The organism is Melaminivora sp. (genome assembly GCF_032059615.1).
GTDB lineage: Bacteria > Pseudomonadota > Gammaproteobacteria > Burkholderiales > Burkholderiaceae_C > Melaminivora.
Genome location: NZ_DAMCAM010000019.1, coordinates 1 through 48,967, shown reverse-complemented (window position 1 = coordinate 48,967; position 48,967 = coordinate 1). Strand labels below are relative to the sequence as shown.

At 70.8% G+C, this 48,967-nt stretch carries 37 protein-coding genes; 5 read left to right on the top strand and 32 right to left on the bottom strand.

Annotation, left to right across the window (positions count from 1 at the left end; translation table 11 throughout):
- From htpX to RT051_RS06160, 15 genes are all read right to left on the bottom strand, one after another.
- Positions 1 to 530 (bottom strand): protease HtpX (gene htpX, locus RT051_RS06230; RefSeq protein WP_313073749.1); only part of this gene is annotated, 530 nt, incomplete at its 3' end.
- 191 nt (positions 531 to 721) lie between these two features.
- Positions 722 to 2,485 (bottom strand): putative bifunctional diguanylate cyclase/phosphodiesterase, encoded by a 1,764-nt coding sequence (locus RT051_RS06225; RefSeq protein ID WP_313073746.1) that lies wholly within the window; start codon positions 2,483 to 2,485, stop codon positions 722 to 724.
- A 52-nt stretch (positions 2,486 to 2,537) separates the two neighbouring features.
- Entirely contained in the window at positions 2,538 to 3,593 is a 1,056-nt protein-coding gene (pyrC, locus tag RT051_RS06220; protein WP_313073743.1) for a dihydroorotase, read from the bottom strand.
- 234 nt (positions 3,594 to 3,827) lie between these two features.
- The gene (locus tag RT051_RS06215; protein ID WP_313073740.1) at positions 3,828 to 10,019 is read right to left on the bottom strand and encodes an excinuclease ABC subunit A; all 6,192 of its coding nucleotides are present in this window, start codon (positions 10,017 to 10,019) and stop codon (positions 3,828 to 3,830) included.
- A 193-nt stretch (positions 10,020 to 10,212) separates the two neighbouring features.
- Positions 10,213 to 10,380 (bottom strand): hypothetical protein, encoded by a 168-nt coding sequence (locus RT051_RS06210; protein WP_313073737.1) that lies wholly within the window; start codon positions 10,378 to 10,380, stop codon positions 10,213 to 10,215.
- 148 nt (positions 10,381 to 10,528) lie between these two features.
- A complete protein-coding gene (locus tag RT051_RS06205; RefSeq protein WP_313073734.1) occupies positions 10,529 to 11,557 on the bottom strand; it encodes a porin in 1,029 nt (342 codons plus the stop codon).
- A 260-nt stretch (positions 11,558 to 11,817) separates the two neighbouring features.
- Positions 11,818 to 13,509 (bottom strand): MFS transporter, encoded by a 1,692-nt coding sequence (locus tag RT051_RS06200; RefSeq protein ID WP_313073730.1) that lies wholly within the window; start codon positions 13,507 to 13,509, stop codon positions 11,818 to 11,820.
- A gap of 366 nt (positions 13,510 to 13,875) precedes the next feature.
- Positions 13,876 to 14,526 carry a DsbA family protein gene (locus RT051_RS06195; protein WP_313073755.1) on the bottom strand — a complete coding sequence of 217 codons (651 nt, stop codon included), beginning with the start codon at positions 14,524 to 14,526 and terminating at the stop codon, positions 13,876 to 13,878.
- Positions 14,527 to 14,537: 11 nt separating this feature from the next.
- Entirely contained in the window at positions 14,538 to 14,804 is a 267-nt protein-coding gene (locus tag RT051_RS06190) for a DUF1289 domain-containing protein (RefSeq protein WP_313073727.1), read from the bottom strand.
- A gap of 76 nt (positions 14,805 to 14,880) precedes the next feature.
- On the bottom strand, positions 14,881 to 15,789 hold the full coding sequence (locus RT051_RS06185) for a hydroxymethylglutaryl-CoA lyase (RefSeq protein WP_313073725.1): 909 nt from the start codon (positions 15,787 to 15,789) through the stop codon (positions 14,881 to 14,883).
- Positions 15,790 to 16,050: 261 nt separating this feature from the next.
- Positions 16,051 to 18,111, bottom strand: coding sequence for an acetyl/propionyl/methylcrotonyl-CoA carboxylase subunit alpha (locus RT051_RS06180; RefSeq protein ID WP_313073723.1), 2,061 nt, complete (start codon positions 18,109 to 18,111; stop codon positions 16,051 to 16,053).
- A gap of 1 nt (position 18,112) precedes the next feature.
- Positions 18,113 to 18,832, bottom strand: coding sequence for a DUF4126 domain-containing protein (locus RT051_RS06175; protein WP_313073720.1), 720 nt, complete (start codon positions 18,830 to 18,832; stop codon positions 18,113 to 18,115).
- Positions 18,833 to 18,991: 159 nt separating this feature from the next.
- Positions 18,992 to 19,774: an enoyl-CoA hydratase/isomerase family protein gene (locus tag RT051_RS06170; RefSeq protein WP_313073717.1), complete on the bottom strand. Its 783-nt coding sequence runs from the start codon at positions 19,772 to 19,774 to the stop codon at positions 18,992 to 18,994.
- Positions 19,775 to 19,788: 14 nt separating this feature from the next.
- Positions 19,789 to 21,393: a carboxyl transferase domain-containing protein gene (locus RT051_RS06165; protein ID WP_313073714.1), complete on the bottom strand. Its 1,605-nt coding sequence runs from the start codon at positions 21,391 to 21,393 to the stop codon at positions 19,789 to 19,791.
- 92 nt (positions 21,394 to 21,485) lie between these two features.
- Positions 21,486 to 23,225, bottom strand: a complete 1,740-nt coding sequence (locus RT051_RS06160; protein ID WP_313073711.1) for an AMP-binding protein — start codon at positions 23,223 to 23,225, stop codon at positions 21,486 to 21,488.
- 130 nt (positions 23,226 to 23,355) lie between these two features.
- Here RT051_RS06160 and RT051_RS06155 point away from each other — a divergent pair, with 130 nt between their 5' ends.
- Entirely contained in the window at positions 23,356 to 24,420 is a 1,065-nt protein-coding gene (locus RT051_RS06155) for an AraC family transcriptional regulator (protein ID WP_313073709.1), read from the top strand.
- Here the strand turns inward: RT051_RS06155 and RT051_RS06150 are convergent.
- The 5 genes from RT051_RS06150 to RT051_RS06130 all read right to left on the bottom strand — a co-directional run bounded on the left by RT051_RS06150 (position 24,413) and on the right by RT051_RS06130 (position 29,230).
- Entirely contained in the window at positions 24,413 to 25,081 is a 669-nt protein-coding gene (locus RT051_RS06150) for an HAD family phosphatase (RefSeq protein ID WP_313073706.1), read from the bottom strand. The two genes, RT051_RS06155 and RT051_RS06150, sit on opposite strands and share 8 nt — an antisense overlap.
- Before the next feature lie 44 nt (positions 25,082 to 25,125).
- On the bottom strand, positions 25,126 to 27,072 hold the full coding sequence (locus RT051_RS06145; protein WP_313073704.1) for a diguanylate cyclase: 1,947 nt from the start codon (positions 27,070 to 27,072) through the stop codon (positions 25,126 to 25,128).
- Positions 27,073 to 27,207: 135 nt separating this feature from the next.
- Positions 27,208 to 27,630, bottom strand: coding sequence for a YchJ family protein (locus RT051_RS06140; RefSeq protein ID WP_409520556.1), 423 nt, complete (start codon positions 27,628 to 27,630; stop codon positions 27,208 to 27,210).
- Between the two features lie 54 nt (positions 27,631 to 27,684).
- On the bottom strand, positions 27,685 to 28,815 hold the full coding sequence (locus RT051_RS06135) for an acyl-CoA dehydrogenase family protein (RefSeq protein WP_313073697.1): 1,131 nt from the start codon (positions 28,813 to 28,815) through the stop codon (positions 27,685 to 27,687).
- Between the two features lie 82 nt (positions 28,816 to 28,897).
- Complete coding sequence (locus tag RT051_RS06130; RefSeq protein ID WP_313073695.1) at positions 28,898 to 29,230, bottom strand: STAS domain-containing protein; 333 nt, start codon at positions 29,228 to 29,230, stop codon at positions 28,898 to 28,900.
- A gap of 100 nt (positions 29,231 to 29,330) precedes the next feature.
- Here RT051_RS06130 and RT051_RS06125 point away from each other — a divergent pair, with 100 nt between their 5' ends.
- Genes RT051_RS06125 through RT051_RS06110 form a run of 4 tightly spaced genes read left to right on the top strand, consistent with a single transcriptional unit; the run spans position 29,331 to position 34,083 of the window.
- Positions 29,331 to 31,097: a solute carrier family 23 protein gene (locus RT051_RS06125; protein WP_313073692.1), complete on the top strand. Its 1,767-nt coding sequence runs from the start codon at positions 29,331 to 29,333 to the stop codon at positions 31,095 to 31,097.
- A 14-nt stretch (positions 31,098 to 31,111) separates the two neighbouring features.
- On the top strand, positions 31,112 to 31,591 hold the full coding sequence (locus RT051_RS06120) for an ATP-binding protein (RefSeq protein WP_313073689.1): 480 nt from the start codon (positions 31,112 to 31,114) through the stop codon (positions 31,589 to 31,591).
- Positions 31,592 to 31,633: 42 nt separating this feature from the next.
- Complete coding sequence (locus RT051_RS06115) at positions 31,634 to 32,341, top strand: carbonic anhydrase (protein WP_313073686.1); 708 nt, start codon at positions 31,634 to 31,636, stop codon at positions 32,339 to 32,341.
- A gap of 17 nt (positions 32,342 to 32,358) precedes the next feature.
- Positions 32,359 to 34,083: a solute carrier family 23 protein gene (locus tag RT051_RS06110; protein ID WP_313073683.1), complete on the top strand. Its 1,725-nt coding sequence runs from the start codon at positions 32,359 to 32,361 to the stop codon at positions 34,081 to 34,083.
- 70 nt (positions 34,084 to 34,153) lie between these two features.
- On the opposite strand, the gene RT051_RS06105 is transcribed toward RT051_RS06110, so the two are convergent.
- The 12 genes from RT051_RS06105 to RT051_RS06050 form a co-directional block, all read right to left on the bottom strand.
- Entirely contained in the window at positions 34,154 to 36,175 is a 2,022-nt protein-coding gene (locus tag RT051_RS06105; protein ID WP_313073680.1) for a SpoIIE family protein phosphatase, read from the bottom strand.
- A 4-nt stretch (positions 36,176 to 36,179) separates the two neighbouring features.
- Complete coding sequence (locus RT051_RS06100) at positions 36,180 to 37,019, bottom strand: hypothetical protein (protein WP_313073677.1); 840 nt, start codon at positions 37,017 to 37,019, stop codon at positions 36,180 to 36,182.
- The gene (locus tag RT051_RS06095; RefSeq protein ID WP_313073675.1) at positions 37,009 to 37,770 is read right to left on the bottom strand and encodes a hypothetical protein; all 762 of its coding nucleotides are present in this window, start codon (positions 37,768 to 37,770) and stop codon (positions 37,009 to 37,011) included. Before RT051_RS06095 ends, RT051_RS06100 begins: the two co-directional genes overlap by 11 nt.
- Positions 37,767 to 38,900 (bottom strand): alanine racemase, encoded by a 1,134-nt coding sequence (locus RT051_RS06090; protein ID WP_313073673.1) that lies wholly within the window; start codon positions 38,898 to 38,900, stop codon positions 37,767 to 37,769. The genes RT051_RS06095 and RT051_RS06090 overlap by 4 nt, the downstream gene beginning before the upstream one ends.
- Complete coding sequence (locus tag RT051_RS06085) at positions 38,897 to 39,577, bottom strand: GNAT family N-acetyltransferase (protein ID WP_313073670.1); 681 nt, start codon at positions 39,575 to 39,577, stop codon at positions 38,897 to 38,899. Before RT051_RS06085 ends, RT051_RS06090 begins: the two co-directional genes overlap by 4 nt.
- Positions 39,574 to 40,509, bottom strand: a complete 936-nt coding sequence (locus tag RT051_RS06080) for an ABC transporter substrate-binding protein (RefSeq protein WP_313073668.1) — start codon at positions 40,507 to 40,509, stop codon at positions 39,574 to 39,576. The genes RT051_RS06085 and RT051_RS06080 overlap by 4 nt, the downstream gene beginning before the upstream one ends.
- A 161-nt stretch (positions 40,510 to 40,670) precedes the next feature.
- Positions 40,671 to 43,031 carry an MFS transporter gene (locus tag RT051_RS06075; protein ID WP_313073666.1) on the bottom strand — a complete coding sequence of 787 codons (2,361 nt, stop codon included), beginning with the start codon at positions 43,029 to 43,031 and terminating at the stop codon, positions 40,671 to 40,673.
- Positions 43,032 to 43,076: 45 nt separating this feature from the next.
- Positions 43,077 to 44,276: an acetyl-CoA C-acyltransferase gene (locus RT051_RS06070; RefSeq protein WP_313073664.1), complete on the bottom strand. Its 1,200-nt coding sequence runs from the start codon at positions 44,274 to 44,276 to the stop codon at positions 43,077 to 43,079.
- Entirely contained in the window at positions 44,273 to 46,114 is a 1,842-nt protein-coding gene (aceK, locus tag RT051_RS06065) for a bifunctional isocitrate dehydrogenase kinase/phosphatase (protein WP_313073661.1), read from the bottom strand. The genes RT051_RS06070 and aceK overlap by 4 nt, the downstream gene beginning before the upstream one ends.
- 86 nt (positions 46,115 to 46,200) lie before the next feature.
- Positions 46,201 to 46,863, bottom strand: coding sequence for a carbonate dehydratase (gene can / locus RT051_RS06060; protein ID WP_313073658.1), 663 nt, complete (start codon positions 46,861 to 46,863; stop codon positions 46,201 to 46,203).
- Between the two features lie 50 nt (positions 46,864 to 46,913).
- Entirely contained in the window at positions 46,914 to 48,101 is a 1,188-nt protein-coding gene (locus tag RT051_RS06055; RefSeq protein WP_313073656.1) for an isovaleryl-CoA dehydrogenase, read from the bottom strand.
- A 48-nt stretch (positions 48,102 to 48,149) separates the two neighbouring features.
- Entirely contained in the window at positions 48,150 to 48,557 is a 408-nt protein-coding gene (locus RT051_RS06050; RefSeq protein ID WP_313073752.1) for a MerR family DNA-binding transcriptional regulator, read from the bottom strand.
- Positions 48,558 to 48,967 lie beyond the last annotated feature (410 nt).

Here is a 48,967-nt window from a genome sequence, read left to right as displayed (position 1 = left end):
TAGCCGATCACGCGCGACAGGAACACCACGAAGGTGTTCATCACGCCCTGGATCAGCGCCATGGTGACCATGTCGCCGTTGGCCACGTGGGCCACCTCGTGGCCGATGACGGCTTCGACCTCCTCGCGCGTCATGCCCTGCAGCAGGCCGGTGGAGACGGCCACCAGGGCCGAGTTCTTGAAGGCGCCGGTGGCGAAGGCGTTGGCCTCGCCCTCGTAGATGCCCACCTCGGGCATCTGGATGCCGGCCCGGTCGGCAAAACCGCGCACGGTCTCGACGATCCAGGCCTCGTCCTGGTTGCGCGGCTGGTTGATGATGTGCACGCCCATGCTCATCTTGGCAATCGGCTTGCTCATGAGCAGCGAGATGATGGCCCCGCCAAAGCCCATGATGAAGGCAAAACCGAGCAGCGCGCCCAGGTTCAGGCCGTTGGCGGTGAGGTAGCGGTTCACGCCCAGCAGGCTGGCGACGACGCCCAGCACCACCACCACGGCCAGGTTGGTCAGTAAAAACAGCGCAATGCGTTTCATGGGAAGAGTGTCTCCACGAGGGAAGGAAAAGAGCCCCCGGCAGGATGGGCGCCGGGCCCCGCCCATATGGGGAGGCCGGGCGGCGGTTCAAGCACCCCGGGGGCTGGGAAAAATGGGCCGGCCATCATAGAAGGCCGGCGCCGCCCGCACCGGGGTACACCCAGGCCGCGCACCGGATTGCCGCGCCGTCGTCAGCGTGGCAGCGGGCCTTGCCGCAGCAGCGCGTCGATGGCGCCGGCCGGCACGGGCGGCGAGCGCAGGAAGCCCTGGAACTCGTCGCACGTCGTCTGGCGCAGCCACTGCAGCTGCTCCTCGGTCTCCACGCCCTCGGCCACCACGCGCAGGCCCAGGGCGTGGCCCAGCGAGACGATCATGTCCGACAGCGCGCGTGCCTGAGGCATGTGGCCGATGAAGGAGCGGTCGATCTTCAGGCAGGTCAGCGGCAGGCGCTGCAGATAGGCCAGGTTGGAGTAGCCGGTGCCGAAGTCGTCCACCGCCACGCCGCAGCCGAGCCGGCGCAAGCCGTGCAGGGCCTGCAGCGTGGCCTCGTCGTTGCCCAGCAGGAGGGATTCGGTGATCTCCATCTCCAGCCGCGCGGGGTCGCAGCCGCTGCCCTCGATGATGCGCGCGAGCGTGTACAGCAGCCCGGCGTGCGCGAACTGCCGCGACGACAGGTTGACCGCCACCGACAGCGCGGCGCCCGCGTCCTGCCAGCGGCGCAGCTGCGCCGTGACCTGTTCGAGCACCTGCTCGCCCAGCGCCTGGATCAGCCCGGCCTCCTCGCAGACCGGGATGAAGGTCTCGGGCAACACCAGGCCCCGCTGCGGGTGCTGCCAGCGCACCAGCGCCTCGACCCCGACCATGCGGTCGGAGCGCAGGCTGTAGCGCGGCTGGTAGTGCACGACGAACTCGCGCCGCTCGACGGCGCGGCGCAGCTCGATCTCCAGCCGCAGCCGCGTGTGCGCCCGGGTCTGCATGGCGCTGGTGAAGCAGGCCACGCGGCCGCGCCCGCCCTCCTTGGCGCTGTACATGGCCAGGTCGGCCTGGCGCATCAGCGTGTCCACGTCCCGGCCGTCGCGCGGAAAGCAGCAGGCGCCCAGCGACGCGGTGACGCGGACCTCGTGCTGCGCCAGCCGCACGGGTCGGGCGATGGCCTGCAGCAAGCGCTCGCCCAGCGCCTCGATGGCCGCGCCGCCGTCGGCCACGGCGGCAAAGACCAGAAACTCGTCGCCCCCCAGGCGCACGACCAGGTCCTGCTCGCGTACAGCATGGCGCAGGCGGCGGGCCGTCTCCACCAGCAGCCGGTCGCCGGCCGCGTGGCCCAGCAGGTCGTTGATTTTCTTGAAATGGTCCAGGTCGATGCACACCAGCGCCGCCTGCTGGCCCGAGGCCAGCAGCTCGCCCAGGCGGCCGCGAAAGCCCTTGCGCATGAAATGCCGGTTGGGCAGGTCGGTCAGCGGATCGTGCAGCGCCGGTTGGCTGGCGTGTGGCCCGGCGTCGCTCCAAGGCTCGTCGACCGCCTCGCACAGCAGGGCCACGCGTCCGCCGGGCAGGCGCACGCCGCTGTAGACCAGGCTCAGGGTGCGTGGCACGCCGCGCGGGTAGAGCGTCCACAGCTCGCACGAGCGCGCGTCGTCGCGCTCGCACTCCCGCTGGTACTGGCGCAGGCGCCGGGCCACGGGCTCCGACATGTCGGACGCCATGTCGCGCGCGTTCAGCTCCCGCAGGTCGTCGGCGTGCCAGAGGGCCAGCGCCGCGGCGTTGGCCCAGTGCACGCGCGAGTGGTCGACATCGAACACCCAGACCGGATGCACCAGCCGCGCCAGCAGCGCCAGGGCGCTGACGTCGAGCTGCGGGAGGGCCGTGCCTTCGCCGGCCGCGGGCCGGGGCGGCGGGTCGGCACCGTGCGGGCCATGGCGCCCGGCGAGGTGGTCTTCTTGCACGGGCTGGTCCATGGTCTGCGTCCGGTGGAAGGGTCGGTGGGGAGCCCGCTGGCCGCGCTGGCGTTCAGCCCGCGGCCAGCCGCCAGGCCAGCGGCTCGCCCGCGCGCAGCGGCTTGAGCTCGGCCTCGCCGAAGGGGTAGGCCTCGGGCGGGGTCCAGGACTCGCGGCGCAGGGTGATGGTGCCGTCGTTCCTGGGCAGGCCGTAGAAGTCGGCGCCGTGGAAGCTGGCAAAACCCTCCAGCCGGTCGAGCGCGCCGGCCGCGTCGAAGGCCTCGGCATACAGCTCCATGGCCGCGTGGGCGGTGTAGCAGCCGGCGCAGCCGCTGGCGTGCTCCTTGAGGTGGGCCGGGTGCGGGGCGCTGTCGGTGCCCAGGAAGAACTTGGGCGAGCCGCTGGTCGCAGCCGCCACCAGCGCCTGGCGGTGCACCTCGCGCTTGAGCACCGGCAGGCAGTACCAGTGCGGGCGGATGCCGCCGGTGAACAGGGCGTTGCGGTTGTAGAGCAGGTGGTGGGCGGTGATGGTGGCGGCGGTGTAGGGATCGCTTTCCGCCACGTACTGGGCCGCCTCTTTCGTCGTGATGTGCTCGAAGACGATTTTCAGCTCGGGAAAGTCGCGCCGCAGCGGGATCAGCTGCCGTTCGATGAACACGGCCTCGCGGTCGAACAGGTCGATGTCGGGGCTGGTGACCTCGCCGTGCACCAGCAGCAGCATGCCGGCCTTCTGCATGGCTTCGAGCGTGGGGCGGATCTTGCGCAGGTCGGTCACGCCGGCGTCGCTGTTGGTCGTGGCGCCGGCCGGGTACAGCTTGGCCGCGACGATGCCGGCGGCCCGGGCGCGGGCGATCTCCTCGGGCGGCAGCCGGTCGGTGAGGTAGAGCGTCATCAGCGGCTCGAACGCCACGCCGGGCGGCACGGCGGCCAGGATGCGCTCTTTGTAGGCCAGCGCCTGCCCGGTGGTGGTCACCGGCGGGCGCAGGTTGGGCATGATGATGGCGCGGCCGAACTGCGCGGCGGTGTGCGGCACCACGGTGGCCAGCGGGGCGCCGTCGCGCACATGCAGGTGCCAGTCGTCGGGGCGGGTCAGGGTGAGGGTGGGGGCGCTGGAGGCGGTCGTCGTCATGGACGGCGATTGTCCCATCCGCGCAGCCCTGACGCCCCCAAGAAAAATCCCCGGCCGCCGCGAGGCGGCCGGGGAAAACCCCATGAAGGGGCGAGGGGTAACCATGAGACTTGCCGGCCAGAGGGCCGGCCGGCCGCGCTGCCAGCTGCAACGCGTTCCGAAAATCGTAGCGCGCCCTCCAGTCCCGGCGCTGTGCGCCGGGCGCCCGCACGGCTGTAGGAAAACGCCGCCTGCTCAGTCGCGCGCCAGCACCGGGGCCAGCGCCACGCCGGTGTGCGTGCCGGCCTGCACCACGCCCTCGGGCGGGGCGGCGGCGACGATGCGGCCCCCGCCCGTCCCACCCTCGGGCCCCAGGTCGATGACCCAGTCGGCCTCGGCGATCACGTCCAGGTCGTGCTCGATGACGATGACGCTGTGCCCGCCATCGACCAGCCGGTGCAGCACCTGGATCAGCCGGTGCACGTCGGCCATGTGCAGGCCCACGGTGGGCTCGTCCAGCACGTACAACGTGTGCGGCGCCTTCTGGCCACGGCGGCCGACCTCGTCGCGCACCTTGGTCAGTTCGGTCACCAGCTTGATGCGCTGCGCCTCACCGCCCGAGAGCGTGGGCGAGGGCTGGCCCAGCGTCAGGTAGCCCAGGCCCACGTCCTTCAAAAGCTGCAGCGGGTGCGCGATGGCCGGCATGCTGGCGAAGAACTCCACCGCCTCGTCGACCTCCATCCGCAGCACGTCGCCGATGTTCCTGCCCCGCCAGGTGACGGCCAGCGTCTCGGGGTTGAAGCGCGCGCCGCGGCAGACCTCGCAGGGCAGCTTGACGTCGGGCAGGAAGGCCATCTCGATGGTGCGCACGCCCTGGCCCTCGCAGGCCGGGCAGCGTCCGGCGCCGGTGTTGAAGGAAAAGCGCCCGGGGCCGTAGCCGCGTGCCCGGGCCTCCAGCGTCTCGGCGAACAGCTTGCGGATGGTGTCCCAGAAGCCGATGTAGGTGGCCGGGCAGGAGCGCGGCGTCTTGCCGATGGGTGTCTGGTCCACCTCCAGCACGCGGGCTATGGTCTCGAAGCCCGACAGGCCGGTGCAGCCGACCAGTTGCGGCGCCTTGCCCTCCAGGTCCATGGCCTCGCGCCCGGCCCGGGTCTGGCGCTGGCCGACCCAGGCGGCCACGTTGGCCAGCAGCACGTCACGCGCCAGCGTGGACTTGCCCGAGCCGGACACGCCCGTGACGGCCACCAGGCGCTGCAGCGGCACGCGCGCGGTGACGTGCTGGAGGTTGTGCAGGAACGCCCCATGGACCGTGAGCCATGCGGGTTTTTCTCCCTCTCCCTCGGGGAGAGGGTGGGGGTGAGGGCTGGAGGCGGTTGCTGCGTTTTTTGTAGCTGCAAGCCCAGATCTTTTGCTGGTTTTGCAGGTTTTTTTGTCGGAAACGCTGGCGGGTTCTTGAGGTGTAGCTATGGGATTGGTAGCGGGCTGGCCCTCACCCCGGCCCTCTCCCAGAGTGAGAGGGAGTGAAGAGGCGCCCTCGGGCGTGCCAGGGGGGAGGACCGGGCGGCGCGGGCGCGAGGGGTGGCGCATGGCGTGCAGCAGGTAGCGGCCGGTCTGCGACTCGGGCGCGGCCTGCAGGTCGGCCACGCTGCCCTGGGCCACCAGGCGGCCGCCGCGCACGCCGGCGCCGGGGCCGATGTCGATCAGGTGGTCGGCACGGCGGATGGTGTCCTCGTCGTGCTCGACCACCACCAGGGTGTTGCCCTTGTCGCCCAGCTGCTGCAGCGCGCCCAGCAGGATGCCGTTGTCGCGCGCGTGCAGGCCGATGGTCGGCTCGTCCAGCACATAGCACACGCCCTGCAGATTGCTGCCCAGCTGCGCCGCCAGGCGAATGCGCTGCGCCTCGCCGCCCGACAGCGTGGGCGCGCCGCGGTCCAGCGTCAGGTAGGACAGGCCGACCTCCTGCAGAAAGTCCAGGCGGCTTTGGATCTCGGGAAGCAGGTCGCGCGCGATGTCGGCCTCGCGGCCGGTCAGCTGCAGCGTGTCGATCCAGGCGCGCACCTGATGCACCGACAGGCGCGCCACGTCCGTGATGGGGGCGCCGGCAAACAGCACGGCGCGCGCCACCGGGTTCAGGCGCGTGCCTTCGCAGGCCGGGCAGGCCACTTCGGCCAGATCCTCGACCTCGGGCTCGGCAAAGCTCTGCTCGCGGCCGCGGCTGTCCTTGTCCGCCGGGGCCGAATCGTCCAGCACCGTGCGTTGCGCGCGCGTCAGCTGCACGCCCGTGCCCACGCACTCGGGGCACCAGCCGTGCTTGCTGTTGTAGGAGAACAGCCGCGGGTCCAGCTCGGCATAGCTGGTGGCGCAGACCGGGCAGGCGCGCTTGGTGGAGAACACCTGCAGCTGGCCGATGCCCGCCGTGGGCAGGCCGTCAGCCAGCGCCTGTTCGAGCCGCTCCATGCCGGCCAGCACGTGCACCACGCCCTTGCCCAGGGCCAGCGCGCGCGACAGCTCCTCGCGCAGACGCGCCTCGCTCTCGGGAGCGACGCGCAGGCTGGTCACGGGCAGCTCGATGGTGTGCTCCTTGAAGCGGTCCAGCCGCGGAAAGCCCGTGGTGGGCAGGAACTCGCCATCGACGCGCAGGTGCGTGTAGCCGCGCGGGCGCGCCCAGTCGGCCAGTTCGGTGTAGAGGCCCTTGCGGTTGAGCACCAGCGGCGCCAGCAGGCCGATGCACTGGCCACGGTACTGGCGCAGCAGCTGCGCGGCGATGCTCTCCATCGTCTGTGGCTGCACCGGCGCGCCGTCGTGGATGCAGTGCTGCACCCCCAGCTTGACGTACAGCAGGCGCAGGTAGTGCCAGACCTCGGTCACCGTGCCCACGGTGCTCTTCCTGCCGCCGCGCGACAGGCGCTGCTCGATGGCCACGGTGGGCGGGATGCCATAGACCGCGTCCACCTCGGGCCGGCCCGCCGGCTGCACGATGGAGCGGGCGTAGGCGTTGAGCGATTCCAGGTAGCGGCGCTGGCCCTCGTTGAACAGGATGTCGAAGGCCAGCGTGGACTTGCCCGAGCCCGAGACGCCGGTGATGACGTTGAACTTGCCGCGCGGGATGGCGACGTGCAGGCCCTTGAGGTTGTGCTCGCGGGCGTTGACGATCTCGATGGCGCCCTCCGGCTCCCTCTCCCCCGCGGGGGAGAGGGCGGGGGTGAGGGGGTCAGCGGCTGCGGCGCCCTCCTCGCGCACCCTCACCCCCACCCTCTCCCGCACGCGGGAGAGGGAGTAGGAGCCGGGCGCGCCGTCGTGGGCGCCGTGCCCGCCCTCCCCCAGCGCCTGCGCATACTCGCGCAGCGCCGCCGCCGTGTACGAGGTGGGGTGCTGGCGCAGCTCCTCGGGCGGGCCTTCGGCCACCAGGCGCCCGCCAGCGTCGCCCCCGTCCGGGCCCAGGTCGATGACCCAGTCGGAGGCGGCGATCACGTCCAGGTTGTGCTCGATCAGGACCAGCGAGTGGCCCGCCTCCAGCAGCTTCCTGAGCGCGCGCATCAGCTTGGCGATGTCGTCGAAGTGCAGGCCGGTGGTGGGCTCGTCGAACAAAAACAGCGTGCCCTTGCGCGCCAGCGGCTGGCGCGACTTGGCGCGGCTCCTGGCCGCTTCGGCCAGGAAGCCGGCGAGTTTCAGGCGCTGCGCCTCGCCGCCCGACAGCGTCGGCACGGGCTGGCCCAGGCGCAGGTATTCCAGGCCCACGTCGGCCAGCGGCGCCAGCGCCCGCACCACGTCGCGGTCGGCCGCAAAGCCCTGCACGGCCTCGCTCACGGTCAGCTCCAGCACGTCGGCCACGCTCAAAAGCCGGCCGCCGCGCTCGATGCGCACCTCCAGCACCTCGGGGCGGTAGCGGCGGCCGTCGCAGTCGGGGCAGCGCAGGTACACGTCCGACAGAAACTGCATCTCCACGTGCTCGAAGCCCGAGCCGCCGCAGGTCGGGCAGCGCCCGTCGCCCGAGTTGAAGCTGAACTTGGCCGCGGTGTAGCTGCGCTCGCGCGCCAGCGGCGCGGCGGCAAAGAGTTCGCGGATGGCGTCCCAGGCGCCGACGTAGCTCACGGGGTTGGAGCGCGCGGTCTTGCCGATCGGCGTCTGGTCGACGAACACCACGTCGGCCAGGTGGTCGGCGCCCAGCAGCCGGTCGAAGGCGCCCGGCGCCTCGGTGGCGCGGCCGAAGTGGCGCAACAGCGCCGGCGCCAGCACGTCCTGGATCAGCGTGGACTTGCCCGAGCCCGACACCCCCGTCACCGCGACCAGGCGCTGCAGGGGAAAGTCCACCGTCACGCCCTGCAGGTTGTGCGCGCGCGCGCCCTCCAGGATCAGGCGCGGCGTGGCCTCGGTGACCAGGCGCTTGATGCCGCCGCCGATGCGCCGGTGCCCGCCCAGGTACTGCCCGGTCAGCGTGTCGGCCCGCCTGAGCGCCTGCACGTCGCCGTCGAAGACGATGCTGCCGCCCTGCTCGCCCGGGCCCGGGCCCATGTCGATGACGCGGTCGGCGGCCAGCATGATGGCCGGGTCGTGCTCGACCACCACCAGGGTGTTGCCGGCGTCGCGCAGGCGCAGCATGGCCTCGGTGATGCGGTGCATGTCGTGCGGGTGCAGGCCGATGCTGGGCTCGTCGAGCACGAACAGGGTGTTGACCAGCGAGGTGCCCAGCGCCGTGGTCAGGTTGATGCGCTGCACCTCGCCGCCCGACAGGGTGCGGCTCTGCCGGTCAAGGTTGAGGTAGCCCAGGCCGGCATCGGTCAGGTAGCGCAGGCGGGTGTGGATTTCCTCCAGGATCAGGTGCAGGGCCTGGGCGTCGGCGCTACTCGCCTCTCCCCGTTTGGCTCCCTCTCCCTCTGGGAGAGGGTGGGGGTGAGGGCCGGCTGGCATGGCCGCGGCGCTGGCGGAAGCGGGCGTGGCTGGCTCCCACCCCTGCCCTCCCCCAGGGGGGGAGGGAGCAGGAGACGCATCCGGTGCGGCGCAAGCGCCGCCCGGCAGGCCTGTTGCGTCCTGGGCGTCCCTTTCCACCAGCGCAAAGAAGCGCCGCAGCCGCTCCAGCGGCAGCAGCATCAGGTCGTGCAGGCACAGCCCCGGCAGGGCTTCGAGCTGCGCCCGCGTCCACTGCACGCCGCGCGGCAGGAAGCGCTCGCCCGGGGCCAGCACCGCGTCGGCCGCCGCTCGGCTGCCCACGCGCCACAGCAGGCTCTCGGTCTTCAGACGCGCGCCGGCGCAGGTCGGGCACTGGGTGTAGCTGCGGTACTTGGACAGCAGCACCCGGATGTGCATCTTGTAGGCCTTGCTCTCCAGGTATTCGAAGAAGCGCCGGATGCCATACCACTGGCGGCTCCAGTTGCCGGCGCGAAAGTCCGGCGCACCCTCGATGACCCAGTGCCGCTGCGCCTCGCTCAGCTTGTGCCAGGGCGTGTCGCGCGGGATGCCGGCGGCCTCGGCGTGGCGCATCAGGTCGTCCTGCGTCTCCTTCCAGGCCGGCGTCTGGATGGTCTTGATGGCACCGGCGCGCAGGGTGAGGCGCTCGTCGGGCACGACCAGACCCCAATCCACGCCGATCACGCGGCCAAAGCCCCGGCAGGTCTCGCAGGCGCCGGCGGGCGAGTTGAAGCTGAACATGGACGGCACGGGCTCGGCGTAGCGCAGGTCGCTCTCGGGGCAGTGCAGGCCGGTGGAGAACTTCCAGACCTCGTCGCCCCCGCCCTCCCCAGCCGCCAGCGCATACACGGCCAGGCGCCCGCCGCCCCGGTGCAGCGCACCTTCGATGGCCTCGAGCACGCGCGCACGCTCGGCGCCCTGCAGGCGGAAGCGGTCGGCCACCACGTCCAGCAGCTTCTTCGGCCCGCTGGGGGTGGCCAGCTCGCGCTCGGCCTGCACGCGGGTGTAGCCGCTGGCAGACAGCCACTGCTGCACCTCGTCGGCCGTGGTGCCGCCGGGCAGCTCGACGGCGAAGGTGACGGCCAGGCGCGGGTCGCCGGCCGCGGCGGCGCGCCGCTGCAGCTCGGCGTAGATGCTCTCGGGGGTATCGTGGCGCACTGGCCTGGCTGTCTGGCGGTCGAACAGCTGGCCGGCGCGCGCCAGCAGGAGCTTCAGGTGGTCGTTGAGTTCGGTCATCGTCCCCACGGTGGAGCGCGAGCTGCGCACCGGGTTGGTCTGATCGATGGCGATGGCCGGGGGCACGCCCTCGACCTTGTCCACCGCCGGCCGGTCCATGCGGTCGAGGAACTGGCGCGCGTAGGCGCTGAAAGTTTCCACGTAGCGGCGCTGGCCCTCGGCGTACAGCGTGTCGAAGACCAGGCTGGACTTGCCCGAGCCGCTGGGCCCGGTGACCACCGTGAGCTCGCCGGTGCGGATGTCCAGGTCGATGTTTTTCAGGTTGTGCTGGCGCGCGCCGTGGATGCGGATCAGTCCGTGGGTCATGGAGGGTCTTTGCTGCGTGGGGCAAAAATTCTAGGAAAACAACAAAACCTTGGGGCGCGTGTGCGTCATCGCCCCGTTCGGCCCCCGGCCGGGAGCGCAAGCGGCGCAGGCCAGGTGCCTTTTGCTCGCCCGGATGGAAAAAACCCGCGAGAGCCGGAGCTTTCGCGGGTTTCGGGGGCGGGGGCGAGGACAGTCACTTCTGCGGCGCACTGCCGGCAGCGGGCGGCACCGGGGCCGGCTCGGCCTGCAGCGTCTCGGTGCCGTGCTTTTCGCCGCTCATGTCGATCTGGTCGCCGGCTTGCATGATGACGAACAGGGCAAGGGCGGCAAACACGGCGAACCCCACGACGATTTTCCACATGCTGATCTCCTGAAATGGATGGTTGGTGGCTGGATGCGGGCACGCGGCCACAAAAAAGGCCCCACACATGTGTGTGAGGCCTCGTGGCTGCAAGCCCGACCGCCATTGGATCAGGCCAGCATTGCGGGCAGCTTACGCTGCCGCGGCATCAGAAGTTGTGGCGCACGCCCACGGCGAAGGAGCTGAAGTTGTCGCCTGCAACGCCGGACATGTAGCTGGCACCGGCCTTGTTGTCCACCTTGGTGTAGAAGGCGTAGGCCTTGGTGCGCTTGCTCAGGTTGTAGTTGTAGCCCAGGGTCCACTGCGTGGCGGCGGAGTCGGGGATGTTGCTCCACTTGGCAGCGCGGCCCACGTTGGCGTGGATCTCGGAAGCGCCGATGGCGTACATGGCGGCCAGGCGGTAGTTGTTGCGCGTACCTGCCCGCTCTTCGTCGTTGCGCTGGTAGTAGCCACCGATGGTGAACTGGCCCAGGGTGTAGAGGCCACGCAGGGAAGCCTGCCAGTTGCTGTCCACGCGGCTGTAGCCCGCGCCCAGCTGCACCGCGCCGATGTTGTAGTTGGCGGCCAGGTCGTAGCCGTACTTGGCGGCGGCCAGGGTCGCCTCGCGCTCATGCATGGACACGGCCGCGTCCACCGTGAAACCGCCGAAGCTGGGGGTGCGGTAGCCGAGCTTGTTCTTGGTGCTCAGGGCGGTCTCGCCCCTGGGGGCGTTGAAGCGGCCGAACCACACCGGGTCCTGGTAGAAGGCGTCCGACGAGGTGCCCGTGTCATGGTTGTGCATGCTCACGTAGTCGGCCGAGGCGTAGTACGACTCGGGCGTGAAGTTGCCCAGGCGCAGCATGCCGAAGCCACCCGACAGGTTCACTTCGCTCTGGCGGGCGAAGGTCATGCCGCCCTTGTTGTCGCCGTGGGTCCAGCCCGAGCCGGCACCGTCGTCGGAGTTGAAGCCCGATTCCAGCACGAAGCCGGCCTTCAGGCCGCCGCCCAGGTCCTCCACGCCACGGAAGCCGATGCGCGAGGAGTTGTTCACCATGCGGGTGACACTGGTGTCGCCGGTCTTCTGGCGCTCCACGGAGGTGTTGACGCGGCCGTACAGCGTCACGCTGCTCTGGGCGAAAACGGCGGAGGTGCCCAGCAGGGCCACGGCTGCCAGCAGCAGACGGTTTGCTTTTTGCATTTGAATTCCTTGGTTGCTTGTGTGCATCGGGTGGTAGGCACCGCTTGCCGCCGGCTTCGGGCGGGGAGCACATGTGCGACTACGGCGCGGATTCTAGGGCGCCCGTCTGACAGGCAGAAGGGAAAACCTGTGCTGAACGCCGCGAGTGACGCGCGCCCGCCACACCTGGTGCCAGGACGCGAAAACGGGCCCGCAATGGGCCCGTCCTGCAAGGGGCGCAGGCGCCAACGGGGGCCTGCGGCGCGTGAAGGGTCGTTCGCTCAGTCGTCGGCGTAGATGTCCACGTCTTTGGTCTCGGGCAGGAACAGCGTGCCGATCACCGCCGTCATGCCGGCGATCACGATGGGATACCACAGGCCGCTGTACATGTTGCCGGCCGAGGCCACCAGGGCGAACGAGGTGGTGGGCAGCAGGCCGCCGAACCAGCCGTTGCCGATGTGATACGGCAGGCTCATGGAGGTGTAGCGGATGCGGGTGGGAAACAGCTCGACCAGCATGGCGGCGATCGGGCCATAGACCATGGTCACCAGGATCACCAGGTAGGTCAGGATGACCAGCATCATCAGCTTGTTCATCTTGGCCGGGTCAGCCTTGGTGGGGTAGCCGCCCAGCTTCAGGTCCTCGGCCATTTCCTTCTTGAAGGCGGCGATGGCAGTGGCGCTGGCCTCGTCGAACTTGTGGTTGACCACGGTGCCCACGGGAGCGGTGACGATCTTGTCGCCGATCTTGACCACGGCGGGCGAGCCTGCGGGGCCGGCCACGTTCTCATAGCTCACCGAGTTCTGCACCAGGTAGCGCTTGGCGATGTCGCACGAGCTCTTGAAGTCGATCTCGCGGGCCACGGGGTTGCCCTGGAAGGAGCAGGTGGCGGGGTCGGCCGTCACCACCACGCCGGCGTTGGCCTGGGCGTGGGCCAGGTCGGGGTTGGCGGCTTCGGTCAGGGCCTTGAAGACGGGGAAATAGGTCAGCACGGCCAGAACGCAGCCGAGCATGATGATGGGCTTGCGGCCGACCTTGTCCGACAGCGAGCCGAAGATCACGAAGAAGGGCGTGGCGATCAGCAGGGCCGCGGCGATCATCAGGTTGGCCGTGATGGCGTCCACTTTCAGCTGCTGCGTCAGGAAGAACAGCGCGTAGAACTGGCCCGTGTACCACACCACGGCCTGGCCGGCGGTCAGGCCCACCAGCGCCAGGATCACGATCTTCAGGTTCTTCCACTGGCCGAAGGACTCGGACAGAGGTGCCTTGGAGGTCTTGCCCTCGGCCTTCATCTTCTGGAAGGCAGGCGACTCGGACAGGGACAGGCGGATCCACACCGACACGCCCAGCAGCAGGATGGAGACCAGGAACGGGATGCGCCAGCCCCAGTCGTTGAACACCGCTTCACCCATGATGGTGCGGGTGCCCAGGATGACCAGCAGCGACAGGAACAGGCCCAGCGTGGCCGTCGTCTGGATCCACGAGGTGTAGGCGCCGCGGCGGCCGTTGGGCGCGTGCTCGGCCACGTAGGTGGCGGCGCCGCCGTATTCGCCGCCCAGGGCCAGGCCCTGCAGCATGCGCAGCACGATCAGAATGACCGGTGCCGCCATGCCGATGGAGGCATAGGACGGCAGCACGCCCACGATGAAGGTGGACACGCCCATGATCAGGATGGTGACCAGGAAGGTGTACTTGCGGCCGATCATGTCGCCCAGGCGGCCAAAGACCAGCGCGCCGAAGGGCCGCACCAGGAAGCCCGCGGCAAACGCCAGCAGCGCGAAGATGAAGGCGGCGCCAGCGTCCAGGCCGCTGAAGAACTGCTTGGCGATGATGGCCGCCAGGGAGCCGTAGAGGTAGAAGTCATACCACTCGAACACGGTGCCGAGGGATGAGGCGAAGATCACCTTCTTTTCTTCCGGCGACATCGGCCGGGGCGCGGCCTTGGCGGCCAGCGGGGCGGTGGTGGTAGCCATGGGTACTGTCTCCTGCGTAGGGATGGAGGTCAAAACGGGGGCGCGGTGCGCACCGAAAACGGTCAACGACAAGCGAGGGCGGCGCACTCTGCGGTGCCTGGCTTCGCAATATCGATGGGCCGTCTGACCGAAAACTGACAGTCCCGAAAAGGTTGACGGGGCCAGCACTTACACGGATCTGACAACATCAGGTGAAACCCTGATGCGGCATTTTTTGATGCGGAAAATGCCCACGCTTTGACCTGCCAAAACCGCGTCTGCCCCAGGTTTTCGGGGCTTTCCGGGCGGCCGCGACCTCAGGGTTAGCCCGGGCTAGGAAAAACCCTGGTGCGTATCGGGTCACCCACGGGCGGGTGCCCAGCGGCCTCAGCCGCGCGCCGGCGGCAGGCCGAAAGGCAGGTGGTGCGCCGCATCCCAGGCCGGCCCGTCGAACCAGCCGTCGCCCGCCAGGCAGGCGCGCAGCATGGGCAGGCTGTCCAGGCCCCAGAACAGGCGGCCCTCCGCCTCGAAGGTGGGCACGCCGAAGACGCCGCGCGCGGCCGCCGCGTCGGTGTTGGCGCGCAGCAGGGACCGGGCCCGCCCGCCTTCGGGGTCGGGGCGGGTCTGCTCGGCCAGCAGTTCGGCCAGAGCGTCCAGCCGCGCCGGGTCGAGCGCGTCGTGCCCGCCCTGCCAGACGTGGCGCAGCACGCTGCCCGCGACGAAACGGTTGACGCTGCCGTCGTCGCTGCACGCCAGCGCCAGGCGCAGCAGCGGCAGGGGGTTGAAAGGGTGGCGCGCCGGCAGGTCCAGCCCGCAGCCCAGGGCGTGGCCCAGCCAGGCGACGTGGCGCAGCGTCCAGTCGCGCTTGGGCGCGATGCCCACCGGGCCGGGGTTGCCGTGCTGCTGCAGCAGGGCCCCCAGCAGCACGGGGCGGTAGCTGACGTGGCAATGCAGGCCTTCGAGTTCCCGCGGCAGCCGCTCGAAGGCCAGCCAGGCGTAGGGGGAGACGAAGTCCAGGTAGCAGGTGACGTGCTGCATGGCGGATGCGGTCATGGCCCGGCCAGCTCCTCGGGCAGCGCCAGGCCCGCGCGCGTGAGCAGCGCGGCCCAGATGGCGCGGCGCTGCGGCGCCTCGGCGCGCGACCAGGCGCGGATTTCGTCGATGCTGCGAAAGCACCCCTCGCAATGGCTGCGGTCGGGCGTCATGCGGCAGACGGAGACGCAGGGCGAAGGCAGGGGCTCGGTCGATTCAGGGTCAAAATGGCTTGCAGCCCTTACCTGGCCAAGGCGTTCAGCTATCAATAAGGAAGCGTTCATGGGGCGACAGTCTGCACCATGCCAGGCAGGGCTGCCTGCGGCGCGGGGGTCGGCGGGGTGGCGTGGGGCATGGCGCTCACCCGGCCCGCTTGTTGAGCAGCGCCGTGGCCACGCGCGAATTGGGCTTGCGGCCCAGGAAATCGCTGATGAACACGCCCGCGTCCACCAGCCGGTCCAGATCAATGCCGGTCGCTATGCCCATGCCGTGCAGCATGAAAACCAGATCTTCGGTGGCGACATTGCCGGTCGCGCCCTTGGCGTAGGGGCAGCCGCCCAGGCCGGCGATCGATGACTGGAAATTCCACACGCCCAGCTGCAGCGCCGCCAGCGTGTTGGCCAGCGCCTGGCCGTAGGTGTCGTGGAAGTGGCCGGAGATCTGGTCGATGCCGTAGTGCTGCTGCGCCGCCTCGATGGCGCGCTGCACCGCCAGCGGCGTGCCCACGCCGATGGTGTCGGCCACGTCGACGCGCTCGACGCCAATGCCCTTCATCAGCCCGGCCAGGTAGGCCACGCGCCCGGGGGCGATGTCGCCCTCGTACGGGCAGCCGACGGTGCAGCTCATGGCGCCGCGCACGGCCACGCCGGCGGCGCGCGCCGCCTCGACCACCGGGGCGAAGCGCTCGATGCTCTCGGCGATCGAGCAGTTGATGTTCTTCTGGCTGAAGGCCTCGCTGGCCGCGCCGAAGACCACGATCTCGTCGGGCCGGTCCTGCGCGGCAGCTTCCCAGCCCTTGAGGTTGGGCGTCAGCACCGAGTAGCGCACGCCTTTCTTGCGTCCGATGGCCTGCATGACGGCGTGGTTGTCGGCCATCTGCGGCACCCACTTGGGCGAGACATAGCTGGTGACCTCGATCTCGGCGAGGCCCGCGTCCTGCAGGCGCTGCACCAGGCCGATCTTGATGTCGGTGGGCACAGGCTGCTTTTCGTTTTGCAGGCCGTCGCGCGGGCCTACGTCGATGAGGTTCACACGGGTGGGCAGGGGCATGGGGTGGGTCCTTGGCAGCGGGGCGTGCGGCGGCTCTTGGGTTAGAGGTGGAATCAGGCTTTTACCCTTGTGGGATAAGCGTTGACAGCTATCGAAAACAGGATTGATCTGCGAGGTTTCTCACTCCTTCCCCCTCTGGGGGAGGGCTGGGGTGGGGGCCAGCGCGGCTTCAGATACAGCCACGGCACCCATCGCCAGACGGCCCCCATCCCCACCTTCCCCAGGGGGGAAGGAGCGAAAACCGGGGGCGGCTGACCATGCTCACTCCTGCGCCAGCCGCAGCAGCTCCGCGCCCTCGGCCACCTGGTCGCCCGGGGCGTAGAGCAGCTCGGCCACCACGCCATCGGCCGGGGCGGCGATGGTGTGCTCCATCTTCATGGCCTCCATGACGGCCAGCGGCTGGCCCTTGCTGACCTTGTCGCCGGCCTGCACGGCAAACGACACCACCTTGCCCGGCATGGGCGCCGTCAGCCGCCCGCCTTCGCTGGCAGTCTCGCCGGCGTGGGCCAGGGGATCGACCACGGCGATGCGCGCCGCGCCCTGCGGCGTGAAGACCTCCAGCGCCTCGCCCTGGGCATAGACTCGGACGCGCGTGCGCTGGCCGGCGAACTGCAGGTCCAGCGCGCCGTCGGCCAGCGTGGCAAAGGCCAGGTCGCCGGCGCTGGCGTTCTCGCTGCCGTCCTCGCCCGTGCCCACCGACAGGCGGTGCGCTGCGCCGGCCTGGCCATAGCTCAGCCAGGCCGTGGCCGGCTGGCCGCGGAAGTCGAAGTCGAAGCGCCGGCGGCTCTCCAGCAGGCCGCGCCAGCCGTCGCGCTGGCTGAACGGGTCGCCGGCCACGACGCCGGCCTGCTCGCGCGCCAGGGTCTGCGCCACGGCAGCGGCGGCGGCCAGCGGCAGGCCGACCTTGTCCTGGTCGAACAGCACGGCGGCCTCGCGCTGGATCAGCGCGGTGTCGAGCTGGGCGCGCCGGAAGGCGTCGCTGCGCACGACGTGGCGCAGAAACTGTACGTTGGTCGCCAGGCCGACGATGTGCGTCTGCGCCAGCGCATCGTCGAGCCGCGCCAGCGCCTGCTCGCGTGTCTCGCCGTGCACGATCAGCTTGGCGATCATGCTGTCGTAGAACGGGCTGATGGCGTCGCCTTGGCGCACGCCATCGTCGATACGCGGCCTGGCACTCGTGCCCTTCATGTTCTGGCGCTCGAAGGCCGTGCATTCCGGCTTGGCGTACACCGCAAGCTGGCCGGTGGCGGGCAGGAACTGGTTGTCCGGGTTCTCGGCGCAGATGCGCGCCTCGATGGCGTGGCCGGTGATTTGCAGCTCGTCCTGGCGTTTGGGCAGCGGCTGGCCGGCCGCCACGCGCAGCTGCCACTCCACCAAGTCTTCGCCGGTGATGGCCTCGGTCACCGGGTGCTCGACCTGCAAGCGGGTGTTCATTTCCATGAAATAGAACTTCATGGCCTCGGGCTGGTCGTAGCCGCCCGGCTGCTCGACGATGAACTCCACCGTGCCGGCGCCGACATAGCCCACGGCCTGGGCCGCCGCCACCGCCGCTTCGCCCATCTGGCGGCGCAGCTCGGGCGTCATGCCGGGCGCGGGGGCTTCTTCCAGCACCTTCTGGTGGCGGCGCTGCACCGAGCAGTCGCGCTCGAACAGATAGACCACGTTGCCCTGGGTATCGCCAAAGACCTGGATCTCGATGTGGCGCGGGCGCAGGACGTATTTCTCGACCAGCACGGCGTCGTTGCCAAAGCTGTTGATGGCCTCGCGCTTGCACGAATCGAGCGCGGCGGCGAAGTCCTCGCTCTTTTCCACCAGCCGCATGCCCTTGCCACCGCCGCCGGCGCTGGCCTTGATCAGCACCGGGTAGCCGATGCGGTCGGCCTCGCGCTGCAAGAGCTGCGGGTCCTGGTCCTCGCCCTGGTAGCCGGGCACCAGGGGCACGCCGGCCTTGTCCATCAGGCGCTTGGATTCGGCCTTCAGCCCCATGTCGGCAATGGCCGACGCCGGTGGGCCGATGAAGACCAGGCCGGCCTCGGCACAGGCGCGGGCGAAGTCTTCGTTTTCGGACAGAAAGCCGTAGCCCGGATGGATGGCCTGGGCACCGGTGGCGCGGGCGGCGTCGAGGATGCGCTCCCAGCGCAGATAGCTGTCCTTGGGCGCGCTGCCACCAATGTGCACGGCCTCGTCGCAGGCGGCGACGTGCTTGGCATGCGCGTCGGCGTCGGAATAGACGGCAACGGTCTTCACGCCCATGCGCCGCGCGGTGGCAGCGACTCGGCACGCGATCTCGCCACGATTGGCAATCAGGATTTTTTGAAACATGTCAGGCCACCTTGGCAGAACCGGAAAACAAAGAGGACATGCGCCGCAGCACGGCGCGCAGGAATTTGACGAGCATCACCAGCAGCAGTGCGGACAGCAGCAGCATCAGCGCCAGCGCGATGCCGAACATGAGCGGGTGCTGCGTGGCCAGCCAGACCACGGCGACGACCAGGCCGTCCTCGAAGAAAGACAGGCCCCAGTTGGAAAACGGCTCGGGCGAGGTGTTCACGGCCGCGCGCGTGGTCATCTTGGTGGCCAGCGCCGTGGCCGACAGCGATCCGCCCAAGAGCGCCGCCACCACAGCCATGGTGGCGCTGTCGGCGCTGAACACGCCCGCCGCCAGCGCCACACCCGCCGGCACGCGGATGAAGGCGTGCAAGGCGTCCCAGGCGCTGTCCAGCCAGGGGATCTTGTCGGCAAAGAACTCGACCAGCAGCATCAGGCCGCTCGTGCCCAGCACCGCCGGATGCATCAGCACGGCCAGGCCCGCCGGCAGCGCCAGCCAGCCCAGCGCGCCCAGGCTGCCGACGATGAAGACCACCGCATACAGCCGAAAGCCGCTGGCCCAGCCCAGGGCGGCGGCCAGCGCCAGCAGGCCGGGCATGTCCAGCTGCTGCGTGGCGCGCGCCGCGCCCTCGGCCACGGCGCGCGAGGTGCTCGCATCGACGTGCAGGCCAATGGTGTGCAGCCATTGGACGAGGGAGAGCCAGAGCTGATCCATGGGTCAGGCGCCTCACAGGTCAGAGCCTGCCCGGCTCCCTCCCCCTTTGGGGGAGGGCTGGGCTGGGGGCCAGCGACGGTGATGCCGGCAGCCTCGGCCCGCTGTGCCGACCGGCCCCCATCCCAACCTTCCCCCAGAGGGGGAAGGAGCAAACCCCACTCACGCCAGCCACCCCGGCTTGCGTTTTTGCAAGAACGACTGCACGCCCTCGCGCCCCTCGTCGCTGGCGCGGATGTCGGCAATGCCCGCCACCGTGGCGGCGATGAGCTGCGCGTCGATCGCGCGCTCGGCCACGTCCTGCACCAGGCGCTTGCAGCCGCGCACGGCATTCGGGCTGGCGCTGGCCAGCGCCTTGGCCAGCGCATCGACGGCGGCATCGAGCTGGTCGGCTACCACCACCTGATGCACGAAGCCGATGCGCAGCGCCTCGGCGGCGTCGAAGCGCTCGGCGGTCAGGAAGTAGCGGTGCGCCGCACGCGCGCCCATGGCGCGGATGACGTAGGGACTGATGGTGGCCGGGATCAGGCCCAGCCGGACTTCGGACAGGCAAAAACCCGCCGTCTCCACGCTCACCGCCATGTCGCAGGCGGCGACCAGCCCCATGCCGCCGGCATAGACGTCGCCCTGCACGCGGGCGATCGTCGGCTTCTCGCACTCGTAGATCACGCGCAGCATCTCGGCCAGCTTGGCGGCGTCCTGGAGGTTTTCCGCGCGCGTGTAGTCCGCCATGCGGCGCATCCAGTTCAGGTTGGCACCGGCGCAGAACGCCGGGCCTTCCGCCGCCAGCACGATGGCGCGCACATCGGCGCGCGCACCCACCTCGGTGAAGGCAGCGGTGATCTCGGCGATGACCTCGTCGCTGAAGGCGTTGCGCACCTCGGGCTGGGTCAGCGTGATGCGGGCGATGGCGCCCGCTTGCGTGATGGACAGGTTCTGGCTCATGGCAGCGCCCGGGTTTACATGCGGAAGATGCCGAACTTGACGTCGGCAATCGGCGCATGGCGCGCCGCCGCCAGGCCCAGCGCCAGCACGCGGCGCGTGTCGGCGGGGTCGATCACGCCGTCGTCCCACAGGCGTGCGGTGGCGTAGTAAGGGTGGCCCTGGTCCTCATATTGCTGGCGGATCGGCGCCTTGAAGGCTTCTTCCTCCTCGGCCGACCACTGGCCGCCCTTGCCCTCGATGCCGTCGCGGCGGACGGTGGCCAGCACGCTGGCGGCCTGCTCACCGCCCATCACGCTGATGCGCGCGTTCGGCCACATCCACAGAAAGCGCGGCGAATACGCGCGCCCGCACATGCCGTAGTTGCCCGCGCCAAAGCTGCCGCCAATGATGACGGTGAACTTGGGCACATTGGCCGTGGCCACGGCCGTCACCAGCTTGGCGCCGTGGCGTGCGATGCCTTCGTTCTCCACCTTGCGCCCGACCATGAAGCCGGTGATGTTCTGCAAAAACACCAGCGGTATCTTGCGCTGGCAGCACAGCTCGATGAAGTGCGCGCCCTTGACGGCCGATTCGGAAAACAGGATGCCGTTGTTGGCGATGATGCCCACCGCCATGCCCTCGATGCGCGCGAAGCCGCACACCAGGGTCGAGCCAAAGCGCGCCTTGAACTCGTCGAACTCGCTGCCGTCGACGATGCGGGCGATGATTTCGCGCACGTCAAAGGGCTTGCGCGTGTCCGTGGGGATCACGCCGTACAGCTCTTCCGCTGCAAAATTGGGAGCTGCCGGCGTCGGTCCCTCAAGGGTTTGCGGCCGATTTCGGTTCAGATTCTTGACTGCGGCCCGGGCCAGGGCCAGCGCGTGCATGTCGTTCAGCGCCAAGTGGTCGGCCACGCCCGACAGGCGCGTGTGCACGTCGCCGCCGCCCAGGTCCTCGGCGCTCACCACCTCGCCCGTGGCGGCCTTGACCAGCGGCGGGCCGCCCAGAAAGATGGTGCCCTGTTCCTTGACGATGATGGTCTCATCACTCATGGCCGGCACGTAGGCACCGCCCGCCGTGCAACTGCCCATGACCACGGCAATCTGCGCGATGCCCTGCGCGCTCATGTTGGCCTGGTTGTAGAAGATGCGGCCGAAGTGGTCGCGATCGGGGAAGACCTCGTCCTGGTTGGGCAGGTTGGCACCGCCCGAGTCCACCAGATAGATGCACGGCAGGCAGTTTTGCTGCGCTATTTCTTGCGCGCGCAGGTGCTTCTTCACCGTCATGGGGTAGTAGGTGCCGCCCTTGACGGTGGCGTCGTTGCACACGATCAGGCAGTCGGTGCCGGCCACGCGGCCGATTCCGGCGATCATGCCGGCGCCGGGCGCGGCGTTGTCGTACATATTGAGCGCGGCCAGCGGCGCGATCTCCAGGAACGGCGTGCCGGGGTCGAGCAGGTTCATGACCCGGTCGCGCGGCAGCAGCTTGCCGCGCGCCAGGTGCTTGGCGCGGGCCGCCTCGCCGCCGCCCTGGGCGACACGTTCGAGCTGGGCGCGCAGGTCATCGACGAGCTGGCGCATGGCGGCGGCATTGGCCTGGAAGTCGGCGGAGCGCGGATTGAGTTGGGTGTCGAGGATCATGGGGTTTCAGTGGCTGAATTGGAAAACATGGCAGGCGGGGCCAACGCTCCCTCGCCCCCGCAGGGGGAGAGGGTGCAAAACCGCGGGGCGGCTCACGCGGTGCGCGCCTCCTCCAGCCCCAGCTCTTCCTTCATCACATCGCGGATCTTGAATTTCTGGATCTTGCCGGTCACGGTCATGGGAAATTCCTGCACGAAGCGGATGTAGCGCGGCACCTTGTAGTGCGCGATCTGGCCCTTGCAGAAGTCGCGGATGTCGTCCTCGGTGGGCGCGGCGCCGGGCTTGGCGATGATCCAGGCGCACAGCTCCTCGCCCAGGCGCTCGTCGGGCACGCCGACCACCTGCACGTCCTGCACCAGCGGGTGGCGGTACAAAAATTCTTCGATCTCGCGCGGGTACAGGTTCTCGCCGCCGCGGATCACCATGTCCTTGATGCGGCCGACGATGTTCACGTAGCCCTGCTCGTCCATGGTGGCCAGGTCGCCGGTGTGCATGAAGCCGTCGCCATCGATGGCCTCGCGCGTCTTTTCCGCGTCGCCCCAGTAGCCGTGCATCACCGAGTAGCCGCGCGTGCACAGCTCGCCGCTCGTGCCCGCGGGCACGACGGCGCCGGTTTCCGGGTCGATGATCTTGATCTCCAGGTGCGGCTGCACCGTGCCGACGGTGGACACGCGCTTTTCCAAGGGCGTATCGACACTGCTCTGGCAGCTGACCGGGCTGGTCTCGGTCATGCCGTAGGCGATGGTGATCTCGGACAGGTGCATCTCGCTGACCACGCGCTTCATGACCTCGGTCGGGCACGGCGAGCCGGCCATGATGCCGGTGCGCAGCGTGCTCATGTCGAACTCGGCAAAGCGCGGGTGGTCCAGCTCGGCGATGAACATGGTCGGCACGCCGTGCAGGCCGGTGCAGCGCTCGGCCTGCACGGCCTCAAGCACCGTGAGCGCATCGAACCCGTCGTTGGGGTAGACGATGGTTGCGCCATGCGTGAAGCAGGCCAGGTTGCCCAGCACCATGCCAAAGCAGTGGTACAGGGGCACGGGGATGCACAGCCGGTCCTCGGGCGTGAGGCGCATGCACTCGCCGATGAAGAAGCCGTTGTTCAGGATGTTGCGGTGGGTGAGCGTCGCGCCCTTCGGGAAGCCCGTGGTGCCGCTGGTGAACTGGATGTTGATGGGGTCGGTGTTCCTGAGCTGCGCGGCAATGTCGTCCACGCGCGCATCCTGCGGGTCGCCGCGCTCCATCAGGCCGGAAAACCGCAACATGCCGGCCTGCTCGTCGCCCTGGCCGGCCACGTCGATCCAGACCACGGCACGCAGCTGGGGCAGGCGCCTGGCCGCCAGCTTGGCCGGCAGGCACAGGGCCAGCTCGGGCGCCAGCTCGCGCAGCATGCCCAGATAGTCGCTGGTCTTGAACTGCGCCATGGTCACCAGCGCCTTGCAGCCGACCTTGTTCAGCGCGTACTCGACCTCGGCCACGCGGTAGGCCGGGTTGATGTTGACCAGCACCAGGCCGACCTGTGCCGTCGCCAGCTGCATCAGCACCCACTCGGCGTTGTTGTGCGACCAGATGCCGACCCGGTCGCCCGGCGCCAGCCCCAGGCCCAGCAGCGCGCTGGCCAGGCGCCGTGCCTGGCGGTGCAGCTCGGCGTAGCTGTAGCGCAGGCCCTGGTGGCGGCTGACCAGGGCCTCGCGCGTGCCCTGGCGGCGCGCCATGTCGGCGAAGAAGTCGCCGATGGTCTGCTCGATCAGCGGCACGTCGGTGGCGCCGCGGGCGTGGCTCAAGGCGTAGGGCGGCTGGGTGGGCGGGGCGGGGGCGTGCAGGTCCGGCATGCGGAAGGTCTCCAGGTAAGCGCCTGCGCAGGCGGCGGGGCGGACGGGGGCGCGTGCGCAAGGCCGACGGGCAGCATACGCCCGCGGCGCTCCCGGATGGGGCCAGCAAGGTTGCAATAATTGCCACATCATGTACACCCCTTCCCTGCCCGCCCAGCACCCGGGGGCGTCCCGCCAGGGCGCCGTCGCGGCCACGCCCATGGCGTTCGTGCAGGCCGTGGTGCAGGCCTATGACCGGCGCGGGCTGGACGCGCGCGGCGTGCTCGAGCGCTCGCGGATCACGCCAGCGGCGCTGGCCGACCCGGCAGCGCGCATCACCGCCTGGCAGATGGAGACCCTGTGCGACGGCGCCATGCGCGAGCTCGACGACGAGGCGCTGGGCTGGTTCTCGCGGCCCCTGCCCTGGGGCAGTTACGGCATGCTGGCGCGCGCCTCGCTCGGCGCGCCGAACCTGGGCCTGGCGCTGGCGCGCTGGTGCCGCCACCACGGCCTGCTGACGCAGGACATCACGCTGCACCTGTCGGAGGACGGCGCGGGCCACGCCGTGCTGGCGGTCGTCGAGGCCGCTGCCCTGGGCACGCTGCGTGAGTTCTGCCTGGTCTCGGTGCTGCGCAACGCGCTGGGCCTGGCCAGCTGGTTCATCGACTCGCGCCTGCCGGTGCTGGGCGCGCGCTTTCCCTTCCCCGCGCCGCAGCATGCCGACGCCTACCGCGTGCTGTTCGCCGGTGCGACGCAGTTCGGGGCGCAGGACGCGGCCGTGTGGTTCGACGCGCGCTACCTGCAGCTGCCGCTGGTGCGCGACGAGGCGGCCATGAACCGCATGCTGCAGCACGCGCTGCCGCTCACGGTGCGCCAGTACCGGCGCGACCGCCTGCTGGTGCAGCGCGTGCGCCAGCTGCTGGCGCAGGCGCCCGAGGCCCCGCACAGCGGCCCGAGCGTCGCCGAGGCGCTGCACCTGTCGCCGCGCACGCTGCACCGCCAGCTCGCGGCCGAGGGCGCGGCGCTGCAGCAGCTCAAGGACGAGGCGCGGCGCGCGCACGCCATCGAGCTGCTGCAGCGCAGCGACCGGCCCATCAAGCAGGTGGCGCAGGCCGCGGGCTTTGCCAGCGAGAAAAGTTTCATCCGCGCCTTCCGGGCCTGGACGGGGCAGGCGCCGGGGGCGTTCCGCCAGGCGGCACGCCAGCCGGTCAGGTGACGAGGCCCGGCAGTTCGCGCATGTCGCCGATGACGTGCACCGCCCCGGCCGCGCGCAGCGCCTCGGGCGAGCCGTGGCCGCTGCCGCCCGGGCTGTAGCCGACCACGGTGGCGCCGGCGGCCACGCCCGCGGCCACGCCGGTGACCGTGTCCTCCACCACCAGGCAGCGCGCCGGCGGCACGCCCACGGCGGCGGCCGCCGCCAGATAGACGTCGGGCGCGGGTTTGGTGGCCGGCATTTCATGGCCGCTGAAGACGCGCCCGGCAAACAGCGGCGCCAGGCCCACCTGCGCGAGCTGCATCTCGACCTTCTGCCGGTCCGCGCCGGACGCGCAGGCGATGCGCCCGGCCAGCGCCCCATGCACCGCCCGCACGGCTTCGATGGCGCCCGCGATGGGCTGCAGCTCGGCCACCAGGCGGGTGTTGCGCCGGGCGTAGAACTCGGCCATCCAGGCGTCGGTCACGGGCCGGCCGGTGCGCGCCTCGATCAGCGCGGCCTCGCTGCGCACGGTCTTGCCGATGAAGGTGGCCATGCAGGCCTCGGGCGTGATCGGCCAGCCGGCCTCGTTCAGCATGGCGCACAGCACGCCGTTGGTGATGGGCTCGCTGTCCACCAGCACGCCGTCGCAGTCGAACAGCACGGCATCGAATCGTCCTTCCATCCTTCGCTCTTCCTTTCTTTATCGTTTCGCCAGGCCCCGCCCGGTCAGCGGGGCGAAGCCGCGGGCGCTGCGCCGGCCGCCAGGGCCGGGGCGCCATGCAGGGCTTGGCCGCAGTCCGGCCCGTAGGCGACGGCGCGGTCGCGCCCCAGCTGCTTGGCCCGGTACAGGGCCGCGTCGGCCTGCTGAAACAGCACCAGTGCCGCATCCACGCCGTCCCGCGCCGCGTCCTGCAGCTCCTGCGGGTGGGCACAGGCCACCCCGAAACTCAGGGTGACGGCCGGGCCGCAGCCCGGCGCATGGTCGATGGCCAATGCGCGCACGGCGGCGCGCAGCCGCTCGGCCACGGCCAGCGCCTGCGCCATGTCGTTGCCGGGCAGCAGCACGGCGAATTCCTCGCCGCCGTAGCGCGCCACCATGTCGCTGGCGCGGCCCGCGCTGGCTGCCATGGCCTGTGCGAGCTGCTGCAGGCAGCGGTCGCCCGCGATATGGCCGAAATGGTCGTTGAAGGCCTTGAAATGGTCCACGTCCACCATCAGCAGGGCCAGGGGCAGGCCGGCTCGGCGCGCCCGCGCCCACTCCTGCCCCATGCGCTCATCCAGGGCAAGCCGGTTGGCCAGCCGGGTCAGCGGGTCGATGCGCACCTGTGCCTCCAGCGCCGCGCGGTAGCGCTCGAGCTGCTCCTCGGCCCGGCGGCGCTCGCTGATGTCCTGCACGGTGCCGGTCATGCGCGAGCGGGAGGCGCCGCCATCGCCGCCCGTCTCGGCACGTGTCTCCAGCCAGCGCACCGGCGCGCCGTCCAGCGGCAGGATGCGGTACTGCACCGTCAGGGCGCTGCCCTGCTCGACGGCCGCGCCGTGCTCGGCCAGCGTGCGCTGGCGATCCTGCGGGTGCAGCGCGGAGATCCACTGGCGCAGGGTCATCCGCGCCTGCGGCGGCAGCCCGAAGATGGCATTGGCCATGGTGGACATGGCGAACATGCGCTGCTCGGGGTCGTAGGCGAAGTAGCCGATGTGCGCCGCGCGCTGGGCGGCCTCCAGCCACAGCAGGTTCTGCTGCAGGTCCTGCTGGAAGGCGCGCTCGCGGCGCCGCGCCTGCCACTGCCACAACAGGGCCGCGCCCCCCAGCAGCGCCAGTGCCAGGGTGGTGAACAACGCCAGCGCCAGGCGCTCGCGGCGCTCCATGCCGGTCAGGGCCTCGGCCGTGTCGATCTTGGAGACCACGATCCAGCTGCTGTCGGGCACCGGGCTGGCCACGGCCAGCACCTGCTCGCCGCGATAGTCGCGCCCCTCGATGGTGCCCGGGCCGCCGCCGTTGGCCAGGGCCAGGTCCACGCTCACGTTGCCGGTGGCCTGCAGGGGCAGCGCCAGCGTGGCCGGGTCGCCGTCGTGGTGGCGCAGCGGGCTTAGGAAGACCAGCTGCCCGCCCCGGCGCTCGACCAGCAGGGCCTCGCCCGAGCGGCTGACGTGCGGCCAGTTCTGCAAAAAGGTGTAGAGCGTGGCGCGCGCGTCCAGCACCAGCCAGACCGCGCCCACCGCCCGGTGCTCGTCATACAGCGGCACCAGCAGCCCGATGCGTGGAAAGTCGTAGGGCCGGCTGCGCGCGAGGCCGGTCATCACCGGCCGCGCCCGCTCGCGGGCCAGCTGCAGCGCGTGCAGCTCCTGCGCCGGCAGCTCGCTGCCGTCCAGGGCGCCTTGCGGGCCCAGGTGCTGGCGGCCGCGCAGGTCCACCAGCACGACATCGGCGTACTGCAGGCGTTCGAGCAGGGCGTGCAGGCGCTGGCGCAGCTGTTCCTCGCGTTCGGCCGTGGGCTGGTCCTGCCAGTGCGCCACGGCATCGCCCAGCAGCGTGTCATCGGACAACAGCGCCGCCTCGGCCATGCGCCGCTGGCGCCACTGCGCCACGCTGTCGACCTGCAACTGGTTGATGGCGCGCAGGCCGCTCTCGACCAGGTCGCGAAAACCCTGCTCACGCTGCAGGTAGAGGCTGTGCACGCCCCATCCGGCCAGCAGAAGCAGCAGCAGCGCCCCCACCGGTAATGCCCGCCACCAGGCGCGTGGCCACGCGCCTGCGAGGGAGGAGGTTTGGGCAAGACGGCGCATCGGAGACGGATGCTGGCGGGAGGCCCCTCATGCGCTTTCGCGCGGGGCGCCCTGGCGCGCAAGCATATCCCCATCGACGTAATACCACCGGCCTTTTTCGCGCACGAAACGGCTGCGCTCGTGCAGCCGCCAGGCGCGCCCGCCGGGGCCGCGCTGGCGGGCGACAAATTCGACCTCGGCGCGGTCCGGCTGCGGCGTCCAGTGGCCGCGCACCTGCACGCCCAGCCAGCGCACGCCGGGCTCGAAATAGACCGCGGCCGGCCGGTGCGAGGCATGCCAGGTGGCCAGCAGGTAGTCGCCGCGCTCCAGCACGAAGGCGCTGTAGCGCGAGCGCATCAGGCTCTGCGCGTCGGGCGCGGGGCAGGCGGCGAAGTGCTCGATGTAGCGGCCGCAGCAGTCCGCGTAAGGCCGGCCCTGGCCACAGGGGCAGGGAAAGGAGGCCGGTGGCAACGTCACGGTGGTGGTGCGCCGGCGCGCGTGATTGCAGGCGGCGCGGCGGGCCGTTCAGGCCAGCGCGCGGGCGATGATGATCTTCTGCACGTCGCTGGTGCCCTCGTAGATCTGGCACACGCGCACGTCGCGGTAGATGCGCTCGACCGGGAAGTCATTGACCACGCCATAGCCGCCCAGGGTCTGGATGGCGGCGCTGCACACTTTTTCCGCCATCTCGCTGGCGAACAGCTTGGCCATGGCGGCTTCCTTCAGGCACGGCCGGCCGGCGTCGCGCAGGCTGGCGGCGTGCCAGATCAGCTGGCGCGCAGCCTCGATCTGCGTGGCGCACTCGGCCAGGCGAAAGCCCACCGCCTGGTGGTTGAAGATGGGCTGGCCGAATGCCTCGCGCTCCTTGCTGTACTGCAGGGCAAATTCGAACGCCGCGCGCGCCATGCCCACGCTTTGGGCGGCAATGCCGATGCGCCCGCCCTCCAGCGCGCTCAGGGCAATCTTGTAGCCCTCGCCCTCGGCGCCGATCAGGTGGGCGGCCGGGATGCGGCAGTCGTCGAAGTTGATCTGCGCCGTGTCGCTGCTGTGCTGGCCGAGCTTGTCCTCCAGCCGCGCCACGACATAGCCTGGCGCGTCCGTGGGCACCAGGAAGGCGCTCATGCCGCGCTTTCCGGCGGCCTTGTCGGTCACGGCGATCACGATGGCCACCTGGCCGTTCTTGCCGCTGGTGATGAACTGCTTGACGCCGTTGATGACGTATTCGTTGCCCTCGCGCACTGCCGTGGTGCGCAGCGCCGAGGCGTCGGAGCCGACGTGCGGCTCGGTCAGGCAGAACGCCCCTAGCATCTCGCCGCGCGCCAGGGGCGCGAGCCACTGCTGCTTCTGCTGCTCGTTGCCATAGCGCATCAGGATGGCGTTGACCGGGCAGTTGGTGACGCTGATCGCCGTGCTGGTGCCGCCGTCGCCGGCGGCGATTTCTTCCAGCACCAGTGCCAGGCTGACGTAGTCCAGGCCGGCGCCGCCATATTCCTCGGGCACGCAGATGCCGTAGGCGCCCAGCTCGGCCAGGCCGCGGTGCACGTCATGCGGAAACGCGTGCGTGCGGTCCCACTCGGCCGCGTGCGGCGCGATCTGCCCCTGCACGAATTCGCGCATGGCGTCGCGGATCATCTCCTGGTCCTGGGTCAGCAGCATGGCATCCTCGGGATGGTTTTTGCAGTCAAAAAGACCGCCAGCCCGCGCCATTCAAGGGCGAGCAGCTATGAAAAATGAAACGTCAGAAGCGCGCCAGCGCCTCGGCGCGCGTGGGCTCGACGTTCAGGATGGCCAGGAAGCCGCTGATGTCGAAGACCTCGCGCACGTGCGGCTGCATGCCGCACAGCACCAGCTGGCCGCCCTCGGCCTTGAGCCGCTTGGCCAGCACCAGCACCACGCGCAGGCCGGCGCTGGAGATGTAGTCCAGCGCCGAGAAGTCCAGCACCAGGTTGATTGCGCCCCCATCGACCAGCGCCAGCACGTCGGCTTCGATGGCCGCCGCGTTGGCACTGTTGATCTGCCCCTGCAGGGTGACGATGTGGGCTCGGTCCGTGGTTTCAGTGGTGATGGGCATGGGGAAGATATCCAGAAAAGGACAGGCATTGTTATCGCAGAATGCACGTCGTCGCGATGATAGCGCGGCGCACTTTTGCTTCTGCCCGCCACCCTCGCCCATGCCCCTGCCCACCCTGCGCCTGCCTGCCCTGCCCGTGCGCCGCCGCCCGCCCGAACTGGTCTATGCGGCCGGCGAACGCCCGCCGGCAGGCGCGCTGGCGCTGCTGGCGGCGCAGCACGCGGGCACGGCCATGGCCTTCATCGCCTACGTGCTGGTGGCCGCCCGGCTGGCCGGCCTGGACCGCCCGGGCACGCAGGCCATGGTCGCCATGACGCTGCTGGGCATGGCGCTGTGCACTGCCCTGCAGGCCTGGGGCGGGCGCTGGGGCTCGGGCGCGCTGCTGGTGCACATGCCCGACCCCTTCATGATCACCTTCGCCGCTGCGCTGATCGCCGCGCACGGCCCCGGCGGCCTGGCCGGCGCGGCGCTGGTGCACGGCACCACGGCCCTGGTGCTGGCGCCGCTGGTGCGCCGCCTGCGCCCGGTTTTTCCGCCCACCGTGGTCGGCGTGGTCATCTGCATGGGCGGCATCGCGCTGGCGCCGCCCTCGGCGCGCAGCATCCTGGGCGTGGGCGGGGGGCAATGGAGCATCGACGGCGCCAGTGCCCTGATGGGCGGGCTCACCATGGCCAGCATCGTGGTGATGTCGCTGTGGGGCGGGCGGCTGCGCCTGATGGCGCTGCTGGGCGCCATCGCCCTGGGCGTGGGCGTGGCGGCGCTGCTCGGGCGCCTGGAGGGCGGCGAGGCCCTGGCCGGCGTGCCCCTGATCGACCTGCCCCGCGTGAGCACGCCGGTCTTCGCCCTCGACCCCGGCCTGCTGGTGGCGCTGGTGCTGGTGGCGGTGCTCACCCAGCTCGACACCCTGGGCAGCGTCACCATGATGGACAAGATGGATGACGCCGACTGGAAGCGCGCCAACATGCAGATGGTCGCCGGCGGCATCAAGGCCAACGGCGTGGGCGACCTGGCGGCGGGCATGCTGGGCAGCTTCCCGACCTGCGTGTGCTCGGCCAATATCGCGCTGGCCTATGCCACGCGCTCGACGGCGCGCGTCATCGGCCTGGGCGCGGCGCTGCTGCTGGCGCTGGTGGCCTTCCTGCCGCAGCTGACCATGGCGCTCACGCTGATCCCCGAGCCGGTGCTGGGGGCGGTGGGCCTGTACGCCGCGGCCTTCCTGATGGTCTCGGGCATGGAGCTGGTGGTCTCGCGCGCGCTGGACAACCGGGCCATCTTCGCGGCCGGCCTGTCGCTGGCCGCCGGCGTGGCGCTGATGGAGATGCCGCAGCTGGCGCAGCAGCTGCCCGAGGGGCTGCGCTTCCTGCTGGGCAACCCTTTCGTCGTCACCGGCATGCTGGTCATCACGCTGAACCTGGTGTTTCGCCTGGGCACGGCGCAGCGCGCGACGCGGCCGCTGGACGCCGCCAGCGCGGCGCTGCATACCGACATCACCGGCTTCGTCGAGTCGCGCGGAGCCGCCTGGGGCGCGCGCCGCGCCGTGGTGCAGCGCGCCGCGCTGGCCGCGTTGGAGGCGGCCGAGGCCATTGCCAGCGCCAGCGGACAGCGGCGCGTCACGGCCATCCGCGGCAGCTTCGACGAATTCAACCTGGACCTGGAGCTGCTGCACAGCGGCGCGCCCCTGTCCCTGGCCGAGGGCCGTGTCTCGACGCCGGCGCAGCTGCTGGAGGGCGACGACGACGCCCTCGACGCGGCACTGGCCCAGGTCTCCGGCCTGCTGCTGCGCCACCTGGCCGACCGGGTGAGCGCCAGTGCAGGCAGCGGCAGCGACACCGGCCAGTCGGTGCTGCGGCTGCACTTCGAGCATTGACCCCAAGGCGCGCCATGCCCCCTGCCAGCACCGAAACGCAGCTCCCTCCCTGGACCGCCGAACCCGCCCGGCTCGCGCCCGGCAGCGGCATGCCGGCCATTGCCCTCGCCCTGGCCTGGCTGGAGGCCCTGGGCGAGCAGCAGGGCTGGCCGCCCAAAACCTTGTTCGCGCTCACCCTGTGCGCCGACGAGGCCCTGACCAATATCGTGCACCACGCCCGGCGCCCGGACGGCCGGCAGGCCGAGCTGTGGCTGGCCTGCGGGCACGTGCCCGGGGGCCTGGCCCTGTGCATCGAGGATGACGGCGCCGCCTTCGATCCCACGGCGCAGCCGCCGCCGCAGCTGGCCGAGTCGCTGCACGAGGCCGTACCGGGCGGCCACGGTCTGCGCCTGATGCGCCACTACCTGCGCCGCCTGCGCTACTGGCGCGCGGACGGGCGCAACGTGCTGCTGCTGGAGCTGGACCTGTCCGGGCCGGCAGCCGTCACCCCCTGACCCTTTTCCCCAAACGCCCTTTCTTCATATCGGGAGTCCACCTTGAACCATCCCACGCACGACCACACCACGGACGGCGCCTGCCGCGACATCAGCCACCTGCTGCAGGGCATACGGCGCTTCCGCCAGCGCTTCTACGAAGACAACCGCGAGCTGATGCAGCGCCTGGTGGACAAGGGCCAGGCGCCCCCGGCGCTGGTCATCTCCTGCAGCGACTCGCGCGTGGACCCGACGCTCCTGTCGGATGCCGAGCCGGGCCAGCTGTTCGTGGTGCGCAACGTGGCCAACCTGGTGCCGCCCTACGACCCGGCGCACCACTTCGACGGCGCCGGCGCGGCCATCGAGTACGCCGTGCGCGACCTGAAGGTGGACCACATCATCGTGCTGGGCCACGCGCACTGCGGCGGCATCAAGGCCATGCTGGGCGCCGCCGGCGGCCAGTGGCCCGAGCGCGACTTCATCGGCCGCTGGGTGTCCATGGCGCTGGACGCCAGCCGCCTGCACCTGTCGGACAAGGACGAGCAGGGCCAGCCCGTGCAGGTCTCGCTCGAGCGCCTCAAGGACAACCCCGCCCTGGTCGAGCGCGCCTCGGTGGCGGGCTCGCTCAAGCGCCTGCTGTCCTACCCCTGGGTGCGCGAGCGCGTGGACGCCGGCACCCTGGTGCTGCACGGCTGGTGGTTCGACCTGGACACGGGCGACCTCTGGGCCACCGAGCCCGGCAGCACGCAGCTGATGCCCGTGCTCGACTGACCCGCCAAGGCCCCGGCATGCGTCGCCCGGACAACATCGCCTTCGGCGTCCACGACTGGCTGCCGCCCCGGCTGGCACTCGGGCTGGCGCTGCAGCAGCTGGCCTTCCTGGGCGGGCTGATGGTCATTCCGGGCATCTACGCCCGCACCCTGGGCCTGGTCGGGCACGAGGTTTTCCTGAACCTGGTCTCGACCACGCTGCTGGTCTCGGCCCTGGTCATCTGGCTGCAGGTGCGCACCCTGGGCCAGGTGGGCACGGGCTATTACTACCCGCTGCAGGCCACGGGCGCAGTGCTGCCAGCCATGTACCTGGTGGGCAACCTGCCGGGCGCGGGCCCCGAGGCGGTGTTCGGCATGGTCTGGGTGGTGGGGCTGTCGCAGATCGGCTTCAGCTTTCTGATCATGCGCCTGCGCAATGTCTTCACCGCCGAGGTCTCGGGCGTGGCCGTGATGCTGATCGGCCTGGGCCTGGGGGCCCTGGGCCTGCAGCAGATGTTCGGCCTGAGGAGCCAGGGCGAGCCGCTCACCGCCCCGGCGCTGGCCGCCGGCGGCCTGGCGCTGGCCACCATGGTGGGCTGCAACGTCTGGGCGCGCGGGCTGCTCAAGCTGATGGCGCCCCTGGCCGGGCTGCTGGTGGGCCTGGGCCTGGGCCTGGCACTGGGCCTGGTGCCCGAGCGGGTGCAGGCCTGGCAGGCGCTGGGCTGGCTGCGGCTGCCGCAGCTGCCAGTGTTCGGCTGGCGCTTCGAGGCGGGTGCCATCGTGCCCTACATGATCACCGGCTTCGCGCTGGCGCTGACCTCCCTGGGCACCCAGACCATCGTGCAGCGCAGCATCGATGCCGACTGGGTGCGCCCGCACCTGCGGGCGCTGGCGCGCGGCGTGCGCGCCGAGGGCATTGCCCACCTGTTCGCCTCGCTCATCAACGCCCTGCCCCTGGCCGCCAGCGGCGGCGCCGTGAGCCTGGCCGCGGCCTCGGGCAGCGCCAGCCGCTACCTGGGCTACTGGACGGCGGCGCTCCTGCTGCTGGCGGCGCTGGTGCCGCGCCTGATCGGCGTCTGGCTGCTGCTGCCGGCGCCGGTGATGGGTGCGCTGCTGCTCTACCTGGGCGCCTTCACCACCCTGAGCGGCCTGCAGCTGATTGCCTCGCGCATGCTGGACAACCGCCGCGTGCTGGCCGTCGGCCTGGGCCTGGTGGCGGGCACCGGGGCGGCCTTCATCCAGCCGGCCATCCACGCCCTGTGGCCGGCGCTGGAATACGTGGCCCTGTCAGGCCTGGCGATTGGGGTGTGCGTGACGGTGCTGCTGGCGTCGCTGTTTCGCATCGGCCTGCGCCAGGGCACGCGCCGGCGCTTCGCGCTGGCGCAGGCGACCCTGGACGACATCACCAAGTTCCTGGAGGGCCAGGGCCGGCTGTGGGGCTCGCGCCCCGAGCCTGTGCGCCGCGCCGAGCTGGTGGGTTGGCAGGTGGTGGAGGCGCTCACGGCGCACCACCTAGTGGCGCCGGAGTCGGGAGAGATCGAGATCGAGACGGGCTTTGACGAATACATCTTCACCCTGATCGTGCGCTACCGCGGCCGCCCCCTGCCCCTGGCCAAGGAGCCGCCCAGCGCCGAGGCCCTGATGGCCAGCACCGAAGCCGAGCTGCAGATGTCGGGCTACCTGGTGGGGCGCTCGGCCCACAGCGCGCGCGCCAGCAGCGGCGCCGACGGCCTGTGCGTGCTGCGCCTGACGTTCGAAAATTGATATACGGTCAAAACCCGCGCAAACCCTTGTCAGTCAACGGGGTTGCGCTATCAATAACTGCAAGCCCTGATCAACAGGCCTCGGGGCCCTGGTAGCGCAGGGCCACGCAGGTGATGTCATCCGCCTGGGGCGCGCCGCGCTCGAAGGCGTGCACATCGGCCAGCACGCCTTCGGCCAGCGCCGCCGGGGCGGGCGAATGGGGCTGCGCGAGCTGCTGCAGCGTCGCCTGCAGGCGCTGCTCGCCGTACTCGCGGCCGTCGGGGTCGAAGGCCTCGGTGACGCCGTCGGTGTAGAGAAACAGCTGCTCGCCCGGGCCCAGCTGCACGCTGGCGCTGCGATAGGGAAAGCCCTCGTGCACGGCCACCGCCATGCCGCCGGTGCGCGCCAGCGCGGCGAGGCTGCCGTTCGCGCGCAGCAGCCAGGGCGGGTTGTGCCCGGCGTTCACGTACTCCAGCCGGCCGCTGCGCAGGTCGAGCACGCCATAGAACAGGGTCACGAACATCATCTGCTCGTTCTCCGCGGCCAGCAAGTCGTTGAGCTGGGCCACGCACTGCGTGGGGTCGGCGACGAACTGCGCTGTGGCCTTGAGCAGGGTGCGGGTGATGGTCATGAACAGCGCCGCCGGCACGCCCTTGCCCGAGACGTCGGCGATGACGAAGCCCAGGTGGTCGTCGCCGACGAAGAAATAGTCGTAGAAGTCGCCCCCCACCTCGCGCGCCGGGGTGATGTGGCAGTGCAGCTGCACGCGCGCATCGCGCGGCGGGTTGCGCGGCAGGATGGACAGCTGCACCTGCGCGGCGATCTGCAGCTCCTGCTCCAGGCCCGCCAGGCGGGTCTTGGTGACCAGGGCCTCGCGCAGCTCCTGCACCATGCCGGTGAGGCGCTGGTGCTGGTCGATCAGTCGGCCCGACAGCTCGTTCATCACGCCCGCGAGCTGGCGCAGCTGCTCCTCGTCGCTGCTGCCGGCCTGCCAGGCCAGGGGCTGGTGCGTGGCCTGCGCCAGCGTCTGCAGGCGGGTGCGCAGCAGCCGCTCCTGGCGCCGGCGCACGCGCTCGCGCAATGCGCGCGTGGCCGCCAGGTCCTCGGCGTTGCGCCGGAACGTCGCCACGGCGCGGGCGATGCGACCGATCTCGTCGTTGCCGCCGCCAGGCAGCTGCACGCTGGTGTCGCCCTGCGCCAGCGCCTGCAGCACGTCGATGGAGCGCTCCAGGGGCTTGAGGCTGCGGCGCAGGTACCAGTTCAGCCCCAGCAGCACGGCCAGCAGCAGCGCCGCCGTGCCGCCCAGGGCCAGCCGCCCGAGGAAGGTGTGGGCGCGGGCGCTGGCGCTCTGGTCGAGCAGCGCCACCAGCGTGCCCGCGGCGTGGCCGGACACATCGCGCACCGGCAAGCTGCTGAGCAGGTAGCTGCGGCCGTTGAGCTGCAGGTCGCTGCGCTGCAGCCCGCGCTGGGCCATGACCGGGCCGGCGGCCTGCCACAACGCGGCATCGGTGGTGGCCAGCAGCCGGCCGCGCAGGTCCAGCAGGGTCAGGGAGGCGCCCGTGCGCCCGGCCATGTGCGTGAGCGCGTGGCGGGCGTTGCGCGCCAGTACCAGCACACCGGCCTCGCCCCCGCCAGACAGGCGCCGCGCCGAGAGCACCAGCGCCCGGCGGGCGCCGATCACGCGCAGCCCGTCCACCGCATCGCCCACGGCGGCGCGCTCCAGGCTGTCGGCGTCCAGCAGCTCGCGCGCCAGCGACGGCCCCAGCACCAGCGGGGCACGCTCCAGGCCGAGCACCGCCACCTGATCCAGCGGCTGCCCGGGGCCGGGCCCCAGCTCCATGTCATGCAGCAGCCGTGCCAGGGCGGCGCCGTCGTTCTGGCGCACGGCGGCCTCGAACCCAGGCTGCATCATGAGCTTGTCGGCATGTTCATCGAGCGCCTTGTCGTGGGCGGCCAGGGCCTCGTCCCACAGGGCTGCGTGCGCGGCCTGCACGGCCACGGTCAGACGCCGCTCCAGCAGCTCTTCGCGCAGTGCGGTGGCCAGGCCCCAGCCCAGGCCCGCCAGCAGCAGGCCGGCGGCCACCATGGCGGTGATGCGGGTGCGCAGCAGCATGGCGTCAGTCCTTCCCGTCCGGGCCGTGCACCGGCGGCGCGGCCGGCAGCTCCGCGCCGCTGTCCTGCACGATGCGCTCGATGCTCGGGCGCAGCCGGCCGTCAAAGTCGGTGGCCAGCAGCTCCCGGGCGTAGGTCTGCACGGCCTTGCGCGCCTCGTGCAGCCGGGCGTCGCCCTGGTCCAGCGCCAGGGCGAGCGCCGGCAGGCCGCGCGGGGTGGACGCCGGCTGCGGGGCGTGCGCCCGGGCCGGCGCCCGGCCCGCCAGGCGCGCGAGCACGCGGCGGCGCTGGCGCTCCATGCGCGCGCCGGGGCCGAGGGCGGCGGCCAGCGCGGCGGCCAGCGCCAGGCCCAGCACCAGTGCGGCGGCCTGCACCCTTGCGCGGCGCAGCAGGGCGCCGATGCTGGCCGCCGGGTCGGCCGCCACGGCCACCGTGCCGGCCTGGGCGGGCAAGCCGCTGATGGGTCGGCGCACCACGCTGGTCAAGCCATCGTGCGCGGGCGCACGGACGCCCTGGACGGTGTGCAGCACGCTGCCATCGGCCTGCTCGACGGTGATGCGCGTCAGGGCCGGCTGGCGCTGCAGGGCTGCCTGCAGGTAGGCCGGCACGCCTGGCAGCTCCTCCAGCGGGATGCCCAGCCGCGCCGCGCGGCCCAGTTGCTGGGCCAGGGTCTGGGCGACCGACTGCGCCAGCGCCCGGGCGTCCTCGCGCGCGGTGCGCGCGCCGCTGCCCCGCAGGTCATGCAGGGCCCACAGGGCGCAGAGCCCGCCCACGGCGGCCAGCACGGCAAAGACCAGCGCGCCCACGCGCCAGCGCAGGTCCTGCGTCCAGTGCTCAGCCTTCATGGTCGATGGCCTCCAGGTGCTCCATCCCTTCCCGGGCGCGCTGCAGTCCGGCCTGCCAGGCCAGCCTTTGCTGCCGGGCGGCGTGCGCCAGGGGCGTCTGCCCGGCCGCCTCGGGCGGCGGGTCCGTGGCGCTCAGGATGCGGGCGGCCGCGTCGTAGGGCCGGCCCAGGCGGCGCAGCCCCAGCTGGACCAGGCCCACCGCCGCCAGGGCCGCTAGCAGGCCCACGACCAGCCAGTCGAGCAGGTGGCGGCTGCTCTCGTACCACTGCATCAGGGTGGGCGGCTCCTTGGCCGTGGTCAGGGTGAGCACGATGCCGCCGGCGGCCTGGCCCAGGTCGTTGTCGAAACGCTGGCCGATCTGGCGCTGGCCGGGTGCCGCACCCTGCCAGGGCTCCTGCTGCGCCAGCAGTGCCCGCCACTCCCCGGGCACGGGCCCGCCGCGGCTGCCCGTGTCGGTGCTGTAGAGCACCGTGCCGTCGGGACTGAACACGTCGATGGTGATGATGCCGGAGAAGGCCGCCTGCTCGCGTTCGAGCATCTCCTGCAGCGCCTGCAGCTGTTCGAGCTGCAGGCCGGTGGCCAGGTAGTTCTCGGCCGTGGTGCGCAGCTGGCGCAGCAGGTAGGCGTCGCGCTGCGCCGCCATGTCGGCCCGGTGCAGCCGGCCAGTGTGCTCGCCCAGGGCCCAGAGGCAGGCCATCAGCGCGCAGACCCCCGCCAGCACCAGCGCCAGGATGCGTCCGGCCTGCGTCATGCCGGGCCCCCGGGCGTCGCGCTGCGCTGCGCCGCCAGGCGCGCGGTGAGGGTCAGCAGCACGTTGGGCGCCACCCCGGCCCAGCCGGCCACGGTCGCCAGCGGCTGCTGCGGGCCATAGACCTCGGCCCACATGCCGGGGACCACCTCGCCGGGCGCATGGGCGCTCACATCGACCCCGACCAGCCCCATGGCGACGCCGCCCAGCACCGGGGCGGGCCGTCCAGCCACCATCAGATGGCCCCGGTTGACCAGGCCGAAGGGCAGGCCGTCGCCATAGCCCAGGGCCACCGTGGCGACCCGGCAGGCGTGCGTGGTGATATAGCTGCCGGCATAGCCGATCTCGGTGCCGGCAGGCACGTCGACCACCCGCAGCACGGGCGCTTCCAGGCGCGCCACGGGGTGCAGCGGCGCGCCCGGCGCCCCGGTTGGCACGCCCCACAGCGCGCTGCCCGTGCGCACGTGGTCGAAGTGCCACTGGTGCCCGGCAAAGACGCTCGACGAGGTGGCGATGCTGCGCGCGGCAGCCGGCAGCGCCCCCGTCCACTGCTCGAAGCGGCTGCGCTGCTGCAGGCACTGGGGTGCCGCGGGGTCGTGGAAGCGCCCCAGGTGGGTCAGCCACAGGAGCGGCCGCGCGTCGCGCCACAGGGCTCTGCCTGGCTGCAGCAGCGCCAGGTCGGGCAGGCCAAAGCCCAGGCGGGTCAGGCCGGTGTCCAGCTGCACCGCCACGGGCAGGGGTCCGCCGGCTGCTGCGGCGTACCCGGCCAAGGCGGCCGCCTCATGCGGCCCGGCCAGCACCGGGGTCAGTCCGTGGGCGCCGAAATCCCGTGGGTCGGCCCCGGCCAGCCCGTTGAGCACCCACAGCTGCAGGCCCTGCGCCCGGGCATCGGCGGGCAGGCAGGCGGGCAGCGCCAGCGCCTCGCGCGCCGTCGCAACCCAGAAATCGCGGCAGCCCAGCGTCCACAGCGTGGGCACGACGTGCTGCACGCCCAGGCCGTAGGCGTCGTTCTTGACCACGGCGCCGACACGCGCATGCGGACAGGCACGTTGCACGGCCCGCCAGTTGTGCGCCAGCGCCTGCAGGTCGACGACGAGGCGCGGCCCGTCGTGCGCCAAGCGGTCGGCGCTCATGGCGCGGCCCACCCTGCGGGCGGCTCCAGGCGCAGGCAGGCCGCAGTCGCGCCGGGCGCCACGCCGCGCCAGCCCTGGTCGAGCAGCGTCTGCTGGCGCGCCAGGGCGTCGGAGCCCAGCTCCTGCGCGGCCCCGGGGTCGCCGGCCCAGCAGGCCGTACCCGCCGGCTCGCGCGCCAGCAGATAACGCGCATGGCCGCCGTAGCGGTACTGCAGCGCGCGCACCGCAAGACCGCAGGCCAGCAGGCTGTGCCAGCTGGCAGCGTTGCCGGGCGCGGCCGTGGCAAACACTGCCTCCGGCCCGGCCAGCGCCAGGCGTTGCAGGATCAGCTGGCGCTGCAGGCCCCGCCCGCGCCAGCGCGGATGGACGACGGCGCCGGCGAGCTTGCGCAGGGGCGCCTGCGGTGCCAGGCCCAGCAGCGCATGCGGCCGGTCTTCGGGCAGCAGGTCATGCTGCAGCACGCCGTAGGCGACGAGCGTGCCTTCCTCCCACGCTCCCAGCACGTGGCCGCGGCCCTGCAGGAGTTCCTGCAGGAACTGCAGGCTTTCGGGCTTGACGATCTGCGCCGGCAACCCGGCGATGCCCAGCAGGTGCAGGTCGTGCATGGCCTGCAGGTCTTGCAGCTGCAGCGCGCGCCAGTGCAGCGCCGGGCCGTGGGCAGGGCCTGCCTGTGTCATGAAGCGGGCTCCGGCGCCGCGCCGACGGCGATGACCTCGGCGTAGTTGAGCATGTCGATGGGCGGGTACAGGCGCAGCTGGTGCGCCACGCGCATGTTCACCAGCAGCGAGAAGCGCTTGAGCGTCTCCACCGGCACGCTGCCCGGCGCCTTGCCACCCACCAGGATCTCCGCCGCCTTGGCCCCGGCCAGCTGTCCCACCGACCAGTAGCGACTGACCAGCCCGAGCAGCGCGCCGCCCGAGCGCACGGCCAGCTCGGCCGCGCCGAAGGTGGGCAGCTGCAGCTGCAGCGCCGCCGGGGTGACACGCCCGTAGAGCGTGCCGAGAAAGGTGTCGGGCAGCAGATAGAGCCACTGCGCGCCGGCGGCGTGGATCTCGGCGACCAGGTCCTCCACGCCATCGGCCAGCGGCTGGGCCTCGGCGCTGGTGCGGAAGGTGCGCGCGATCAGTTCGGCGCCCTGCGCCTCGCACCAGGCCCGCGTCTGGGCCACGATGGCCTGCGAATTGGGCTCGCCAGCGTTGTAGAGCACGCCCATGGCATGGAACGGCCGATAGCTGTGCATGACGCGCAGCTGCACCTGCGGCGGCACCACGTGCACGGCACCCGTGACGTTGCGCCCGGGGGCCTCCAGGCGCGGCACGATGCGCGACTGCAGCGGCGCTGCCACCAGGGCGAACACCACCGGAATGTCGTGGATGTACTGCTGGCGCGTGTCCTGCGCATCGAACGGGCCGACCAGCGCCAGCGTGGCGGGCGTGCCCCAGACGTAGATCAGGTCGGGGGCGAGCTGGCGCGCCTCCTGCACGATGGCCGGGATGCGCGCCACGTCCTGCTGCACGTCGCGCACGGTGTAGCGCACCTGCAGGCCGGCCTCGGCCAGGTAGGCGCGAAAGCCGCGGTCCACGTCGGTCTCGCCGCGGAAAGTGACCATGAGGATGTGGAAAGACCGCCCGGCGGCATGGGCCAGAGGTACCAACAGGGGCAGGCCGGCGTGCAGGCAGTGGCGGAGGAAGGCTCGGCGCGACATGGCGGGTGTGCGTTATCCACCCTGTCGCTCGCGGTCCGGGCGTCAAAGGCGTGGCGCGCAGTCTCTCACAAGTGGCGCCGCGCGCCCACGGCCGGGCGCCGCAGTGTCCAGCCATAGGCCAGGCTGCCGCAGACGGCCACGGCGCCCAGGACCGCTGCTGCCGGTCCGAAGCCCAGCACGGGCAGCAGCCAGGCCCCGCAGACCGGACCGAGCGCGCTGCCGCCGCGCTCGGTGAGCCGGAACAGCCCCAGCACCGACGCCCCCTGCAGCGCTGGCAGGCTGCGCGCGCGGTCGGCCACCAGGGCCGACTGCGGCGTGATCGACAACGCCTGCCCCGCGCCCAGCCCGAGCAGCGCCAGCGCCAGGGTCAGCGGCGCGCTCGCGCCGGGCCAGGCCAGCAGGGCGCAGGCGCCGGCGAGCAGGCCGCCCGCGCAAACGAAAACCTCGCGGCGGCCCCAGCGATCGGCCAGGCGCGCTGCCAGCGGCACCAGCAGCACCATGGTCAGCGGGTAGAGCGTTTGCAGGCGGCCGGTGGCGGCGCTGCCATATCCGAGGTCCTGCAGATGCAGGGGCAGCAGATAGAAACACAGCCCGGCCAGCAGCAGCTTGGCCGGCAGGGCACAGCCCAGCAGCAGGGGCGCCAGGCCCGGCTGGCGCAGCAGGGCGGCGGGTGACAGCGGCGCGGCGGGTGCGACCGCGGCAGGCGCCGCGCGCGTGGCCGGCATCTGCCCCCAGGCCACGGCCGCCGCCAGCGCGGCCAGGCCGGCGGCCACCGCCAGGGCCCACCCGGTACCCCAGCGCTCGGCCAGCATGCCGCCCAGGGGCGGCCCGCACAGCCCGGCCACCAGGATGGCGCGCACGAACTGCGCCAGGCTGCGCGCCCGGTCCCGGGCGGACGAGCCATCGATGACCGCGCCCTGCGCCGAGACGAACACCATGGCAAACCCCACGGCACCCAGGGCCCGGGCGCCCAACAGCGCCTGGAACTGCGGCACCCAGGCGGCCCAGGCCAGCCCGGCCGCGCCCAGCAGCGCGCCGAGCACCAGGCCGGAGCGGCGCCCGAACCGCTCCGACCAGGAAGCCAGCGGCCATTGCAGCAGCGCCACCAGCGCCAGGAACACGACCAGCGGCAGGCCGGCCAGGGTGTCCGCCGGCAGACCCCAGTGGGCCGGCGCCAGCGCGCGCGCCCAGGTCGGCAGGAAGGGCCGCGTGACTTCCTCGGACAGCATGAAGAGAAACAGCGCCGGGCGCACCGCCGCGGCCGACAGGGGCCGCCACGCAGCGCGCGAGCCCGCTGCAGCGAGCCGCACGTTCCGCGCCTGCAGGATGCTGAGCGCCCGCGCGCCGCGGGTCCCCAGGCCCAGGGCCACCCACTCCAGCGCCAGCAGCAGACAGATCGCGCCCAGGAAGGCCATGTCCAGCAGCGTGCCGCGCAGCTGGCGTGCCAGCGCTTGCGGGTCGAGCTGCAGCAACACCCGGGCTACCGGGGCCCCTTCGCCGGCGATGCGTACGGGAGCGGCGACGGTCCAGGGACCGGGCTGGAGCGCCGTGCCGGCCAGCAGTTCGCCGTCGGGGGCATGGATGGCGAGCGCCATGATCTCGGGGCTGCGCGCGCGCAGGGCCTCGGTGTGCCGGCCCACGCCGGCCAGGGAGCGCAGCGGCACGCCCGCCTCCAGGGCGCGCGCCACCAGCGCGGCGCTGGAACGCGCCACGGCCGCCGCCTTGGCGCGCTGGTCCGGCGCCATGCTGGCCTGGCCCGCAGCAGTGGCCCGGGCGCCCAGCCACAGCAGCGCAGTGGCGAGCAGCACCAGCGCGGCCAGCACCAGCCGGGTGCGCGCGTCACCCCGCGTCCGGCCCCGGGCGGCACGGCGCGCCAGCCAGCCGCAATACAGGGCCAGGCCCGCGGCGACCAGCAGCAGCGCCGGAACCAGGGCGCGCCAGAGCACGCCTTCGAGCTGCTGCCGGGCGCTGTGCAGGGCAGAAGCGTCATAGCGCATCTGCACCCAGGCGACCGCCTGCCCCAGGTCGTTACGGATGGGTGTGCGCCACTGCGCGAGGGCCGATGGGTCGGGGACGGGCTGCGCGGCCGCGCCAGCCCGGGCAGGTGCCGCCAGCAGGACCTGCCCAGCAGGAGAGACGATGGCAAACGATAGCAACGCCGGCTCCAGCGCCGCTTCGCGCGCCAGCAGGTCGGCCAGCGGGGTGCCGGGAGCCAGGGGAGCGCCCAGGGCCAGGGCGTTCTCGGCGGCCGTGGCGGCGCGCTGCCCGGCCAGTGCGAAGCGGGCCGCGAATGTGTCCTGCTGGGCGTTGCGCAGCGTGGCCTGCAGCAGCAGGGTGCCGGCCAGCAGCGTGGCGGCGCAGACAGCGATCAGCAGGGCGGCAAAGCGCCACAGCAGCCGGGCCAGCGAACCCTGCGGCCCGTGCATGTGCTTTTGCCTGTCGCCCGCCCCGATGCTGGCCGCGCCGCCGGGTCAGACCAGCTCGATGGCCATGGCCGTGGCCTCGCCGCCGCCGATGCACAGCGTGGCCAGGCCCTTTTGCTTGCCGCTGCGCTGCAGGGCATGCAGCAGCGTGACCAGGATGCGGGCCCCGCTGGCGCCGATGGGGTGGCCCAGGGCGCAGGCACCGCCATGCACGTTGACCTTGTCGTGGGGCACGTTCAGGTCCTTCATGAGCGCCATGGGCACGACGGCAAAGGCCTCGTTGATCTCCCACAGGTCCACGTCTTCCACCTTCCAGCCGGCCTTCTTCAGCGCCTTCTCGGTGGCGCCGACGGGGGCGGTGGTGAACCATTCCGGCTCCTGCGCGTGCGTGGCGTGGGCGACGATGCGGGCCAGTGGCCTGGCGCCCAGCTCGCGCGCGGTGGACTCGCGCATCAGCACCAGGGCGGCGGCGCCGTCGTTGATGCTGGAGCTCGACGCCGCGGTGATGGTGCCGTCCTTCTTGAAGGCGGGCCGGAGGCTGGCGATCTTGTCCAGGCGTGCCTTGCCCGGGCCCTCGTCCTCGGACACGGTGACTTCGCCCTTGCGGGTCTTGACCGTGACCGGAGCGATCTCGTCCTTGAATGCTCCTGAATTCGTAGCATCTTGTGCCCGCTGGACGCTGGCAATCGCGAATTTATCCTGGTCCTCGCGGGTGAACTGGTACTTGGCGGCGCAGTCCTCGCCGAAGGTGCCCATGGAGCGGCCGGGCTCGTAGGCGTCCTCCAGGCCGTCCAGCATCATGTGGTCATAGACCTTGTCGTGGCCCATGCGGTAGCCACCGCGGCCCTTCTTCAGCAGGTAGGGCGCGTTGGTCATGCTCTCCATGCCGCCGGCGACCATGACGTCGCGGCTGCCGGCAACCAGCTGGTCGTGCGCGAGGAGGGTCGCCTCCATGCCGGCGCCGCACATCTTGGACAGGGTGACGGCACCGGTGCTGCGCGGCAGGCCGGCGGCGTGGCCCGCCTGGCGTGCCGGCGCCTGACCCTGGCCGGCCATCAGGCAGTTGCCGAACAGCACCTCATCGACCTTCTCGGGTGCGATGCCGGCACGCTCGACGGCAGCGCGGATGGCGGCGCCGCCCAGCTCCCAGGCCTGCAGCTCGGCAAAATCGCCCTGGAAGGCGCCCATGGGCGTGCGCGCGGCTCCGACGATGACGACGGGGTCTTTTTGTGTTTGCGGGGAGTTCATGCGGGGGCTCCTGAAAGGGTGGAAGCGGAGGAAGAAGAAACGGCGGCGCCGGCGCGAAAGCGCCGCTGCACGTCGTAGGGGAACACGTCATGGACATGGCCCACCTGGATGCGCTCCTTGTGCGACTGCCAGAACGTCACGTCCAGCAGGTCGGCATGGTGGCGCAGGAAGATCTCGCGCACGGCCGGGTTGCCGAGCAAAAAGGGCGCGAAAGTCTCGGGAAAGACGTCGTGCGGGCCGACCGGCCACCAGACCTCCCCTGACAGCTCGTCGTCCTCGTTGCGCGGCGGCGGCACGCGGCGGAAGTGGCAGTCGGTGAGGTACTCGATTTCATCGTAGTCGTAGAACACGACCTTGCCGTTGCGGGTGATGCCGAAATTCTTCCACAGCATGTCGCCCGGAAAGATGTTGGCCGCCACCAGGTCCTTGATGGCGTTGCCGTATTCGACCACGGCATGCTCCAGCGCCCGCCGGACCTCGGGCTTTTCCAGGCCGGCGTCGAAGCATTCCTGCAGGTGGATGTTCAGCGGAATCATGCGCCGCTCGATGTAGAGGTGGCGGATGATGACCTCCTCGCGCCCGTCGCCGTCCCGGTCGCTGATCTCGATCTGGCTGGGCGCGTGCCGCCGGATCTCTTCGATCAGCTCGTCGGAGAAGCGCTCGCGCGGGAAGGCCACCAAGCTGTACTCCAGCGTGTCGGCCATGCGGCCCACGCGGTCGTGCTGCTTGACCAGCAGGTATTTCGCCTTGACCTGCTCGCGCGTGGTGTCCTTGGGCGCCGGAAAGCGGTCCTTGATGAGCTTGAAGACGTAGGGAAAGCTCGGCAGGTCGAACACCAGCATGACCATGCCGCGGATACCGGGCGCGATGCGAAACTGGTCGCTGGAATACTTCAGGTGATGCAGGAAGTCGCGGTAGAACAGCGTCTTGCCCTGCTTGGCCAGACCCAGGGCCGTGTAGAGCTCGCCCCGGGGCTTGCGCGGCATGAGGCTGCGCAGGAACTGCACATAGGCGCTGGGCACCTCCATGTCCACCATGAAGTAGGCACGCGCGAAGCTGAACAGCATCTGCAGGTCGGCCTCGCCGAACAGGGCCGCGTCGATGATGAGGCCGCCACGCTCGCCGTGCAGGATGGGCAGGGCAAAGGGCAGCTCGGCAAAGCCATTGATGATCTTGCCCACCAGGTAGGCACCCTTGTTGCGATAGAACAGGCCGGTCAGTGCCTGGACCTGGAAGTTGCTGCGCAGCTTCACGGCGCCCAGGCGCCCGGCGATCGCCTGCACCACCAAGTCGACGTCGCGCGGCAGGTCTTCGAAGGGGCGCTGCAGCGCCAAGCCTTCCACCAGGGCGATCACGGTCTCGTGCAGCCTGCCCTCCCGGGGATAGTAGGCGCGGTAGGTCGGGCGCGCCGCCGGGTCGTCGCTTTCGATGTATTCGGTGCTGACGGCCGGGCGCACGAAGATGAAGTCGTTCTGGAAGTGCGTGCGGTGCAGGATCTTGGTGGTGACCGAGTTGAAGAAGGTCTCGGCCAGCTCGGGCTGCAGGTGGTTGACCATCAGGCCGATGTAGTGCAGCTTGACCTCGTGCCACACGTCCATTGGCAGGGCGCCCGCGCCGAACTCCTTGTCGAGGCGGCGCACGCACTCCTTGACGCGCAGGTCGTAGAACTCGATGCGCTCGCGCTGCGCGCGCTGCTGGCCATGCCAGTCGGCTGTCTCGAAGCGGTGCTTGGCGCGCGCCGACTCGGCGCGAAACAGCCGATAGTGGCGGTTGAAGCCGTCCAGCATGGCCTTGGCGATGCCGAAGGCCTGCGGAGCGTCGAGGCGTTCAGGAAACATGGCGGATGCGGGTCCCTGCAGGCTGGCGGGTCATGCCGCTGTCTTGTACCCGGCGTGCGCCGTGACCCCTGCCCTGGCGCGCGCCGTCAGGCGCGCTCGCGGGTGGCGACGCGCTCCACGGCACGCCGCTGCACCTCGTCCAGCCCGCCGGCGCCCGGCACCGTCACCTCTACGTTGGTGATCAGGCCATTTTTCAGGCTGTAGCACCAGCCGTGCAGGGTCAGCGCCTGCCCGCGCGCCCAGGCATCGTGCACCACGGTGCTGTGCGCCACATTGGCCACCTGTTCGATGACGTTGAGTTCGCACAGCGCGTCCAGGCGCCACTGCGGTGACAGGCCCTCCAGAAGGTCAGCGTACTTGTCGCGCACGTCCTTCACGTGGCGAATCCAGTTGTCGGCCAAGCCCACGCGCATGTCCTCCAGGGCCGCGCGCACGCCACCGCAACCGTAGTGGCCAACGACCATGAGGTGCTGCACATGCAGCTGGTCCACGGCGTACTGGATGGTGGACAGGGCGTTCAGGTCGCTGGGCACGACCACATTGGCAATGTTGCGGTGCACGAACACCTCGCCCGGCTCCAAACCCGTGATCTGGTTGGCCGGCACGCGGCTGTCCGAGCAGCCGATCCACATATAGCGCGGCTTTTGCTGAGCCATCAGTCCGGTGAAGAAGCCCGGCCGGTCACGCTCCATCTCCTGCGCCCATTCGCGGTTGTGTACGAACAGTTCTTCAATGGAGGTGGTGGTCATCGGGGCTCCTTTAGGGGTGGAAAGAAGGAATGGGCGCTTCCACTGCTGCGTCAGCAGGTCTCTGCAAAGAGCTCGCGGCCAATCAGCATGCGGCGGATTTCGCTGGTGCCGGCGCCAATCTCGTACAGCTTGGCGTCGCGCCACAGGCGGCCCAGCGGGTATTCGTTGATGTAACCGTTGCCGCCGTAGATCTGGATGCCCTCGCCTGCCATCCAGGTGGCCTTCTCGGCGGTCCAGAGAATGACGCTGGCGCAGTCCTTGCGCACCTGGCGCACGTGGTCGGTGCCCAGCATGTCCAGGTTCTTGGCGACCGTGTAGGCAAACGAACGTGCAGCCTGCAACACGGTATACATGTCGGCGACCTTGCCCTGGATCAGCTGGAACTCGCCGATGCTCTGGCCAAACTGCTTGCGGTCGTGGATGTAGGGGATCACGTTGTCCATGACGGACTGCATGATGCCCAGAGGGCCGCCAGTGAGCACGGCGCGCTCGTAGTCCAGGCCGCTCATCAGCACCCTGGCGCCGCCGCCCACCTGACCCAGCACGTTCTCGGCGGGCACCTCGACGTTCTGAAACACCAGCTCGCCCGTGTGGCTGCCGCGCATGCCCAGTTTGTCGAGCTTCTGCGCAATGGAGAAGCCTTTCATGCCTTTTTCGATCAGGAAGGCCGTCACGCCGCGCGCGCCCAGCTCGGGCTCGGTCTTGGCATAGACCACCAGCGTGTCGGCATCGGGGCCGTTGGTAATCCACATCTTGTTGCCGTTGAGCAGATAGTGGTCGCCCTTGTCCTCGGCCTTGAGCTTCATGCTGATGACGTCAGAACCGGCACCGGGCTCGCTCATGGCGAGGGCCCCCACGTGCTCGCCACTGATAAGCTTGGGCAGGTACTTGGCCTTTTGCGCCTCATTGCCATTGCGGTTGATCTGGTTCACGCAGAGGTTGGAATGCGCGCCATACGACAGGCCCACCGAGGCGCTGGCCCGGGAAATCTCCTCCATGGCCACCATGTGGGCCAGATAGCCCATCCCCGCTCCACCATATTGCTCGGGCACGGTGATGCCCAGCACGCCCAAGTCGCCCAGCTTCTTCCACAGGTCCATGGGGAAGCAGTCGCTGTGGTCGATCTCGGCCGCGCGCGGTGCGATCTCGCTCTGGGCAAACTCGCGCACCGCATCCCGCAACGCGTCGATGTCTTCGCCCAACTGGAAGTTCAGACCGGGTAACTGGGTGGTACTCATGGGTTCGGCTCCTGAAGCTGAGTGTGGTGACGTTTACGTAAACGTCAATTATCCAACACTTCCTGGATCGGACGGCTCGATTTTTTTCAGCAACTCCTGCGCCTCGCGCTCGTGCTCCCGCACTTCGTCCAGGTTGGCCTGCAGGTCCAGCATCTGCTCCTCGAGCTGCGCACGGTGCAGCGCCAGTACCTGCAGGAATTTGCGCAACTGAACCCCGGTATCGCGCGGGCTGTCGTAGAGGTCGATGATTTCCCGTGCCTCGGACAGCGAAAGCCCCAGCCGCTTGGCGCGCAGCGTCAGGCGCAGGCGTGTGCGGTCCCGCGCGCTGTACACGCGCACCCTGCCCCCCGGCCCGGTGCGCTCGGGCTGCAGCAGCCCCATGTCTTCATAGAAGCGCATGGCGCGGGTGGTGAGATCAAACTCGCGGGCGAGATCGCTGATGGAATAGGTGGCCATGGGAGAGGAACCTGCCTGCTTGCGCGGGCTTTCTGCCAGGCAGCAGAGGGAGTCTGAACATGGCGTTGACGTGCACGTCAATCGTAGCGCAAAGCGCAGGCCGGAAGGGAGAAGCAAGGCATCGGCAGAACGCATGTACATCGCCTGTCCTGCCGCGCGCTTGCCCGCGCCGCCGTCTTGTGCTGTTCTCAGCATGCGGCAGGCCACAACGATCACACGAAATACACCATATCCTTTCGCACGAGGAACGACGCGCCGGCGCGGCACTGCACGTCTCTGGTTTGCTTATCTCCTTGCCTGCTGCAGCCCTGTCTGCATTCTGGACAGCCGCCCTTATTTTCTTCAGGCTGTCATGAACGCCAACGCCCCTGCATCTTTCGATGGCAGGGGCGTTGTATGCTGCTGGGCTT

Bases quoted from the DNA above. Each gene is read 5' to 3' on its own strand.
- pyrC (WP_313073743.1), bottom strand. From the start codon at position 3,593: ATGACGACGACCGCCTCCAGCGCCCCCACCCTCACCCTGACCCGCCCC.
- RT051_RS06150 (WP_313073706.1), bottom strand. From the start codon at position 25,081: ATGGAAGGACGATTCGATGCCGTGCTGTTCGACTGCGACGGCGTGCTG.
- RT051_RS06200 (WP_313073730.1), bottom strand. From the start codon at position 13,509: ATGGCTACCACCACCGCCCCGCTGGCCGCCAAGGCCGCGCCCCGGCCG.
- RT051_RS06080 (WP_313073668.1), bottom strand. From the start codon at position 40,509: ATGGTCACTTTCCGCGGCGAGACCGACGTGGACCGCGGCTTTCGCGCC.
- RT051_RS06120 (WP_313073689.1), top strand. From the start codon at position 31,112: ATGCCCCCTGCCAGCACCGAAACGCAGCTCCCTCCCTGGACCGCCGAA.
- RT051_RS06170 (WP_313073717.1), bottom strand. From the start codon at position 19,774: ATGAGCCAGAACCTGTCCATCACGCAAGCGGGCGCCATCGCCCGCATC.
- RT051_RS06160 (WP_313073711.1), bottom strand. From the start codon at position 23,225: ATGCCGGACCTGCACGCCCCCGCCCCGCCCACCCAGCCGCCCTACGCC.
- RT051_RS06050 (WP_313073752.1), bottom strand. From the start codon at position 48,557: ATGGCCACCTATTCCATCAGCGATCTCGCCCGCGAGTTTGATCTCACC.
- RT051_RS06070 (WP_313073664.1), bottom strand. From the start codon at position 44,276: ATGAACTCCCCGCAAACACAAAAAGACCCCGTCGTCATCGTCGGAGCC.
- aceK (WP_313073661.1), bottom strand. From the start codon at position 46,114: ATGTTTCCTGAACGCCTCGACGCTCCGCAGGCCTTCGGCATCGCCAAG.
- RT051_RS06155 (WP_313073709.1), top strand. From the start codon at position 23,356: ATGTACACCCCTTCCCTGCCCGCCCAGCACCCGGGGGCGTCCCGCCAG.
- RT051_RS06195 (WP_313073755.1), bottom strand. From the start codon at position 14,526: ATGCAGCACGTCACCTGCTACCTGGACTTCGTCTCCCCCTACGCCTGG.
- RT051_RS06085 (WP_313073670.1), bottom strand. From the start codon at position 39,577: ATGACACAGGCAGGCCCTGCCCACGGCCCGGCGCTGCACTGGCGCGCG.
- RT051_RS06185 (WP_313073725.1), bottom strand. From the start codon at position 15,789: ATGCCCCTGCCCACCCGTGTGAACCTCATCGACGTAGGCCCGCGCGAC.
- RT051_RS06095 (WP_313073675.1), bottom strand. From the start codon at position 37,770: ATGACGCAGGCCGGACGCATCCTGGCGCTGGTGCTGGCGGGGGTCTGC.
- RT051_RS06180 (WP_313073723.1), bottom strand. From the start codon at position 18,111: ATGTTTCAAAAAATCCTGATTGCCAATCGTGGCGAGATCGCGTGCCGA.
- can (WP_313073658.1), bottom strand. From the start codon at position 46,863: ATGACCACCACCTCCATTGAAGAACTGTTCGTACACAACCGCGAATGG.
- RT051_RS06075 (WP_313073666.1), bottom strand. From the start codon at position 43,031: ATGCACGGGCCGCAGGGTTCGCTGGCCCGGCTGCTGTGGCGCTTTGCC.
- RT051_RS06165 (WP_313073714.1), bottom strand. From the start codon at position 21,393: ATGATCCTCGACACCCAACTCAATCCGCGCTCCGCCGACTTCCAGGCC.
- RT051_RS06055 (WP_313073656.1), bottom strand. From the start codon at position 48,101: ATGAGTACCACCCAGTTACCCGGTCTGAACTTCCAGTTGGGCGAAGAC.
- RT051_RS06210 (WP_313073737.1), bottom strand. From the start codon at position 10,380: ATGTGGAAAATCGTCGTGGGGTTCGCCGTGTTTGCCGCCCTTGCCCTG.
- RT051_RS06105 (WP_313073680.1), bottom strand. From the start codon at position 36,175: ATGCTGCTGCGCACCCGCATCACCGCCATGGTGGCCGCCGGCCTGCTG.
- RT051_RS06205 (WP_313073734.1), bottom strand. From the start codon at position 11,557: ATGCAAAAAGCAAACCGTCTGCTGCTGGCAGCCGTGGCCCTGCTGGGC.
- RT051_RS06225 (WP_313073746.1), bottom strand. From the start codon at position 2,485: ATGGACCAGCCCGTGCAAGAAGACCACCTCGCCGGGCGCCATGGCCCG.
- RT051_RS06110 (WP_313073683.1), top strand. From the start codon at position 32,359: ATGCGTCGCCCGGACAACATCGCCTTCGGCGTCCACGACTGGCTGCCG.
- RT051_RS06175 (WP_313073720.1), bottom strand. From the start codon at position 18,832: ATGGATCAGCTCTGGCTCTCCCTCGTCCAATGGCTGCACACCATTGGC.
- RT051_RS06125 (WP_313073692.1), top strand. From the start codon at position 29,331: ATGCCCCTGCCCACCCTGCGCCTGCCTGCCCTGCCCGTGCGCCGCCGC.
- RT051_RS06130 (WP_313073695.1), bottom strand. From the start codon at position 29,230: ATGCCCATCACCACTGAAACCACGGACCGAGCCCACATCGTCACCCTG.
- RT051_RS06215 (WP_313073740.1), bottom strand. From the start codon at position 10,019: ATGACCCACGGACTGATCCGCATCCACGGCGCGCGCCAGCACAACCTG.
- RT051_RS06090 (WP_313073673.1), bottom strand. From the start codon at position 38,900: ATGAGCGCCGACCGCTTGGCGCACGACGGGCCGCGCCTCGTCGTCGAC.
- RT051_RS06135 (WP_313073697.1), bottom strand. From the start codon at position 28,815: ATGCTGCTGACCCAGGACCAGGAGATGATCCGCGACGCCATGCGCGAA.
- RT051_RS06190 (WP_313073727.1), bottom strand. From the start codon at position 14,804: ATGAACGCTTCCTTATTGATAGCTGAACGCCTTGGCCAGGTAAGGGCT.
- RT051_RS06100 (WP_313073677.1), bottom strand. From the start codon at position 37,019: ATGAAGGCTGAGCACTGGACGCAGGACCTGCGCTGGCGCGTGGGCGCG.